This is a genomic window from Marinilactibacillus piezotolerans (assembly GCF_900169305.1).
Classification (GTDB): domain Bacteria; phylum Bacillota; class Bacilli; order Lactobacillales; family Carnobacteriaceae_A; genus Marinilactibacillus; species Marinilactibacillus piezotolerans_A.
Map to the genome: position 1 here is coordinate 230686 of NZ_FWDP01000004.1, position 57671 is coordinate 288356.

General features: G+C 39.2%; 54 protein-coding genes, 1 tRNA gene and 1 riboswitch (1 of these 56 running past the window's edge). Of the genes, 53 read left to right on the forward strand and 2 right to left on the reverse strand.

The window, feature by feature from the left end; translation table 11 throughout:
• The first annotated feature begins 176 nt into the window (after positions 1 to 176).
• The 8 genes from B6F02_RS05095 to B6F02_RS05130 all read left to right on the forward strand — a co-directional run bounded on the left by B6F02_RS05095 (position 177) and on the right by B6F02_RS05130 (position 9460).
• Complete coding sequence (locus B6F02_RS05095) at positions 177 to 1178, forward strand: ABC transporter ATP-binding protein (protein ID WP_080146294.1); 1002 nt, start codon at positions 177 to 179, stop codon at positions 1176 to 1178.
• Position 1179: 1 nt separating this feature from the next.
• Positions 1180 to 2172 carry an ATP-binding cassette domain-containing protein gene (locus B6F02_RS05100; protein WP_080146295.1) on the forward strand — a complete coding sequence of 331 codons (993 nt, stop codon included), beginning with the start codon at positions 1180 to 1182 and terminating at the stop codon, positions 2170 to 2172.
• Between the two features lie 3 nt (positions 2173 to 2175).
• Positions 2176 to 3135 (forward strand): oligopeptide ABC transporter permease, encoded by a 960-nt coding sequence (opp4B, locus tag B6F02_RS05105; protein WP_080146296.1) that lies wholly within the window; start codon positions 2176 to 2178, stop codon positions 3133 to 3135.
• 30 nt (positions 3136 to 3165) lie between these two features.
• Positions 3166 to 4113 (forward strand): ABC transporter permease, encoded by a 948-nt coding sequence (locus tag B6F02_RS05110; protein ID WP_080146297.1) that lies wholly within the window; start codon positions 3166 to 3168, stop codon positions 4111 to 4113.
• Positions 4114 to 4130: 17 nt separating this feature from the next.
• A complete protein-coding gene (locus tag B6F02_RS05115; protein WP_080146298.1) occupies positions 4131 to 5990 on the forward strand; it encodes an oligopeptide ABC transporter substrate-binding protein in 1860 nt (619 codons plus the stop codon).
• Positions 5991 to 6179: 189 nt separating this feature from the next.
• Positions 6180 to 7268: an ABC transporter permease gene (locus B6F02_RS05120; protein WP_080146299.1), complete on the forward strand. Its 1089-nt coding sequence runs from the start codon at positions 6180 to 6182 to the stop codon at positions 7266 to 7268.
• A gap of 10 nt (positions 7269 to 7278) precedes the next feature.
• Positions 7279 to 7962: an ABC transporter ATP-binding protein gene (locus B6F02_RS05125; RefSeq protein WP_080146300.1), complete on the forward strand. Its 684-nt coding sequence runs from the start codon at positions 7279 to 7281 to the stop codon at positions 7960 to 7962.
• Between the two features lie 7 nt (positions 7963 to 7969).
• Entirely contained in the window at positions 7970 to 9460 is a 1491-nt protein-coding gene (locus B6F02_RS05130) for a phytoene desaturase family protein (RefSeq protein WP_080146301.1), read from the forward strand.
• A 52-nt stretch (positions 9461 to 9512) separates the two neighbouring features.
• Here B6F02_RS05130 and B6F02_RS05135 read toward each other — a convergent pair whose 3' ends face one another.
• Positions 9513 to 10325: a Cof-type HAD-IIB family hydrolase gene (locus B6F02_RS05135; protein ID WP_080146302.1), complete on the reverse strand. Its 813-nt coding sequence runs from the start codon at positions 10323 to 10325 to the stop codon at positions 9513 to 9515.
• A 140-nt stretch (positions 10326 to 10465) separates the two neighbouring features.
• Between B6F02_RS05135 and B6F02_RS05140 the strand changes: the two genes are divergently transcribed.
• From B6F02_RS05140 to glnA (B6F02_RS05280), 29 genes are all read left to right on the forward strand, one after another.
• Positions 10466 to 11230, forward strand: a complete 765-nt coding sequence (locus B6F02_RS05140) for a prolyl oligopeptidase family serine peptidase (RefSeq protein ID WP_080146303.1) — start codon at positions 10466 to 10468, stop codon at positions 11228 to 11230.
• Between the two features lie 55 nt (positions 11231 to 11285).
• Positions 11286 to 11627: a metal-sulfur cluster assembly factor gene (locus tag B6F02_RS05145; protein WP_080146304.1), complete on the forward strand. Its 342-nt coding sequence runs from the start codon at positions 11286 to 11288 to the stop codon at positions 11625 to 11627.
• 75 nt (positions 11628 to 11702) lie between these two features.
• Positions 11703 to 14303 carry an ATP-dependent chaperone ClpB gene (clpB, locus tag B6F02_RS05150; RefSeq protein ID WP_080146305.1) on the forward strand — a complete coding sequence of 867 codons (2601 nt, stop codon included), beginning with the start codon at positions 11703 to 11705 and terminating at the stop codon, positions 14301 to 14303.
• A gap of 77 nt (positions 14304 to 14380) precedes the next feature.
• Positions 14381 to 17692 (forward strand): DNA polymerase III subunit alpha, encoded by a 3312-nt coding sequence (gene dnaE, locus B6F02_RS05155; protein ID WP_080146306.1) that lies wholly within the window; start codon positions 14381 to 14383, stop codon positions 17690 to 17692.
• A gap of 223 nt (positions 17693 to 17915) precedes the next feature.
• A complete protein-coding gene (gene pfkA, locus B6F02_RS05160; RefSeq protein ID WP_080146307.1) occupies positions 17916 to 18878 on the forward strand; it encodes a 6-phosphofructokinase in 963 nt (320 codons plus the stop codon).
• 79 nt (positions 18879 to 18957) lie between these two features.
• Positions 18958 to 20715 carry a pyruvate kinase gene (gene pyk, locus B6F02_RS05165; protein ID WP_080146308.1) on the forward strand — a complete coding sequence of 586 codons (1758 nt, stop codon included), beginning with the start codon at positions 18958 to 18960 and terminating at the stop codon, positions 20713 to 20715.
• Between the two features lie 196 nt (positions 20716 to 20911).
• The gene (locus B6F02_RS05170) at positions 20912 to 21760 is read left to right on the forward strand and encodes a CvfB family protein (protein WP_080147379.1); all 849 of its coding nucleotides are present in this window, start codon (positions 20912 to 20914) and stop codon (positions 21758 to 21760) included.
• 105 nt (positions 21761 to 21865) lie between these two features.
• Positions 21866 to 22312, forward strand: a complete 447-nt coding sequence (locus B6F02_RS05175; protein ID WP_080146309.1) for a Fur family transcriptional regulator — start codon at positions 21866 to 21868, stop codon at positions 22310 to 22312.
• Between the two features lie 23 nt (positions 22313 to 22335).
• Complete coding sequence (xerD, locus tag B6F02_RS05180) at positions 22336 to 23244, forward strand: site-specific tyrosine recombinase XerD (protein WP_080146310.1); 909 nt, start codon at positions 22336 to 22338, stop codon at positions 23242 to 23244.
• A gap of 23 nt (positions 23245 to 23267) precedes the next feature.
• Positions 23268 to 24437 (forward strand): phosphopentomutase, encoded by a 1170-nt coding sequence (gene deoB, locus B6F02_RS05185; RefSeq protein ID WP_080146311.1) that lies wholly within the window; start codon positions 23268 to 23270, stop codon positions 24435 to 24437.
• A gap of 37 nt (positions 24438 to 24474) precedes the next feature.
• On the forward strand, positions 24475 to 25296 hold the full coding sequence (locus B6F02_RS05190) for a purine-nucleoside phosphorylase (protein WP_080146312.1): 822 nt from the start codon (positions 24475 to 24477) through the stop codon (positions 25294 to 25296).
• Positions 25297 to 25528: 232 nt separating this feature from the next.
• Positions 25529 to 26869: a diaminopimelate decarboxylase gene (lysA, locus tag B6F02_RS05195; protein ID WP_080146313.1), complete on the forward strand. Its 1341-nt coding sequence runs from the start codon at positions 25529 to 25531 to the stop codon at positions 26867 to 26869.
• Positions 26870 to 26893: 24 nt separating this feature from the next.
• A complete protein-coding gene (locus B6F02_RS05200) occupies positions 26894 to 27268 on the forward strand; it encodes a GNAT family N-acetyltransferase (RefSeq protein ID WP_080146314.1) in 375 nt (124 codons plus the stop codon).
• Between the two features lie 12 nt (positions 27269 to 27280).
• A complete protein-coding gene (locus tag B6F02_RS05205) occupies positions 27281 to 28027 on the forward strand; it encodes a segregation/condensation protein A (protein WP_080146315.1) in 747 nt (248 codons plus the stop codon).
• Between the two features lie 33 nt (positions 28028 to 28060).
• On the forward strand, positions 28061 to 28624 hold the full coding sequence (gene scpB, locus B6F02_RS05210) for an SMC-Scp complex subunit ScpB (protein WP_080146316.1): 564 nt from the start codon (positions 28061 to 28063) through the stop codon (positions 28622 to 28624).
• A gap of 36 nt (positions 28625 to 28660) precedes the next feature.
• Entirely contained in the window at positions 28661 to 29383 is a 723-nt protein-coding gene (locus tag B6F02_RS05215; protein WP_080146317.1) for a pseudouridine synthase, read from the forward strand.
• A 169-nt stretch (positions 29384 to 29552) separates the two neighbouring features.
• Complete coding sequence (locus B6F02_RS05220) at positions 29553 to 30314, forward strand: response regulator transcription factor (RefSeq protein ID WP_306293714.1); 762 nt, start codon at positions 29553 to 29555, stop codon at positions 30312 to 30314.
• Positions 30315 to 30323: 9 nt separating this feature from the next.
• On the forward strand, positions 30324 to 32129 hold the full coding sequence (locus B6F02_RS05225; protein WP_080146318.1) for a sensor histidine kinase: 1806 nt from the start codon (positions 30324 to 30326) through the stop codon (positions 32127 to 32129).
• Between the two features lie 82 nt (positions 32130 to 32211).
• Positions 32212 to 32333, forward strand: a riboswitch (FMN riboswitch).
• Positions 32334 to 32517: 184 nt separating this feature from the next.
• A complete protein-coding gene (locus B6F02_RS05230) occupies positions 32518 to 33135 on the forward strand; it encodes an ECF transporter S component (RefSeq protein ID WP_080146319.1) in 618 nt (205 codons plus the stop codon).
• Between the two features lie 104 nt (positions 33136 to 33239).
• Entirely contained in the window at positions 33240 to 34352 is a 1113-nt protein-coding gene (locus B6F02_RS05235; RefSeq protein WP_080146320.1) for a helix-turn-helix domain-containing protein, read from the forward strand.
• Positions 34294 to 35760, forward strand: coding sequence for a RecQ family ATP-dependent DNA helicase (locus B6F02_RS05240; RefSeq protein WP_080146321.1), 1467 nt, complete (start codon positions 34294 to 34296; stop codon positions 35758 to 35760). The genes B6F02_RS05235 and B6F02_RS05240 overlap by 59 nt, the downstream gene beginning before the upstream one ends.
• Positions 35761 to 35796: 36 nt before the next feature.
• Complete coding sequence (locus B6F02_RS05245; protein WP_080146322.1) at positions 35797 to 36477, forward strand: LysM peptidoglycan-binding domain-containing protein; 681 nt, start codon at positions 35797 to 35799, stop codon at positions 36475 to 36477.
• Positions 36478 to 36515: 38 nt separating this feature from the next.
• Positions 36516 to 37205, forward strand: coding sequence for a (d)CMP kinase (gene cmk / locus B6F02_RS05250; protein WP_080147381.1), 690 nt, complete (start codon positions 36516 to 36518; stop codon positions 37203 to 37205).
• A 211-nt stretch (positions 37206 to 37416) separates the two neighbouring features.
• Positions 37417 to 38724 carry a 30S ribosomal protein S1 gene (gene rpsA / locus B6F02_RS05255; protein ID WP_372924835.1) on the forward strand — a complete coding sequence of 436 codons (1308 nt, stop codon included), beginning with the start codon at positions 37417 to 37419 and terminating at the stop codon, positions 38722 to 38724.
• A 131-nt stretch (positions 38725 to 38855) separates the two neighbouring features.
• Positions 38856 to 40169, forward strand: coding sequence for a ribosome biogenesis GTPase Der (gene der / locus B6F02_RS05260; protein WP_080146323.1), 1314 nt, complete (start codon positions 38856 to 38858; stop codon positions 40167 to 40169).
• 317 nt (positions 40170 to 40486) lie between these two features.
• Complete coding sequence (locus B6F02_RS05265) at positions 40487 to 40762, forward strand: HU family DNA-binding protein (protein ID WP_080146324.1); 276 nt, start codon at positions 40487 to 40489, stop codon at positions 40760 to 40762.
• Positions 40763 to 40905: 143 nt separating this feature from the next.
• Positions 40906 to 42066 (forward strand): NAD(P)-dependent malic enzyme, encoded by a 1161-nt coding sequence (locus B6F02_RS05270; protein WP_080146325.1) that lies wholly within the window; start codon positions 40906 to 40908, stop codon positions 42064 to 42066.
• Between the two features lie 124 nt (positions 42067 to 42190).
• Complete coding sequence (gene glnA, locus B6F02_RS05275; protein WP_080146326.1) at positions 42191 to 43531, forward strand: type I glutamate--ammonia ligase; 1341 nt, start codon at positions 42191 to 42193, stop codon at positions 43529 to 43531.
• 335 nt (positions 43532 to 43866) lie between these two features.
• On the forward strand, positions 43867 to 45210 hold the full coding sequence (gene glnA / locus B6F02_RS05280) for a type I glutamate--ammonia ligase (RefSeq protein ID WP_080146327.1): 1344 nt from the start codon (positions 43867 to 43869) through the stop codon (positions 45208 to 45210).
• Between the two features lie 713 nt (positions 45211 to 45923).
• On the opposite strand, the gene B6F02_RS05285 is transcribed toward glnA (B6F02_RS05280), so the two are convergent.
• Positions 45924 to 45997, reverse strand: a tRNA-Arg gene (locus B6F02_RS05285).
• A gap of 152 nt (positions 45998 to 46149) precedes the next feature.
• Here B6F02_RS05285 and B6F02_RS05290 point away from each other — a divergent pair.
• From B6F02_RS05290 to B6F02_RS05365, 16 genes are all read left to right on the forward strand, one after another.
• Positions 46150 to 46650, forward strand: coding sequence for a hypothetical protein (locus B6F02_RS05290; protein ID WP_080146328.1), 501 nt, complete (start codon positions 46150 to 46152; stop codon positions 46648 to 46650).
• Positions 46651 to 46823: 173 nt separating this feature from the next.
• Positions 46824 to 47393 carry a CDP-alcohol phosphatidyltransferase family protein gene (locus B6F02_RS05295; RefSeq protein WP_080146329.1) on the forward strand — a complete coding sequence of 190 codons (570 nt, stop codon included), beginning with the start codon at positions 46824 to 46826 and terminating at the stop codon, positions 47391 to 47393.
• Positions 47394 to 47483: 90 nt separating this feature from the next.
• On the forward strand, positions 47484 to 48062 hold the full coding sequence (locus B6F02_RS05300) for an NADPH-dependent FMN reductase (RefSeq protein ID WP_080146330.1): 579 nt from the start codon (positions 47484 to 47486) through the stop codon (positions 48060 to 48062).
• A 112-nt stretch (positions 48063 to 48174) separates the two neighbouring features.
• Positions 48175 to 48615: a MarR family winged helix-turn-helix transcriptional regulator gene (locus tag B6F02_RS05305; protein WP_080146331.1), complete on the forward strand. Its 441-nt coding sequence runs from the start codon at positions 48175 to 48177 to the stop codon at positions 48613 to 48615.
• 63 nt (positions 48616 to 48678) lie between these two features.
• Positions 48679 to 49296, forward strand: coding sequence for an alpha/beta hydrolase (locus tag B6F02_RS05310; RefSeq protein ID WP_080146332.1), 618 nt, complete (start codon positions 48679 to 48681; stop codon positions 49294 to 49296).
• A gap of 123 nt (positions 49297 to 49419) precedes the next feature.
• Positions 49420 to 49785, forward strand: coding sequence for a DUF2187 domain-containing protein (locus B6F02_RS05315; RefSeq protein ID WP_080146333.1), 366 nt, complete (start codon positions 49420 to 49422; stop codon positions 49783 to 49785).
• Between the two features lie 267 nt (positions 49786 to 50052).
• Positions 50053 to 50508, forward strand: a complete 456-nt coding sequence (gene fabT / locus B6F02_RS05320) for a fatty acid biosynthesis transcriptional regulator FabT (protein WP_080146334.1) — start codon at positions 50053 to 50055, stop codon at positions 50506 to 50508.
• Entirely contained in the window at positions 50505 to 51491 is a 987-nt protein-coding gene (locus B6F02_RS05325) for a beta-ketoacyl-ACP synthase III (RefSeq protein ID WP_080146335.1), read from the forward strand. Before fabT ends, B6F02_RS05325 begins: the two co-directional genes overlap by 4 nt.
• A gap of 21 nt (positions 51492 to 51512) precedes the next feature.
• Positions 51513 to 51740, forward strand: coding sequence for an acyl carrier protein (locus B6F02_RS05330; RefSeq protein WP_080146336.1), 228 nt, complete (start codon positions 51513 to 51515; stop codon positions 51738 to 51740).
• A gap of 25 nt (positions 51741 to 51765) precedes the next feature.
• Positions 51766 to 52716: an enoyl-[acyl-carrier-protein] reductase FabK gene (fabK, locus tag B6F02_RS05335; protein ID WP_080146337.1), complete on the forward strand. Its 951-nt coding sequence runs from the start codon at positions 51766 to 51768 to the stop codon at positions 52714 to 52716.
• Between the two features lie 153 nt (positions 52717 to 52869).
• Positions 52870 to 53805, forward strand: coding sequence for an ACP S-malonyltransferase (gene fabD / locus B6F02_RS05340; RefSeq protein WP_080146338.1), 936 nt, complete (start codon positions 52870 to 52872; stop codon positions 53803 to 53805).
• Between the two features lie 16 nt (positions 53806 to 53821).
• Positions 53822 to 54559, forward strand: coding sequence for a 3-oxoacyl-[acyl-carrier-protein] reductase (gene fabG, locus B6F02_RS05345; protein WP_080146339.1), 738 nt, complete (start codon positions 53822 to 53824; stop codon positions 54557 to 54559).
• A gap of 15 nt (positions 54560 to 54574) precedes the next feature.
• Positions 54575 to 55816 carry a beta-ketoacyl-ACP synthase II gene (fabF, locus tag B6F02_RS05350; protein WP_080146340.1) on the forward strand — a complete coding sequence of 414 codons (1242 nt, stop codon included), beginning with the start codon at positions 54575 to 54577 and terminating at the stop codon, positions 55814 to 55816.
• Positions 55817 to 55819: 3 nt separating this feature from the next.
• On the forward strand, positions 55820 to 56311 hold the full coding sequence (gene accB / locus B6F02_RS05355; RefSeq protein ID WP_080146341.1) for an acetyl-CoA carboxylase biotin carboxyl carrier protein: 492 nt from the start codon (positions 55820 to 55822) through the stop codon (positions 56309 to 56311).
• A gap of 46 nt (positions 56312 to 56357) precedes the next feature.
• Entirely contained in the window at positions 56358 to 56780 is a 423-nt protein-coding gene (gene fabZ / locus B6F02_RS05360) for a 3-hydroxyacyl-ACP dehydratase FabZ (protein ID WP_179128580.1), read from the forward strand.
• 82 nt (positions 56781 to 56862) lie between these two features.
• A protein-coding gene (locus B6F02_RS05365) for an acetyl-CoA carboxylase biotin carboxylase subunit (RefSeq protein ID WP_080146343.1) crosses the window boundary here: on the forward strand, positions 56863 to 57671 show its 5' portion. The gene runs 565 nt beyond the window's last position; 809 of the gene's 1374 nt are visible here — the first part of the coding sequence; its start codon is at positions 56863 to 56865; its stop codon lies beyond the right edge, outside the window.

Genomic DNA, 57671 nt, shown 5'->3' on the forward strand with positions numbered 1-57671 from the left:
ATATTATCTTGAAATTTTAATATTCTGTAATAAAATGATACATGTAGTATTGAAATTGAAAAATATAAAGTGTATAATTCGTTTTATCAATTAAATGTTTGGTTAGAAAAACGATCATACATTTAATGTTCTTCTCATAGTAAGAATTTGAGAAGAAAGACATAGGAGGTTAAACGGTGGCCGTCGAAAGAAACTTATTAGAAATCAATAATTTAAAAACTGGTTTCCGCTTTGGAGAAGAATATCACAATGCAGTTGATGGAGTTTCATTAACGCTTAAGAAAAATGAAATCTTGGCAATTGTTGGTGAATCTGGTTGCGGAAAGTCTACATTAGCCACTTCGATCATGGGTTTACATGATCATAAAAATACTAAAATAACTGGAGAAATCCTTTATAAAGATTTAAACCTGATCGATCTTAACGAAAAATTATATAACCGTATTCGCGGTAATGATATTGGAATGATCTTCCAAGATCCATTAGGTTCTTTAAATCCATTGATGACTATTTACAAGCAAATTGCTGAAGCGTTGGTCTATCACTCTGATTTGAATGAGAAGCAAATTAGAGCAAGAGTGCTTGAATTATTAAATCAAGTTGGGATTCCCAGACCAGAACAGATCATGAAGTCTTATCCGCATGAACTATCAGGGGGGATGAGACAACGTGTCGTAATCGCGATTGCACTGGCGAACAAGCCGCCGATTATTATTGCTGATGAACCCACTACAGCGCTGGATGTAACAATCCAAGCACAGATTCTTGACTTGATGATCGATATCCAGAATGAAACTGGATCAGGAATCATTCTGATCACCCATGATTTAGGGGTAGTAGCTCAAACAGCTGACCGCGTAGCAGTGATGTACGCTGGACAGATCGTTGAAGAAGCACCAGTTGAAGAACTGTTTGCTAATCCAAAGCACCCTTATACGCGCTCTTTATTAAACTCAATTCCTCATGAACTTGAAGAAGGCGAAGAACTTCATGTAATTCATGGTACAGTGCCATCATTACAAAAGCTTCCTCGTAAAGGAGACCGTTTCAGACCAAGAATTCCTTGGCTTCCAGATGAAGCATTCGATGAAGATCCTGAATTAACGGAAGTTGCTCCAAACCACAAAGTAAGAGGGAACAGCTGGAAACATTTCTACTTTGAAGGAGAGGAGAACTAAAATGGGGTTTTTAGAAGTACAGGATTTAAAAATCCACTATCCGATTCGCGGTGGAATATTAAATACCATACAAGATTACGTAAGAGCCGTTGATGGCGTATCCCTTAAAATTGAAAGTGGAAAAACTTACGGATTAGTTGGAGAATCAGGTTCTGGTAAGACAACGATCGGTAAAACTATAGTCGGACTTGAAAAGGCGACTTCTGGTAAAATTCTCTATGAAGGGGAAAACGTCACAAATAAAGCGCGTAGTAGAAATAAGAAGTACGCGAATTATAATAAGGATGTCCAAATGATTTTCCAAGATTCAACTTCATCTATGAATCCTAAAAAACGGATTATTGATGTGATGGGTGAACCGATGAAGAATTACTTTGATTACACACCTGCTGAAATTAAACGACGAGTGGCAGAACTTCTTGATATCGTTGGAATGAATGCAGAAGCGATGTATAAATATCCACATGAGTTTTCGGGTGGACAACGTCAACGTATCGGAGTCGCGAGAGCTGTAGCGAGTGATCCCAAATTAATCATTGCTGATGAACCAACTTCAGCACTAGATTTATCTGTTCAAGCTCAAGTACTGAATTTTATGCGAAGAATCCAGAAAGAGTACAATTTAAGTTACTTATTCATCTCTCATGATTTGGGTGTTGTACAACACATGTCAGATGATATTGCGATCATGCATAGAGGTCGATTCGTTGAGAGAGGACCTAAGCAAGAAATTTACCAAAACCCTCAACATATCTATACAAAACGTTTATTATCTGCTATTCCTGATATGGATCCTACAAAGCGTGCATCGCAAAAAGTTGAACGTCAGCGTGTAGAAGCAGAATACGATGCGCAAGAAGCAGAGTACTACGATGAAAATGGACGTGTATACGATTTGCAGCCATTTGACGGTGACCATATGGTAGCTTTGAAACCAGATGAGCCGAACAGCTCGCTTCAAAATGAAACAATCAATACAGGAGGGGAAGCATAAGATATGTGGAAAACAATATTCAGACGATTACTATTGATGATTCCCCAAATTATCATATTAAGTATCTTAATTTTCATTATTGCAGAATTTATGCCGGGAGATCCATTTACCGGAATGATTGATCCAAACGTTGATCCTGCTCAAATTGATGCGTTAAGAGAGCAATTTGGATTAAACGACCCGCTTCCAGTTAAATATGTTCGCTGGGTAGGGAATGCATTACAGGGAGACTTTGGTAGAAGTTTTAATTATAAAACAGATGTATTGAATGTAATTGGAGATCGATTAGGCAATACGGTACGACTTTCATTACTCTCTACTGTTTTAACCTATCTAATTGCTCTGCCACTGGGGATATTCTCTGGACGATACAATGATACTTTATTTGATAAAGGTGTTATCATTTATAACTTCGTAAGTTTTGCAGTTCCAACCTTCGTTTTAGCATTGTTAATGGTCTTTGTTTTTGGATACAACCTTGGATGGTTTCCATCAAGAGGATCAATCGATGTTCAAGCTTCTGGATTCTGGGAAGAATCATGGAGCAGGTTATATCATTTAATCTTACCATCGATCACAACAGCGATTTTGGGTACGACGAGTATTATCCAATTCCTAAGAACTGAGATTATTGATGCAAAAACATCTGATTATGTCAAAACAGCTCGATCTAAAGGTGTTCCGATTGATAAAGTATATACAAGACATATTTTTAGAAATGCTTCCTTACCGATTGCTTCAGGGTTTGGATATACAATAGTAAACTTATTAACTGGGTCAATTTTTATCGAACGTATTTTCAATTACAGCGGTATGGGGAATTTGTTTATAGAATCTATCTTATCCCGTGATTATAGTGTTATTTTTGTACTCGTACTTTTCTATGGTATTCTCGGATTGATTGGTACACTATTATCTGACTTGATCTTAATGACCGTAGATCCTAGAATTCGAATTGATTAAGAGAATACGACTTAGAAAGGAATGAAATAGATGGCTTCAAATCAAAATACTGAAGCAGATATCATGGCAGATGATATGTCTGCTTCAACACCTCCAATGGGATTTAAAGTAATTGTTAAGGAATTCGCTAAAGATAAGCTTGCGTTAGGTTCGTTGATCTTAATGGTTGCGATACTATTATTTATTTTCATCGGATCTTTTATTATAGACCAAGATGCTGCTACACGAGTAAGTCTATTCGATGCTTATCTTCCGCCGTTTTCATCAAGTACGGATCCGGCTTATCAAGGAACCGAATACTTATTGGGAACTGATTCAGCAGGTCGGGACATTTTTGGACAATTGGTTATAGGAGCACGAAATTCTCTACTTATCGGATTATCCGTTACGGTGATTACGAGTGTTCTAGGGATCATTGTGGGTATTTTAGCGGCATACTATGCTGGAATGGTAGATAATGTAATCATGCGAGTTATTGATTTTATCATGATTTTACCGCAGACGATGATCATCATAATTTTTGTAACCATTGTCTCAAACTATAATGTATTCTCATTCATTTTAATTATGAGTGCTTTCTATTGGGTGGGGCAGGCCCGATTCATTCGTGGACGTGCCTTAACTGTCGGAAGACTGGATTTCATCAGTGCTTCTAAAACAATGGGAACACCGACTTATAAAATTATTCTTCGAGAAATGATGCCGAACATCAGTTCATTGATCATTGTTAACTTGACTTTGAACTTTGCGGCAAATATTGGGCTTGAAACCGGGTTATCATTCCTTGGGTTTGGACTTCCTTCGAATGTTCCAAGTTTAGGTACACTTGTTTCAGCTGCTACTAATCCAGATATTCTGGAAAACAAATCATGGGTTTGGTTACCGGCTTCTACACTTATTTTAGTGTTGGTGCTGTGTATAAACTATGTCGGTCGAGCTCTACAACGTTCGGCAGACGCAAAACAAAGACTAGGTTAAGAAAAGGGGAGAAAGACATGTCAAACAAGAAAAAATATAGCTTGTTAGCTAGTTCAGCAGCCGTTGCATTCATCCTTGCTGCTTGTGGCGGATCTGACGATTCAGCTTCAGAATCAGGTTCTGAAGGCGGATCTACAGAGGGGGGATCTACAGAAGAAGTAGAAATCCCTACATTCGAGCAAAGTGTTACAAATGAAGGGGAAGCTATCGACGGCGGAACAATGAGCATTGCTTATGTAAGTGACTCTGCTTTCACTGGAATCTTCAGTTGGGAACTTTATGAATCAGGTCCTGACGCGGATGTTATGGCTTACACTATGGGTCAATTATTAGGAGTAGATGAGAACTACCAATACGATGATACTGGTGCTGCTTCAATCGATGTTGATCCGGAAACAGATACAGTAACTCTTACAGTTAAAGACGGTGTTACATGGCACGATGGGGAACCTTTAACTGCAGATGATATCCTTTTCGCACATGAAATTATCGGTAGTCCAGATTACACTGGAATTCGTTATTCTAGCGACTTTGCTGCAATCGAGGGAATGGAAGCATACAAAAATGGCGAAGCTGATTCAATCAGCGGTATGACATTATCTGATGATGAAATGACTTTAACAATTCAATATGAATCTGTTGGGGTACAAATGCTTGCAGCTGGTGGTGGAGTTTGGGGTTATGCAGCTCCTCGTCACTATCTAGGAGAAATCCCAATTGCTGATCTTGAATCTGCTCCAGAAATCAGAGAGAATCCACTAGGGTTCGGACCTTTCAAAGTAGATAGTATCGTACCAGGTGAGTCTGTTTCATATTCAGCTTACGAAGATTATTACCGTGGTACGCCACAACTAGATGGAATTGAATTAGAGACAGTATCTCCATCTACTGCAGTAGCAGCGATGGAAAACGCTCAGTTTGATTTATTCACTGGCGGCGTTCCAACTGACCAATATGACAGTTTTGCTGATATGCCTGGCTACACAATCTTAGGACAAGATGATCTTGCGTACACTTATATCGGATTCAAACTAGGTGAATGGCAAGAAGCTCAAACAGACGAAGACGGTAATGTAACTGAACCTGCTCAAAACGTATATAATCCAGATGCTAAAATGGCTGACGTAAACTTACGTAAAGCTATGGCATATGCGATTGACAACGATGCAGTTGGTGAAAGATTCTATCAAGGATTGCGTCGTCGTGCAAATTCACCAATCATCCCGAACTTTGCTGACTACTACAATGCTGATGTAGAAGGTTACCCTATTGATGTTGAAGAAGCTAACCGTTTACTAGATGAAGCTGGATACGAATATGACGGTGAATTCCGTACTACTCCTGAAGGCGAAGAACTTGTCATCAACTTCGCTTCAATGTCTGGTGGAGATGTTGCTGAACCAATCGCTGAATACTATATCCAATCATGGGCAAATATTGGGTTGAATGTTCAGTTAGTTGATGGACGTTTGTTAGAATTTAACTCATTCTACGATCGTGTTGAAGCAGATGATCCAGAAATCGATATCTATCAAGGTGCATGGGGAACTGGTTCTGATCCAACTCCAGACGGACTTTGGGGACCTACTGCAGCATTCAACTATACTCGTTGGGTAACAGATGAAAACACTGCTTACATGGAAGATCTATTAAGTGATCAAGGTTTCGATACTGAATGGCGTGCAGAAGTATTTAATGAATGGCAAGAATACTTCATGGACCAAGTTCCAGCTATCCCAACTTTATTCCGTAAAGCTGTTTATCCAGTTAATAACCGTGTAGGAGCATTCGACATTACTCCTGGTGCTAACTTGGATGATCCAGGCGTTGGATACCACACTTGGTACTTGACTTCTGAAGAACGTGCAACTGAATAATAAAGAATCTTTAAATCTGTTCTTTAATTCGAAAGTCGATCATATCATTAGATATGGTCGGCTTTTTTTCTATGATTAAAGTTCACTTTGCTAACACCATAAGAAAGAAATATGATATGATTTAAAATAGCCTTGCGAACAAACGTTATTCTATTTAGTGCATATATGCAATTAGAGAGGAAGAAGCATATGTTTTTAGCGTGGAAAGAAATCATCTATTCCAAGACGAGATTTTCACTGATTATTGGAATCGTTGTTTTAGTGGCATACTTAGTTTCATTTTTAACAGGGTTAGCTAATGGACTGGCTCAGGAGAATAAGGATGCTGTTGATAAATGGCAAGCAGACAGTATTGTATTAGCTGAGGAATCCAATCTCAGTCTGAATATGTCTATGTTGACGCTTGACGATGCAGATACAATAGCTGCCGATCAGAAAGCAGTTTTAGGAATCAGCTCTAATATTGTCAGGCTTGAGTCCTCTGAATCATCAGAAGATAATATCGACGTAACCATTTTCGGTATTAAAATGAATGAATTTTTAGTTCCTGAAATCGTTGAAGGAAAAGCAGTTAATGAGCAAGGAGAAGTCATTGCTGATCTATCGTTAAAAGAAGAAAAAGGTATCGAAATCGGTGACATACTGAATATATCTGGGAAAGAATCATCATTGAAAGTTGTTGGATTTACAGATAAAGCTAAATTTAGTGTCAGCCCAGTGCTTTATACACAGTTAGATACCTATCAGGATATTAGCAGTGCCAATCGCTCAGCTGATAGTCAAGATCAGATTAATGCAATTATTTTGAGAGACGAGCGGCCAGCAGAAGAGATTGAAATAAATAATTCTGCATTAACCGTTTATTCAATAGATGAATTCGTCAACAATCTGCCAGGGTATAATGCTCAGGTGCTTACTTTTGGTTTAATGATAGGCTTTCTTATTTTGATTGCAGCGCTTGTAATAGGAATATTTATTTATGTGCTGACGCTTCAAAAAGCTTCTATGATTGGTGTAATGAAGGCCCAAGGCATCTCTTCAAATTATATTTCTAAATCTATTATTGCTCAAACGCTTATTTTAGCTTTATTAGGTGTTTTAATCGGTTTTGGGCTGACCATTTTAACCGGATTATTCTTGCCGGCAGCAGTCCCATATCAAAATAATTATATCTTCTTAGCTGCAGTAATGGCTGGTTTATTAGTTTTTGCTTTATTAGGTGCAGTCTTTTCAGTAAGAACCATTGTAAAAGTCGACCCATTAGTGGCAATAGAGTAGGAGATGAACGATGAAATCTATCGAATTAAAAAAAGTGAACAAACAATTCAAAGATGGCCGCAAAACGATTGAGGCGTTAAAAGAAACAAACTTTTCAGCAGAACCGGGAGAATTTGTTGCGATTATCGGTCCAAGCGGATCAGGTAAAAGTACATTTCTAACAATTATTGGTGGTTTGCAGCAACCTACTGAAGGAGAAGTATTTATTCAAAACGAACCGTTCAGCAATTTACAAGAGAAGGAGCGAGCGAAAAGGCGATTCAAAGATATTGGATTTATCTTGCAGGCTTCCAATCTGATTCCCTTTTTAACCGTTAAAGAACAATTGCAGCTCGTAAACAAAGTAGAAAAAACGAAGTCAGATGAAAAAAAAATCGATCAACTGTTAACGGAATTAGGAATACTAGAACTGGCTGACAAATATCCCCGTGATTTATCTGGTGGAGAACGGCAACGCGCTGCAATTGCGCGAGCTTTATATCATGAACCTTCTGTTATTCTGGCAGATGAACCAACCGCCAGCCTGGATACAGAAAGAGCCATCGAAGTTGTAAAAATTCTGGCTCATGAAACAAAAGAAAAAAGTAAAGCTACAATCATGGTAACGCATGATGAACGACTGACTGACTATTGTGATTCTGTTTATGTAATGAAGGACGGCGTTTTAAATAAGCGGGAGAAAAGCAGAAAGTAGGACAAAAATGAAAAAGACAGTAACAGTTATTGGTGCAGGTGCAGCAGGTTTAGCTAGTGCGATTCGACTGCAGCATGCGGGATATAATGTAACCATCTATGAAAAAGAATCTTTGCCCGGTGGTAAAATGAATCAGTTGACTAAGGATGGCTATACTTTTGATATGGGTCCCAGTCTAGTCATGATGCCGGATATTTACAAAGAAGTCTTCGAGGTAGCAGGCAGAAACCCTGAAGACTATATTCCGATGCAGCGAGTTGATCCAATGTATTCCGCATTTTTCGGAGATGAAGAAATCAATGTCTCGTCAGATCTGACTAAAATTACTCAAGAGATAGAAAATATCAGTGATGAGGATATGGCTGGATTTTTAGGCTATCTGAAAGATATTTATGAGCGGTATATCGTAGCCAGAGATCATTTTATCCAAAGACCCTTTAGAAATCCAAGTGATTTTTATAATCCGTTCATGATTCATCAAGCGTTGAAATTAAAAACGTTTGATAGTGCCAACCATTCGATCGCAAAGTACATTAAAGATAAAAGACTCCAGCAGATTCTAAGTTTTCAGACACTTTATATAGGTGTTTCTCCAAAAAATGGTCCTTCACTTTATACAATTATTCCAATGATTGAATATTTGTATGGTATCTGGTTCATTAAAGGCGGTATGCATACTATGGCCAAAGCGATGGAAAGACTGTTTAAAGAGCTGGGCGGGACTCTTCAATACAATACAGCGGTAGAAGAAATCGTTATTGATCAGCAAGAAGCGAAAGGAATTCAGGTCAATGGTCAACTGATTCCTTCTGACTACGTTATGTGTAATGCAGATTTTCCTTATGCCATCAAACATTTAGTCAAAGATCAGAAAGCTAAAGGGAAATATACAGATAAGAAAGTTGATAAAATGAAGTATTCTTGTTCTTGCTTTATTATGTATTTGGGTATGAACAAAAAATACGAAGATGTAAAAAACATGCATAATTTTGTATTTGCAGAAGATTTGGATGAAAATCTGGAAGACATTTTTTCTGGAGAAGTATTGAGTGATCCCTCTTTCTATGTGTATATGGGATCAAAAATGGATGCAGATCTAGCACCTGAAGGAAAAGATGGTTTATATATCTTAATTCCCGTTTCAGACTTGTCCACTTCAAAATATGAATGGAATGAAGATACGATTGAGTACTACAAAAAGCGTGTATTCAACAAGTTGAAGACAATAAATGGTTTTGAAAACATAGAACAAGAAATTGTCTCTGAATCTTATATGACACCGAATGACTGGAGAGATCAGTTCAACGCGTATAATGGTGCTTGTTTCGGATTGCAGCCGACATTAACGCAAAGCAACCACTTTAGACCTCAAGCAAAAGCAAAAAACTGTGAAAAGCTTTATTTCACTGGCAGCAGTACGCATCCAGGTGCCGGAGTACCAATCGTATTAACATCTGCTAAAATTGCTGCAGAAGAATTGATGCTGGACGACAAATAAACAGAAAATCCCTGAAAATCAGAATGCTACATTCTGGTTCTCAGGGATTTTTTTATAATTTGAAATACTTTTTCAAGTAATCAGCTAAGCCGTGGTCATCATTGATTTTATGTGTTAAATCATCAGCGATAGCTTTTAATTTATCATTTCCATTTTTCATGACTACACCGTGACCAGCATATTGGATCATTTCATAATCATTTTCTTCATCACCAAAAGCAATAATATCTTGCTGTTTGATATTGTAGTAGGAGGCAATTCTCTCAACACCCATTGCTTTCTGGACACCTGCGGCTACAACTTCTAGACAAGGAGTTAATCCTCCCCAGGTTCTGACTTCTACCGCATTGCCGTAGTTTTGAATGATTCTTTCTTCAATCATCGGCTGATTTTGCTGACTATAAGTAAATACTTCAACCGAAGTAGGATCCACTAGCAGCGTTTCAGAAGATAATTGTTTGCTGACTTCTATTCCTTCAGGGAAGAAATCAGGATAAGGTATAAAGTCGCCTTCTACATAGATCCCGTCTCTTGACTCAGCTGCAATCAATTGGACGTCTGGATCATTTTTTAAAGAAAGCATTGAAATAGCCAGATCTTTGCTGAGGGTTTTGTGATAGCCATAGTTCCAGTTATTGTCAGATGGGTGGTGGCACCAGGCGCCATTGAAATTGACCATCGGGGTATCCATTTTTAGTTGATTATAATAGTAGTAGCTGTTTCGGTAAGGTCGCCCTGTGACGATAGATACGATATGTCCTTGATCACGCAGCTGATCTATTACACGATGCGTTTCGGGCGTAATCTGCTGTGTATTGTTCAAGGTTGTTCCATCTAAGTCCAAAGCAATAAATTTTCGATTCATTAAAAAGCTCCTTCGTTAAACCAGTTAAATATTAGACACCCTAATATTAAAAAGATTTGATCTGTGATAAAATAAGTAAAGATATCTACTTAAGTATAACAAACTGAAAATAAAATGTATATGAACTTGGAGTGAGCAGAATGTACCAAATCATTCAAAAATCAATCGGTGGAATTCCATTACTGGAAATTGTTCAAGAAGAGTTAAAAGATCAGCCGATTCCAACTGTCCTGTTTTATCATGGATGGACCAGCCATAAAGAGTCCGTGCTAGTCCATGGCTATGAATTAGCGAAGAGAGGCATTAGAGCGATATTACCGGAAGCTTACATGCATGGAGAGCGATTTGACCCGAATCATTCTTTGAATGATAATACGATTTTCTGGCAAGTGGTGTTTCACAACCTGCAGGAAGTTCAAATGATTCGAGATCATTACTTAGAACAAAATCTTTCAGATCCTGACCGATTTGGTATTAGCGGTTTATCCATGGGTGGGATTACGACCAGTGCTATGCTGACGCAGTTTGACTGGATTCATTCTGCTGCTGTCTTGATGGGTAACACTAATCCCTATGCATTTTCAAAGTGGCTGCTTCATTCTAACTGGTATAGCGGTAATGAGAATATTGATGGTTTGTTAAGCCAGAAAGTCAAAGATCAATTAACGGCTGTCTCACTCAGCGATCAGCCTGAAAAAATAAACGGACGACCCGTTTATTTCTGGCATGGCACACAGGATGAGTTAGTGCCGTTTGAACAGACAGAGCAATTTATCCAACAGATTAAAGACGAGTCTTACGCAGAAAATATATCTTTTACCATCGGTTCTGGCCATGGGCATAAAGTACCTTATGATATTTCTGCATCAATGGCTGAATTTTTCAAAAAAAGTTTTAATTTATAAATCGTACCAAGCTTAACTCACAGGTAAACGAACTTATCCTAAAGGAGGTAAAAGCATGTCAGAAGACAAAACAGTATGGTCAGAAGAGAAAATTCAAGATATTAAAAACCGCATTATGGAGTCATTAGAGCAAGTCATTGATCCCGAACTGGGGATTGATATTGTCAACTTAGGGTTAGTCTATGAAGTCAATGTTTTTAATGGCGGTTATTGTGAAGTGAAGATTACGTTAACAACAATGGGCTGTCCGTTAGCCGATGTAATTACAGAAGACATTCTGGAAGCGATGAGTCATGTTCCGGAAATTACTGAAACGGACGTGAAATTAGTCTGGTATCCAGCTTGGGATACTTCCAGAATGAGTCGTTATGCAAGAATCGCCTTAGGAATAAGGTAACAGCTAAAGAATTGAGTCTTGTGTAAGCCTGCTCGATTCTTTTTTAGTGACTAAAAAAAGTGAGGAGAAAGTTGAATGGCTGAATATACTACAATGATGCAAGAATCAATAGCAGAAGCTCAGCAAGTTGCAAAAACTCGGTCTCATCAGTTGATTGAGGTGGAGCATCTTTGGAGAATTTTTATGCAGCCGGATCATATTGCTTATCGATTATATGAAACTTGCGGTCTTGATATGGAAGCTTTTCTAACGATTGTTGAGGCAGCAATTGATCGTTTACCAGTCGTTCAAGGAACCTCAGTACAGTATGGCACTCAACTGTCCAGAGCTTTATACGACCTGCTTCAAAAAGCAGAACAAGCTGCTCAGGAATTTGACGATACTTATATCGCTGTGGATGTTGTGCTGATAGCTTTAATGAGAATTGAACAGCATCCATTAAAATCATTTTTGATCGAACAAGGTATAACAGAATCCAAACTGCAAGCAATGGTTATGGAATGGAGAGGCGGAGAATCTGTGAAAAGTCCAAATCAAGAAGCCGCGTATCAGGCGTTAGAATCCTATGCAGTGGACTTAGTGAAACAAGTGAAAGAAGGCAATCAGGATCCAATTATCGGTCGAGACGACGAAATCCGGGATGTCATTCGTATTCTTTCTCGTAAAACAAAAAACAATCCAATTTTGATTGGAGAACCGGGCGTCGGAAAAACAGCCATCGTTGAAGGTCTGGCACAAAGAATCGTAAGGAATGATGTACCGGAAAATCTGAAAAATAAAAAAGTGTTTTCTTTAGATATGGGTGCTCTGATTGCCGGTGCAAAGTTTCGAGGCGAATTTGAAGAACGGCTGAAAGCTGTATTAAAAGAAGTTAAAAACAGTAACGGTAAGATTTTACTATTTATTGATGAGATTCATACGATCGTTGGAGCCGGCAAAACAGAAGGCAGCATGGATGCGGGGAATCTATTGAAGCCAATGCTTGCAAGAGGAGAGCTGCACTGTATCGGCGCTACAACAATCAACGAATATAGAACGTATATGGAAAAAGACAAAGCGTTAGAAAGAAGATTTCAAAAAGTAACGGTGAATGAGCCTTCCATTGAAGAAGCGATCAGTATTTTAAGAGGATTGAAAGAACGGTTTGAAATCCATCACGGCGTCAACATACAGGATAATGCTTTAGTCGCTGCTGTGCAATTATCCAGCCGGTATATGACAGAAAGATTCTTGCCGGATAAAGCGATCGATCTTGTTGATGAAGCTTGTGCTACCATTCGGGTAGAAATGAATTCAATGCCGAATGAATTAGATCTTTTAACAAGAAGAAAAATGCAGTTGGAGATCGAAGAGCAAGCTTTGAAAGAGGAAGCAGATGAGAAAAGCAAAGCGAGGTTATCTGTTCTTCAACAGGAGTTGGTAACGACACGAGAAGAAGTAGAAACGCTGTCTCTGAAATGGAATAAAGAAAAAATCTCTATGCAAGATATCCAAGATAAGAAAACCGAGATCGACCAAGCAAAACGCAAATTAGAAGAAGCTGAATCAGAATATAATCTGGAAGAAGCAGCGAAGCTGAGACACGGCACTATACCGGCTCTGGAAAAAGAACTATCACAATTAGAATCGATTCATCAGGAGAATCGTTCTAGCGAAGACCGACTTGTACAGGAAACGGTAACGGAAGATGAGATGGCAGAAGTCGTTGCCAGAATCACAGGTATACCAGTCAATAAACTTGTAGAAACAGAGAGAGAAAAACTGCTGCATCTAAATGAAACGATGAAGACACGGGTTATTGGACAAGACCAGGCAGTCGACACAGTAACAGATGCCATTCTTAGAGCAAGAGCAGGGATACAAGATCCCAATCGACCATTAGGTTCATTCCTCTTTTTAGGTCCTACAGGTGTAGGGAAAACAGAGTTAGCCAGAACACTCGCTGAGCAGTTATTTGATACACCGGATCAAATGGTCCGTTTGGATATGAGCGAATACATGGAAAAGCATAGTGTATCCCGCTTGATCGGTTCACCGCCCGGATATGTCGGCTATGATGAAGGCGGGCAATTGACAGAAGCGGTTAGGCTGAATCCGTATACGATTCTATTGCTGGATGAGGTAGAAAAGGCGCATCCTGATGTGTTCAATATTTTGCTGCAAGTGCTAGATGAAGGTCGTCTAACAGACTCTAAAGGTCAATTAATCGATTTTAAAAATACAGTGCTGATTTTGACTAGTAATATTGGGTCGGACATTTTACTGCAAGAGACCTCATCGACCGGAGAAGTTAGTGATGAAACCGAGCAAAAAGTCCGCCAGCTATTATTTGGTTCTTTCAGACCAGAATTTTTGAATCGGTTAGATGATATTGTTTTATTCTCTCCGATCACAAAACAGAATATGGTGATGATCGTCGGAAAACTTGCAAAAGATCTGGAACGCAGATTAGCTTACAATGGGTATAAATTAGAAATAACGGAAGCGGCTAAAAACTGGATTGCAGAGCAAGCATACGATCCTGCTTTTGGTGCACGGCCGATTAAAAGATATCTGACAAATGAAATAGAAACGCCGATTGCTAAAATGATCATTGCGGATACATTGAAAAAAGGAGAAACCATCATTGCAGATCAGCAAGATGATCAATTAGTATTCAATTCAATGCCTATTTAAGAGAGTTGAGAATAAGGACTGTGAAACCTGTCACAGGACCAATCAAGGAATAATCTGATAAAGAGAGGAGCAAGGCTTTGCAGACACAACTTCAAGTGATCAGTACGTATACATTGTTAAACAGTACAACGACAATCGACCAGTTGATCAATGCAGCGAAAAACAGAGGATATTCGTCCATAGCCTTGACTGACCGGAATATTCTCTACGGAGCAGTAGAATTTTACGAAAAAGCAAAACAAGCTGATCTCAAACCTTTGCTGGGTCTAGAACTAGAGATCGAGTCGATTGCTGATCCAGAGAAAGCAGTTCCAATGGTTCTACTGGCAAAAAATGAGTCAGGATTCAAGCAGTTGATGACTCTTTCAACAAAAAGAATGATGGAAGATGCTCCTGTGTCTTTAGCTTTTCTTGAGCGAAACAGTCATCATCTGATTGCAATCACTCCTGGAATGAATGGAGAAGTTTCCCAAGCGTTATTGGCTTCAAATCGTCAAGGAGCAGCAGAAGCTCTTGAAAAATATAAAAAAATATTCGCTCACTTTTATGCAGGTTACTCTCTAAGAGCGGGGGAGCCAACTGTACAACAAGCACTGCTGTCTTTGGCTAATGAACTAAATGTTTCGGTGACAGCCTTTGACCCAGTTGAATACATTGATGAAGATGATGCATTTGCAGTTGATGTGCTGAAGACGATCAGCGCTAATGAGACGATCGAATCCGTTAAAATTTTGGAAAAGAATCGTCATTTATTAGCCGCTGCTGAACTGACCTCTCTCTATGAACAGGCAGGATTAAAAGAAATTGCCGAGACAGCTGACAAGATAGCAGAGCAAGTCTCTATTGATCTAATATTAGATCAGCCTGTGCTGCCGAGATTCCCGATTCCTGAAGGTAGAGAGACAGATGAATATTTAAAACAGCTCTGTACAGAAGCACTGCCAAAAAGGATTCAAAATCCTTCTCAAATCTATAAAGACCGTTTAGAAAAAGAATTAACGATTATTTCGAAAATGGGATTTTCAGATTATTTTCTGATTGTGTGGGATTTGATCCGTTTTGCACATAGTCAAAAGATCGTTACAGGTTCCGGAAGGGGATCAGCGGTCGGTTCGCTTGTTTCTTACGTGCTGAAAATTACGGATGTAGATCCGATTGCCTATGGGTTGCTGTTCGAGCGGTTTTTAAATGAAGAACGATATTCTATGCCGGATATTGACCTGGATTTCCCAGATAACCAGCGTGAAAAAATGCTTTTTTATGTTAATCAGAAATATGGACAACAGCATGTCGCACAAATTGCAACTTTTGGAACGTTTGCAGCAAAGATGGCGGTCAGAGATTCGGGCAGAGTGTTTGGTTTAACGACTCAAGAATTAAAGAAATGGTCAGATGCTATTCCGATTAGTTTAGGGATGACATTGAAACGAGCAGTGAAAGAGTCTGAGAAATTAAGAAAACTGATAGAAGAAAACGAACAAAATCAATTGATATTTGATACGGCTAAACGAATTGAAGGACTGCCGAGACATGTTTCTACTCATGCAGCAGGTATCGTTATTTCTGATAAACCACTAATCGATAATGTACCGCTCCAGCAAGGAAACGGCACATTATCGCTTACGCAATTTGCAATGGCTGATGTAGAAAAGGTTGGATTGCTGAAGATGGATTTCTTGGGATTAAGAAATCTTACTATTCTCTCCGACTGTTTAAGACTGACCAATACAGATCAGAACCTTTCTATGACATTAAACGATATTCCGTTAAATGATCCAAAAACACTGGAAGTATTTAAAAGAGGAGCCACAAATGGTATTTTCCAGTTTGAGTCTCCAGGGATTAAACGAGTACTAAAGAAATTGGAACCGAATGATATCGAGGATGTCATAGCCGTTAATGCACTGTATAGACCAGGTCCGATGGAACAGATCGATACCTTTATTTCTCGTAAAAAAGGAAATGAGCCGATCGTTTACCCTCACGATGATTTAGAAGATATTCTAGGTATTACTTATGGCATTATGGTTTATCAGGAACAGGTCATGAGAGTAGCTTCAAAACTCGCTGGGTACAGCCTTGCGGAGGCTGATATGCTGAGAAGAGCCATTTCCAAAAAAATCAAGTCTGAGATTGATAAAGGACGGGCACAGTTCATCGCCGGAGCTGTTCAAAAAGGCTATACAGAAGATACGGCCGCAATTGTCTATCACTACATTGAACAGTTTGCTAACTACGGCTTTAATCGTTCTCATGCTGTGGCTTATTCAATGGTGGCGTACCAGTTGGCTTATTTCAAAGCACACTACCCGGCTGCCTTTTATGCAGCACTCATGAAAGCTTCGTCAAACAATAAAAGCAAACTACAGGAGTATATTGTAGAAGCAAGAAAAAGAAGCGTTAAAATGGCTGGTCCAGATATAAATACAAGCGACTATTCATTCACAATGCGTAATGGAATCATTCAGTCCGGACTGGATATTGTTAAAGGGCTTAGAAGAGATTTGATTCACTCCATCTACAGTAATCGCAGAGAGAATGGACAGTACAAAGATTTTATCGACTTTATCAGCAGATTGGAAAGTAAATGGAGAAAAGAGCAGTATATCAAACCGCTAGTTTATGCAGGGGCTTTTGATCAGCTTCCAGAGAACAGAGGAACGATCTTGCATTCTCTGGAAGGTGTGATAGATAGTATCAATATGAGCAGTGGAAATATGGAATTGTTTGAGTCTTTGGCCCCAAGAATTGAATCAGTAGAAGATCTTTCTCAAGAAGAAAAACTTGAACAGGAATTTTCAGTCACAGGGTTTTACTTGTCTAGCCACCCTAGTGAACAGTATGATGAACTAAGAAAAGCATATCAGATGCAGTATATTGCTGATGCAAAATCGAACAGATCCACTAAGATCCTTGGTACAATAAAGTCGATTAAGACGATTCAGACTAAACGCGGTGAACCGATGTCTTTTGTGGATGTGACAGATCAGACTGGAACCTGCTCTTTAACACTGTTTCCTGAACAGCACAGAAAATATATCAAACAATTAGAAAAAAATGTGACGGTAGCAGCGGAAGGTAAAATGGAGTCAGATCAAAATGGACTGAAGCTGCTGGTTAGAAACTTGGACCTGGCCGATTCTTTAAGTCTTCCTGAGAAACCCAAGACTTTATTTTTGAAAATCGAGTCGCTCAAGGAGCAGCAGGAGCAATTTACTGATGTTCAAGCTGTCTTGAAACAACATGGCGGAAATATTCCTGTTTTGCTTTACGAATCCAGTACAGAACAGAAGCATTTACTAAAAAAACAGTTCTCAGTGGATGGATCTGAGGAACTCCTTAAAACGTTAAAGCGAATTCTTAGTGAAAAACAGGTCATATTACGATGAATTCGTAGAAAATCTGTGTTAGTTGCTATTTTTATGAGACAATAAAAGCAAAAAGTGATAGAATAATATTTGTATGGAAACTAGATGAATATGCAGCGAAAGAAATTGACGCTGAAGCTATATACAAGTTTGCGGTGATTGAATAGAGAAATTTGTTCAGAGCAGACTATTCATCAACATCTATTTAAATGATTAAAATAAGTATTAGAGGTGAAAAGTCAATATGAAGCGTATTGGAGTTTTAACAAGTGGTGGAGATTCTCCAGGTATGAATGCTGCTGTTCGCGCGGTAGTAAGAAAAGCTCTATATGAAGGTATGGAAGTTTATGGAATCAATTATGGATTTGCCGGTCTTGTTGCTGGAGATATCCGTAAATTGACCCGCAGAGATGTTGGAGATATTATCCAGCGAGGCGGTACTTTCCTTTACTCAGCCAGATATCCTCAGTTCGCAACAGAAGAAGGTCAGTTAAAAGGAATCGAACAATTGAACCGCTTCGGCATTGAAGGACTGGTTGTCATCGGCGGAGATGGTTCTTACCGAGGTGCTTATGCACTGACAAAACATGGATATCCATGTATTGGTCTGCCGGGAACGATCGATAATGATATTGCCGGAACGGATTATACAATCGGTTTTGATACATCTATCAATACTGTATTGGATGCTTTAGATAGAATTAGAGATACAGCAACTTCTCATGTCAGAACATTTGTTATCGAAGTAATGGGTAGAGATGCGGGAGATATTGCATTGTGGGCAGGTGTTGCCAGCGGTGCAGAACAAATCATTATTCCGGAAAAAGGCTTTGACATTACAGGTGTGGCGGATAACATCCGTGAAGGAAGAGAAAAAGGGAAAAAACATACAATCATCGTTTTAGCTGAAGGTGTTATGGATGGAAAAGAGTTCGCAGAAAAATTAGATGCGATCGACAATTTCCATGTTCGTGTAACCGTATTGGGACACGTACAGCGCGGCGGATCTCCAACAGCAAGAGACCGAGTTCTGGCAAGCCAATTCGGCGCTGGAGCAGTGGAATACTTAAAAGCAGATAAAGGCGGTCTTTGCTTAGGAATTGTAAACGAGAAAATCGTTGCTAATGATATTGTAGAGACCTTAGACAATATGAAACACACACCAAACTTGGATCTATATAAATTGAACCAAGAAATTTCAAGCTAGTCTAGTTTTAATCTATTCTTGCTTGATCAGACCTCAGTAACCAGACTATAAAAAATTACGAAAGTGGGAGTCAATTCTTATGAAAAAGACAAAAATCGTTTGTACGATCGGACCAGCTAGTGAGTCGGTAGAAACTCTAACAAAACTTATGGAAGCAGGTATGAACGTTGCACGATTGAACTTTTCTCATGGTGATCATGCGGAACATCTTCAACGTATCAAAAATATTCGTGAAGCAGCAGCTAAAACGAATAAATTGATCGCAATCATGTTAGATACTAAAGGTCCTGAAATCAGAACCCAAAACATGGTAGACGGCAAAATCGAAATCGTTAAAGGCAGTACTGTTCGCGTTTCTATGACTGAAGTAGAAGGAACTCCTGAAAAATTCTCTGTAACATATACAGATCTAATCAACGATGTAAATCCTGGATCTAGTATTTTATTGGACGACGGACTAATCAACCTGCAAGTAACAGATATTGAGCACGACAAAGGCGAAATCGTTACAACTGCCTTGAACACAGGAATCTTGAAAAACAAAAAAGGCGTAAACGTACCAGGTGTATCCGTTAACCTTCCAGGACTAACAGATAAAGATAAGAGCGATATCCAATTCGGTCTTGAAAACAATATCGATTATATCGCAGCTTCATTCGTACGCCGCCCATCTGACGTTCTTGAAATCACTGATTTGTTAGAAAAAACAGGAAACACGCATGTACAAATCATTCCTAAAATCGAGAACCAAGAAGGTGTCGATAATCTTGAAGAAATTATTAAGATTTCAGACGGACTAATGGTTGCTCGTGGAGACTTAGGTGTTGAAATTCCAGCAGAAGAAGTACCGATCGTTCAAAAACAAATGATCCGTATGTGTAACGCAGCTGGAAAACCAGTTATCACTGCAACTCAAATGTTAGACTCTATGCAAGCTAATCCACGTCCTACACGTGCTGAAGCTTCCGATGTTGCGAACGCTATTTTTGATGGTTCAGATGCTATCATGCTCTCAGGTGAAACAGCTGCCGGAGACTATCCAGTTGAATCTGTACAAACAATGTACAACATTGCGATCCGTACAGAAGCTGCTTTAGTAGGACAAGATACTTTTGCCCTTAAAGCATTTGACCAAGGCGACATGACTGAAGCAATCGGTCAAGCTGTCGGACATACTGCACGCAACTTAAACATCAATACAATCGTCGCAGCAACTGAATCTGGACATACTGCACGTATGATTTCTAAATTCCGTCCTAAAGCGGATATTCTAGCTGTTACTTTCTCTGAAGAAACTGCTCGCGGTTTGGCTCTTCAATGGGGCGTTATTCCAACATTGTCTGAAAAACCAACTTCTACAGATGATATGTTCAACTTGGCTACTCAAACAACTATGGAAAAAGGATTTGCTAAAGAAGGCGACTTGATCATTATTACAGCAGGAGTACCTGTTGGCGAACGCGGAACAACTAACGTTATGAAGATCCAATTGATTGGGTCAAAGCTCGTTAGTGGTCAAGGAGTTGGTTCTGAATCTGTTATTGGAAAAGCAATTGTTGCTTCTTCTGCAGATGAAGCTAATGAAAAAGCTGTTGAAGGCGGCATCTTGGTCGTGCAAAACACGGATAAAGACTATCTTCCTGCAATTGAAAAATCAGCTGCAATTGTTGTAGAACAAGGCGGATTGACTTCTCATGCAGCGGTTATTGGAATTGCTATGGGTATTCCAGTAGTTGTATCTGCTGAAAGTGCTACAGAACTGATCGAACAAGACGAATTGATCACCGTTGATGCTCGTCGCGGAATTATTTATCGCGGAGCAACTACAGCGATCTAATACGAAGAAATGAATGACTGAACGATAAAGCAACATGATTAGACGATGAGATCATCGACATCTTGGAATAAGTTGAATTTCAGATAACTTAAACTGATCTGGAGTGGATACAAAACTTTCTCTAAGATTGCGGGTCTCATCGTTTTTTTATATTAAAAAAGGAGTGAGCAGAGTGGCAAAGTATGGAGAAACAATCATGGCGATTGTTACTGATCAAAATGAAAAAGAAACTTTTGTACAGAACAGCGGAGTAACTTACAAAGTAATAGATGATGCTGCAGAAACTCTTTCATTAGGCCAAACTATAGAAGGATTTACCTATCTTGACAAAAAGGGCACACCAGTCTTCACAAGGGAAATACCAGAAGTCAGAATTGGTCATTACGGATGGGGAGAAGTTGTAGAAGTCAGAAGAAATCTTGGAGTTTTTGTCAATGTTCAATGGAAAGATAAAGATTTGGTTGTTTCACTGGACGATCTTCCAAATGAAGGACATTTATGGCCGAAAAAAGGAGATCAATTATATCTGACTGTTCGTATTGATGAAAAAGACAGAATCTGGGGAGAACTAGCGCAGGAAGAAGATTTTGTTGCTATCTCAAAAACTGGAACAAAAGAAGAACATAATTCAGATGTAAACGGTCATGCTTTTTTGTTAAAGAAAAGCGGTACGTATTTCTTTACTGAGGATCACTATATTGGGTTTGTTCATCCGTCTGAGCGAGAAAGAGAACCTAGACTTGGCGAGCATATCAGCGGAAGAATCATTGGCGTAAGAGAAGATGGTGTCTATTATGTATCCTTGCTTCCTAGAGCCTATGAAGTGTTGGATGAAGATGCTGCGATGTTATTAGAAGTTTTGCGCCGGTCTTCTGATCAACGTTTTCCTTTTAATGATAAAAGCGACCCTCAAGCCATCAAGAATCAGTTCGGCATCAGTAAAGGTCAGTTTAAGCGCGCACTCGGCAGATTAATGAAGCAGCGCCTGATTACTCAAGATGAAAACGGGACTCAACTTGTTGACGAAACATCTGATGAAAGCTGATCTAGTGGAATTTGGTTGTATCTGGCAATATTCTATTTTATACTGATGATAATCTAGTACTGTACTGATTAGACATCAGGAGTATGTGAATCCAAGGAGAAGCATATGAAAAGAACGGACAGTAAAATAAAAACAATCACTCAAACATTATACAGTGCAGGATTTAAACTTACCCCTCAAAGGCAAGTCATTTTGAAAGTTCTGCTTGAAAATGAACACTTGAGTGCGGAAGAAATCTATTTAAAAGTCAAGATTGAAAATTCAAGTGTAGGTTTGGCAACCGTGTATCGAACCTTGGATTTGCTGCGTGACTTGAATGTTTTAAATAAAATGACCTTTCAAGACGGTATTTCCAGATATGATCTGAATAACAGCGGACATTTACATCAACCGCATTATCTGCTCTGCCAGAAATGCGGGAAAATCGATGAAGTCGAAAACGATCTTTTGCTTGAAATCGAGAAAACGATTGAAGAACTGTATCATTTCAAAGTGAATGATCATCGGCTGACTTTCCAAGGAGTTTGTCGATCCTGTCTAGAGCAGTCTTGAACTGAACTAAGGAGCAATGCCAGGTGACAGTAGAATTCGGAAGAGGAGCGTTAGAGGAGTACCTCATTTTTTTAAAAATTGAACGAGGCCTTTCTAAAAATTCTATTGAAAGTTATCAAAGAGATTTAATGCAGTATCTCTTCTATTTGAAGGAACAGAACATTACCACTTGGGACCAAGTTGACCGGTATATGATCTTGAATTTTCTAGAACATCAGAAGAACGGACATAAAGCTGATAATTCGTTGATTAGAATGATTTCAAGTTTGCGCCGCTTTCACCAGTTTATGAAACAGGAGGCCATATCAGCTGAGGATCCCATGCTTTATATCGATACACCGAAAAAAGCACAAACCTTGCCGAAAGTTGTTTCCTTGAAGCAGATTGATGTTCTGTTGTCGATTCCAGATGTCTCCAATAAAATCGGTATTCGGGATCGAGCGATTTTAGAAGTGATGTATGCGACTGGGATTCGTATCTCAGAACTAGTGAATCTGAAACTAGATGAGCTGCACCTTTCCATGAATTTAATACAGACAACTGGAAAGGGAGATAAAGAACGTATTCTGCCAATCGGCGAGCAGGGAGTCAAGTGGCTGGAATATTATCTTGAATACAGCAGACCAAAGCTGGAAATGCACGCCTCTCAAGAGTCTGCTTATGTCTTTTTAAATTTACGAGGAACACAGTTGAGCAGGCAGGGTGTCTGGAAAAAGATCAAGAAGATGGTCCAGCAAGCCGGTATTACTCAAAATGTTACGCCTCATACCTTGAGACATTCCTTTGCAACACATTTGCTGGAAAATGGCGCTGATTTAAGAGTGGTACAAGAACTGCTAGGGCATTCCGATATCTCAACCACTCAAATCTATACGCATATTACCAAACACAGACTTAAAGAAGTTTATGATACTTATCATCCGCGCGCATAATCAATATTATAGGAGGAATATAGATGAAATACGATAGAATACATTTAATTGTCATGGATTCTGTAGGCATCGGCGAAGCGCCAGATGCAAAAGAATTTAATGATGAAGGGGCACATACCCTTGGCCATATTGCAGAAAACGTGGACTTGAAACTGCCGAATCTGAAAACTTTGGGATTGGGCAATATTGAGCCGCTCAAAGGAGTAGAAGAAACACCGGCAAGTATCGGCTACCACACTAAGCTGGAAGAAAAATCAGTAGGTAAAGATACAATGACTGGGCATTGGGAAATCATGGGATTGCATATTGATAAGCCATTCAGAGTTTTCCCGGACGGCTTTCCACAGGAACTTATTCAGCAGATCGAAGAGCATACAGGTCGTAAAATCGTTGGGAATAAACCTGCTTCAGGTACAGAAATTATCGACGAATACGGTCAGCATCAGATTGAAACAGGGGATTTGATTGTTTATACATCTGCGGATCCAGTGTTGCAGATTGCGGCACATGAAGACGTTATCCCACTGGAAGAGTTATATGAAATTTGCGAGTATGTTAGAGACATTACAAAAGATGAGCCCTATATGATCGGCCGAATTATTGCACGTCCTTATTTAGGAAAGCCAGGTCAGTTTACGCGTACAAGTAATCGACATGACTATGCCTTGAGCCCATTTGGACATACGGTGCTGGACTCACTTAAGGATAGTGGGAAAGATGTTATTGCAGTCGGCAAAATCAACGATATCTTTAATGGTCAAGGAATAACAGAATCCGTTCGTACCAAATCCAATATGGACGGTGTTGATCAGTTGCTTAAAGTAATGCAAAAGGACTTCAATGGATTGAGTTTTACAAACTTAGTAGACTTTGATGCATTATTTGGACACCGTAGAGATGTTGAGGGTTATGCACAAGCGCTCGAAGAATTTGACGCAAGGATTCCCGAAATTTTAAGTGAACTCAATGAAAATGATCTGCTGATCATCACGGCTGATCACGGAAATGACCCAACACATCATGGGACAGATCATACAAGAGAATTTGTACCTGTTATGATTTATTCACCTAGTTTAAAAGACAATGGCGCAATTCCTCAAGGGTTCTTTGCAGATATCAGCGCTACGATCGCTGACAATTTCGGTGTTGACAGCACAGGATTCGGAACAAGCTTTCTTTCTGAGCTTAACTGATTCAGCTGAAAATAATGAATAATAAGGAGTCGATTAAATGGATAGAACATATTTAGACAGTATTGGAAGTGCCGCTGTATATTTAAAAAGCAAAGGAATCGAGCATCCGGCAGTGGGATTGATCTTAGGATCTGGATTAGGAGAACTGGCGGATGAAGCTGAGGATTCGATTGTCATACCTTATGAAGATATTCCAGGATTTCCTGTATCTACAGTAGAAGGTCATGCGGGCCAATTAGTTTACGGTACTCTTGGCGGAAAGAAAGTGCTCGCGATGCAAGGAAGATTCCATTATTACGAAGGATATTCTCTGGAGTCAGTTACTTTCCCAGTCCGAGTAATGAAAGCACTAGGTGTTGAAACATTAGTAGTGACGAATGCTGCTGGTGGTGTCAATTCAACATTTAATCCGGGAGACCTGATGATTATCTCAGACCATATCAATTTCACTGGAGTTAATCCATTGATGGGTAAAAACGAGTCAACTTTGGGACCGCGATTTACAGATATGACGGAAGCGTACGATAAAGAATATCAGAAACTGATTCGAGAATGCGCTGAAGCACAAGGACTTTCTGTTAAAGAAGGTGTATATTTCGGTCTTTCTGGTCCAACTTACGAGACACCTGCTGAGATTCGTATGATCCGCACATTAGGCGGAGATGCAGTAGGAATGTCTACAGTACCTGAGGTCATCGTTGCCAAACATGCAGGTCTGCGTGTAGCAGGAATATCTTGTATTACAAATTACGCAGCAGGAATGCAAGCAAACTTGGATCACGCTGAGGTTGTTGAAGTAACTACTCGTGTCAAAGAGTCTTTCAAATCACTCGTCAAATCATTAATTGAAAAACTTTAATGGAAGATTCAGCACTTTAGTAGAAATTTGATTATCTGAAGATAGATAAAGATGCACTGAGCCATCTTTATCTATCTTTTTTGTAGCTTGAAAAGTAAAGGTGAATTTGATTTTTCAAGTATATATCTGTATTATTGTCATGAGTAAAGAATTCTTTAAGACCGTTTAAACAGACTGTCTTCTACACTGTTATATATATAAGAATATGATAAAAGAAAAGTGGGTAACATAAATGGAACAATTTAATCACAGCACTCCTCCAGTTTTTCCAGGAACAATGAAAGTCAATGAGCAGAATCATCTAGAAATTGGCGGAATCGATACAGTAGCGTTAGCAGAAAAGTATTCAACACCGCTCTATATCTATGATATTGACTTAATCAAATCTCGAATCAATGAATTCAAGTCTGCTTTTTCTACGTATAAAAAAGAGACACAAGTAGCTTATGCCAGCAAAGCATTCTCTTCACTAGCGCTTTACCAGATTTTAGCTGAGGAAGGCGTGTCTCTTGATGTGGTATCTGGCGGAGAGCTTTATTTAGCCATCAAAGCCGGGTTCCCAGCTGAAAAGATTCATTTTCACGGTAATAATAAATCGCATCAAGAACTGGTCGAGGCGTTAAATGCCAATATCGGATGTATTGTTGTGGATAATTTTACAGAATTGGATATGATCAATCAGCTTACGACTCTGCATCAGAAAAAAATGAAAGTACTCATAAGGGTCACTCCAGGAATAGAAGCTCATACTCATGAATATATAACGACTGGACAGGCAGATTCGAAATTTGGATTTGATTTATCTTCTGGACAGGCAAGAGAGGCAGTGGAATTAGCACAGCAGCATCCTTATATAGACGTGATCGGCTTACATGCTCATATTGGTTCGCAGATTTTTGAAACAGCCGGTTATGAAGCTGTTATCGAGCGATTAATGGTAAATGCTAAAGAATGGAAAAAAGAAGTCAGATTTGATCTGCAAGTGTTAAACGTAGGCGGAGGCTTTGGAATCCGCTATACAAATGAAGATCAGCCGCTTTCAATAGGAGAATATGCTCTCAGTATTATAAAAAATGTAGAACAGCAAGCAAAGAATCTTGAATTGGCGCTGCCGGAGATCTGGATCGAACCGGGTCGCAGCATTGTAGGAGAAGCTGGGACAACGATCTACACAGTCGGCACTGAAAAAACTATTCCGGAAATCAGAAAATATATTTCTGTAGATGGCGGCATGGCAGATAACATCCGTCCAGCACTTTATGAAGCAGAATATACAGGTGTTCTGGCGAATAAGGTGTATGCTCCTTATGACTCAAAAGTATCTGTTGCGGGAAAAGCATGCGAAAGCGGGGATATGCTGATTTGGGACTTGGAGTTGCCGGAAGTCGAGCAGGGAGATTATTTAGCTGTCTTAAGTACAGGAGCTTATGGTTATTCAATGGCGAGCAACTATAATCGTTTACCTAGACCTGCGGTTGTTTTTGTGGAAAATCAACAGGACTTCTTAGCAATAAGAAGAGAAACGTATGATGATTTTATGAAATTGGAACAAGACATCCACCGTTCAGTATAACGTGCGTCACGAGGAGGGAAATATATGCTAGTAGAATTTAAATCTGATTACCAGAAGATTACTATGGGACTATTGTCTTATGTACCTGACTTAAAAGAAACAACGAGATTGATGAAAGAAATCGAGTGGTATCAGCAAGAAGACAATCGTCAGCTATATTTATGGAGAAGTGATGAGACAAACGATTTTGCCGGTGTAGTAGGGACTGAGATTGAAGAAGAGTTTGTACTTGTCAGACACATTTCAGTTAATCCATCTTATCGAGATGAAGGGTTAGCACATGAGATTTTAGATGCATTGTCAGATCGCTTCAGTCCCAAACAGCTTGTCGGTACAATTGAAACTGGATCTCTGATCACAAAGTGGCATACCGTAAAGAAATCAAATGACTCTGAGTAAAGGAATATGCAAATGAAAGCTCCTTGGAAAGTTAATCTGGATGTATTTGAAGGTCCTCTAGATCTTCTGCTCCATCTAATCAATAAGTATGAGATTGATATCTATGATATCCCGATTGCTAAAATCACAACTCAGTATATGGATTACCTGCATGCAATGCAGATTCTTCAGTTGGATGTAGCAGGAGATTATTTAGTGATGGCGGCTACTTTAATGTCAATCAAAAGTCAGATGCTTGTTCCCAGAAATGATGGATGGGATGAAGAAGGGGAAGATTTCATCCTGGAACAAGAAGATCCTAGAGAAGAATTAATGGAAATGCTGTTAGAGTATCGCAAATTCAAGAATGCAGCGTTTCAACTAGATGAAAAACAAAATGAAAGATCTGTTTATTTCACTAAGGAACCATCAGATGTTACAGCGTTTCAGCAAAATGTTCCGCTTAAGGAGGGGGAAGTTCAATTAACCGACCTCTTAGAAGCGTTTAAAACTGTGTTGAAGAGAAATGAATTAAAAGAACCGGAACGTACTACTATTGAAACAGAAGAAGTAACAGTCTCTGATAAAATCAGCTGGATTGAATGGAAATTTCAGAATAGTCATCAGAAGACGATGAAGTTTCATGCATTATTTGATATTTATTCAAAGCAGGAAGTCGTCGTAACGTTTCTGGCATTACTAGAGTTGATTAAAGAAAACAGAATCAGTTTTACACAAAAAGAAACCTTCTCAGAAATTGAACTAGCTTTTCTAGTTTGATCAGCAGCTTGAGATAGAAAGGAGAGCATTCATATGGATGAGTTGGCCATTTATGAGTCATTGCTGTTTGTAGCAGGAGAAGAAGGTCTAACGCTGAAAGAAATGGCAAAGTTGACAAATTCAACGACAGATCATGTCATTGTTTCTTTGGACCAGCTGATGAATGAATATAACCTGCGCAGTTCGAGTGCGCTCACGATTATTGAAACGGCCAGTAAATATAAACTGGTCACTAAAGAACAATATTCATCGATCGTAAGCGGTTATGCTCAGTCTCCTTTGACACAGAAACTCAGCAAAGCTTTGCTGGAAACATTAGCTATTATTGCATACAAGCAGCCGATTACACGAATGGAAATAGAAGAAATCAGAGGAGTGCAGCTTTCTACCGCCCTCCAAAAGCTGAAGTTGAGAGATTTGATCAAGGAAGTCGGACGACTTGAAGCACCAGGAAAGCCGGTACTTTATGGGACCACAGACTACTTTATGGATTATTTTGGATTAAATCATTTAAACGAACTGCCGGAATTGACGATTGATGAAGAAATTGAAGAGACTTCACTGTTTTTTGAGTCTTTTGAGCAATCCGTAGACTAATGCAAGACGTAAAAGAAAAGAATCAGGAGGAGCTTAATGGATAGATTACAGAAAGTCATGGCGCATGCCGGAGTGGCTTCAAGAAGAAAATCTGAACAAATGATAGAAGAAGGCCGAGTAAAGGTTAATGGAAAAGTGGTTACCGAATTAGGGTTGCAAGTGAAAAAATCGGACACAATTGAAGTAGACGGCGTACCCATTCAAAAGGAAAAACTCGTTTATTTTCTATTAAATAAACCTAGAGGGGTCGTTTCTACAGCCAGCGATCCTAAAGACAGAGAAACGGTTGTATCCCTGTTAGAAGGTATTGAAGAGCGAATCTATCCAGTTGGAAGGCTGGATTATGATACAACTGGGGTTCTGCTGCTCACAAATGATGGAGAGTTAGCGAATAAACTGATGCATCCAAGTTATTCAGTAGAAAAGACGTATGTTGCTAAAGTAAAAGGCTTAGTAACAAAAGATAAAATCAAAAAACTTGAGACAGGTGTAAAGATAGATAAAACGACCTCTTCTCCGGCTAAAGCTCGACTGGTCAATTATGATCGTAAAAAGAACATGTCAACAGTCGAGTTGATTATCCATGAAGGAAAAAATCATCAGGTAAAAAAAATGATGCAGGCGATTGAGCATCCAGTCGAAAAACTGACCAGAACACAATACGGCTTTTTGACCACTGAAGGCTTGCAGTCAGGCGTTTGGAGAGAACTTAAACAGTTTGAAATCAATAAACTAAAACAACTAGTTGAAGAAGCATAAAAGGTTTATTCTATTCTGTTGCTTGAGTAACTTATCTCGATTTTGGATTGAAATAGTGGAACATTCCCTAGAGGTTAGTTATAATTAGAGAAAGTATCCATTAATCTAAGAAAAAGAAATATAAATTTTACAACTATCAACAGTATCACGTGCTAAGGAGTGTCGAATTGTGACGGATGAAAAACAACAAGAAACCTTGGAACCATCATCAAAAAAATTATTGGTTGTCGACGATGAAAATCGAATACGCCGATTATTAAAGATGTATTTGGAAAAAGCGGATTACGAGATTGACGAAGCTGAGAATGGTAAAAAAGCTTTGCAATTAGCATTAGAAAATGACTACGACTTGATCCTTCTGGACTTAATGATGCCAGAGATGGATGGGATAGAAGTGGCAGAAGAATTGCGCAAAGAAAAAGAAACACCGATCATGATGCTGACTGCAAAGGGTGAAGAACTAAATCGTATTCAAGGATTTGAAGTAGGTGCTGATGACTATATTGTTAAGCCGTTCAGTCCAAGAGAAATCGTACTGCGTGTTTCAGCTATTCTGAAAAGAAGCCAAGCCAGCGGCGGAAGTGTCAGCCAATCTGCCAATGTTTCTGATACTTTGACACTCCCTCATTTGGAGATCGATAATGATTCTAGAAGAGTGACAGCGGATGGGAAACCAGTCAACCTCACACCTAAAGAATATGATCTGCTGCACTATCTGATGTCATCACCCGACCAAATTTTCGGAAGAGAGCAGCTGTTAAGAGAAGTCTGGAAATATGAGTTTTTCGGGGATTTGCGTACTGTTGATACCCATGTGAAAAGATTGCGTGAAAAACTGAAAAAAGAATCTCAGACAGCGTCTAAAATGATAGAAACTGTATGGGGATTAGGATATAAGCTGAATTCATATCCTAATGAAGAAGAGGAGTAGAGAAACCGTATGAAGCTGAATATCGTTGCAATTAGAATTTGGCTGATTACTACTGGACTGATTCTTTTATCACTGATCGCTACTTCTTTGTTCTACTCACACTTTTATTCTACACAAATCAAAGCAAACTATCTTAATGATTATGAAGCATTTGTGCAGAATTTAGGAGAATTGACAGAAGAAGACCCTTCATATATATTCACTTATTTGGAAGAAGCGAATGTTATCCATTCGAAACTGAATTTTGCCCTTCGCTCAGAAAACCAGAGTATTGGGGAACCGAGCGAATGGATCCTTCAGTTTTCCAGTAATATTCAACAAAAAATCAATGACGACCCTCAATTAATGGATCTTATAGAAGCGAATCAAGAAGCCCATATTCGTTCAGATACTAATCCAGACTATCAAAGTAAAGTCCCCTATATTTTTCAAATTGATGAAATAACCTATCAAGAGCAGACATATAAACTATATGCTTTTGCAGATTTGTCATTTATCTCAAGCGTTGAAAAAATGGTACTGATTGCCATTATTATACTTACCTTGTTCAATATTTTCTTAAGTTACATTTATTACCTATATCTAAAAAGGAATATCTCAGAACCGATTAATGCAATGACCAATATTGCTTTTGACTATGCCAGAGATGATTTTAGTCATCAATTACCGGTTTCAGGTAGAGATGACCTTTCAGAATTAGCAATGGCCATGAACAAGATGGGCCACTCTTTAGAAACGAACAGAACCGTCGTTAGACAAGAAAAAGAATTATTGTCTCATATTATGACTAGTATCGATACCGGGATTCTTTATTATGATTCTGATCAGACACTGATCCTTTCCAATCCTGCAGGAGATTTATTCCTGACACAGTATCAAGTAGAAAAAGGTCAATTCTCTGGAAAAGATGACTATATAGATATTGAGAAAAGCCTGAGAGATGCTGCTGAAATGAAAACTTTTTCTCAATTCAATATTGAAATGGTCGAATTTTATTACGAAGTGACCATTATGCCTTTAATAGAAGAGGATGATGAAATTCGTGGCATTCTAGTTTCTACAAAAGATTTGACGCATGAACATAGATTAGACAAAATGCGGGTTGATTTTATCAATAATATTTCACATGAACTGAGAACACCGCTTGTGATGGTCCAAGGGTATAGTGAAGCGATTATTGATGACATTGCTGAGTCGATCGAAGAGAAAAAAGAAATGGCACAAATTATCAGCGATGAATCTATGCGAATGAATAGAATGGTGAATGAGATGCTTGATTTATCTAGAATGGAAGCCGGATTCATTGAAATCGAAAAAGATGCAATCAATCTGAATAAATATCTAGGCACGCTAGTATCCAGATTCAGCAAATTAGCTGGTGAAGTAGATGTTGAGCTGAAATTAGATTTGCCGGAAGAGGAAATTATTCTTCCGATCGATAAAGATAAAATGGATCAGGTATTTGTTAACTTAATCAATAATGCAATCAGACATACAGGCATGACAGATAAAGCTGCAAAAACTGTAACACTGCGACTCTTTGAAGATGATAATCTGGATGAAATCATTATGGAAGTCAATGATACTGGGACCGGAATTCCAAAAGAAGATGTTCCTTATATCTTTGATCGCTTCTTTAAAGCTGATAAATCTCGGAAAAATTATTCTGATAATGCTTCCGGTACTGGAATCGGCTTATCGGTTGTTCAAAGTATTATTGAAGCGCATGACGGCAGACTCAGCGTAGAATCAACGCTTGGTCGCGGGTCATCTTTTATTATCCATCTTCCTTCAGACCAGGAAGAGACAGTATAAATTCATTGGATCCAAATGTTGACAACGGTTGTGAATTTAGTATAATAGGTATGTACTAAAAATAAGTACAAAATATAATATGATTCATCTTCAGGGGCAGGGTGTAAATCCCGACCGGTGGTAAAGTCCACGAGCGAAGCTGCGCTTTGCTGAACTGGTGTAATTCCAGTACCGACAGTATAGTCTGGTATAAAGAAGATGGAGCTTTTTGACTGAACCATACTGTCTTATTTAGCTCTGTTCAATTCCTGAAGTGGATTGAGCAGAGTTTTTTGTATTTCTAGAGTACTTTCTCTGTTTGATTGCTTCAAGTCTTAACAGCTGAATAGACAGTTGTATCAATAAGTTCATATCCCTCAATGATGAATCCTTCTCAGGAGGATTTTCAATGTCAAATTCAAGAACACATAGAGTCGTCGGTATTGCCACGCTCGCATCACTAGCATGGGTCATTTCCATGTTCTCTTTTCCTATTTTACCTGGTGTTTCATTTTTGAAGCTGGACTTCAGTGACCTGCCGATTTTATTCGGGATGTACGTGTATGGTCCGGTTGGAGGAATTCTCATCGCGTTTATTCGCTCTCTTTTGTCTTTCATCCAAAGAGGCGGGGAGGCTGGACTACCGATTGGAGACACAGCTCAGTTTCTGGCATCTCTCTCTTTTGCATTACCGGTTTATTGGGTCATTACCAAATTCGGGCTGAGACTGCGAGATAAAGTAACTGCAGCCGTATTGGGAACAGTAGCGTTGAGTGTTGTGATGGCTTTGCTGAACTGGTTATTCTTGGCACCTGCTTATATGGCGGTAATGGGATTTAGTGTAGGACCAATCAAAGAGTATCTAGTTGCTGCGGTTGTTCCTTTCAATCTAATCAAGGGACCGATCGTTTCTTTCATCTTTTTCGCAGCATTCCAGAAACTGTATCCTTGGTTAGCAAAATCTAGACAAAAACTCTACAAAAATCAGCCGGGACTTTTTGCTTTTGATCAAAGAAAAGCCAGCTGATTCTATAAATAATACGATTTAAAAGGACGGTCTGTGACCGTCCTTTTTTCTGTTGAAAAACGACGCTTAAACCTGTATTCTTATAAAACGAGAGGAGAGGTTTTATGTTACAGGGGGAACACTATTTTTTGCATTTTTTATTATCATTATTCAATCTTGCTCAGCCTTCTAAAGTCTCTCAACTCATCCATGTATTTCATGGCAGGCGAACACCCTCTATGCTGTTCAAAGTTGAACAGGAAAAGTTATATCCAGCATTTGGATTATTCAAATCAATGACAAGAGAAGCATTAGAACAATCAGCTGAACAGTTAGTTAAAAAGGAATGGATCAAGGGGTCAGAACAAAATGGATATGTACTGACAGACGCAGGAGTTGAAGAATTGAAGCAGTATTTTTCAAGGCATACATATCCAGCAGCAATCAATTCATTAACGTATGCAACGATCAGGCGTCCTTTTTTCTCTCAATTTCAGTTAGCGGCTCAGATTTTTTCAGAAGCCATTTATAAAAATAGTCGATACAGTCCGGCGATCAAAAATCCGGTTTATCAAGAATCTGTCAAAAAATGGCTTTATAGCCAGCAACAATCGATTGAAGAACTCTCCGGAAAGTGGGCAGTAGAGTTACTGCAGGTGATTGAACAGTTGCCGGATACAACGGCAACCGTATTGGTCAGCAAATTGACGGGACATCAACTAGTAGGATTTACAAATAGACAAATTGCAGATCAACTTTTAATGGAACCGATAGAATTTCAGATTGTTTTAGAACAGGCAATCGAACAATTGATCGATCAGATAAAATCTTCAGAGGCTGCTTTACTGACTCAGTTTTTATCTCACGTCCAGAAGACCGTATACTATGGATTATCGAAAAGTACATTTATGACAGCTGTTCTTTTGAAAAAGGGTCTCTCGATAGAAGCTGTCGCACAAAAGCGTCAGCTCAAGTTAAACACAATAAGAGAACACGTATTAGAGATCTCCTTGGTTCATACAGTGTTTGACTTTATGCCGTATATACCGAAAGACATTCACCGGGCACTTCATAATTCATTTGATCAATATCCCGCCTATTCATTTAAAGAGGCAAAACAAGATCATGAAGATCTATTGTTTTTATGGTATCGATTAGTAGAAATTGAAAGGATCAGAAATGAAAACAATAAAGCTGGAAGACCTTTTATATCAGAAGTTTGGGTACCCAACATTTAGAACGGGTCAAAAAGAAGCAATCGAAGCAGCAGTCAATGGCAAAGACACGCTTGTCATGCTTCCTACCGGCAGCGGCAAGTCTATCTGCTACCAATTGCCTGCTTATTTGAAAGAGGGATTAGTCATTGTTATTTCTCCTTTGCTTTCCCTTATGCAAGATCAGGTAGAAGGGTTGAAAAAACTAGGAGAACGCCGGGTAGCTGCACTCAACAGTCTGTCTTCTTCAGGAGAGAAAAGACGGATCTTAAAACAGCTCCCCTCACTGAAATTCCTTTTTGTGTCACCGGAAATGGTTCAATACGACTTTATCATTCAAAGACTTTTAACGGTTCCGATCGCTTTTTTAGTAGTAGACGAAGCGCATTGTATTTCACAATGGGGACTGGACTTCAGGCCGGATTATCTAAAAATCGGCAAAGTTAAAGAGCAGTTGAAACATCCAGTGACGATGGCATTAACAGCAACGGCAACAAAAGCAGTCAGAGAAGAAATCAAAACATCTTTGCAGATGAATCCAGCTAATACTGAAGAATTGATCCACTCGGTGAATCGAAACGAGATCAAACTGGTTGTAGAACGTTGTGAAGGAAATAAAGATGCCAAATTAAAAGAATATGTCGAAAAGTTGAACGGGTCAGGGATCATCTACTTTTCCAGTAAAAAGAAGGCAGATTCTGCAGCCGTTGACCTGCGTCAACAAACAGGCAGAACTGTTGAAAGTTATCATTCTGATCTGGAAGCAGATGACAAAATCAAGATACAGCAACAGTTTCTTGACGGAACACTTCAAGTCATTTGTGCAACAAGTGCATTTGGAATGGGCGTAGATAAACCTGACGTAAGATATGTGATTCATTATCATGTACCGGCGAATCCAGAAATGTATCTGCAGGAAATCGGCAGATGCAGTCGTGACAGAAAAGAGGGTGTTGCAGTACTGCTTTTCGAACAAGGCGACCAGTTTATTCAAAAGAGATTACAGGAGGATGCTTTGCCGGATGAATCTCTGCTCAGTTATCTTTATAAGCATCCCGAAAAAGTAAAAGCATTCCAGCAAGATCCGAAAGTTCAGATTGGACAATTTTATTATACTTCTAATGTTCCTTTAGGGTCAGCGATAAGACAGATGGAACTAAGAAAACAGCTGAAAGAAGAACAACTCAGCTTCATGCTGCAGTATATTCATCATACTGGTTGTAAACGAGCCTTTCTTCTGCGGTATTTTGAAGAGAAAACTTGCGAGCAGAAGGAAAACTGCTGCAGTACATGTACTGATCATTTGTTAGAACAATTTATAAAAAAAGATTCTGTTATAAAGCAGTCATCTCCACTGGTTTTAAATTGGAAGGAACGCCTGCAAGATTTGTATAAAATGAATGAACAGTCTACTAATTCAAGAAAAATATGATACAATAATTGTGATAGAAAATAAGGAGGAAATAGGATGAGCAAGAAAGATCGTGAGTCTATGGAAGAGCTTTGGTCAAAGCGTTTTGACGAAGAAGTGGATTATGAAGAAGTTCAGACCATGTCTCGTAAAGCAAAAAGAGAACACGAAAAAAGTATCTCACCCATATTGACCGTTACGGTCGTGTTTTTGGTCTTAGTTATAGTTGTTACACTGGGTACATATACATGGTACAGTGTCAGAGAGAACAATTATGAGACAAAACAAGAACCATCTGTTGAGCAAACAAACAAAACGAATGAAACAAATGCTGATGAAAAAGCAAGTACCGCACCCGCAGAATCAGAAGAAGCAGAGGAACCGGCTTCAGAAACAGCTGTAACAGAAGAAGAAGCTTCAGAAACAGCAAGCACTGCCGCCCAATCAAGTAAAGAGAACGCAGAAGCAGAGGAAACTGCTGAAACACCAGCTTCTTCAGAAACGGAACAAGCGAATCAGCCAGAGTCAACGGATGCTGAAACGGAAGAAGCTCCTGCATCTGACGAAACAGCAACAGAACCAGAAACTCCTGCAACAAGTCAGACTTATGTAGTGCAAGCTGGCGATAATATGTATCGCATTGCCTTGAACCATGGTATGACGACACAAGAATTAATGGAATTGAACGGATTAAGTGATCAAACGGTTTATGTTGGTCAGGAACTGATCGTTCAGTAAAAAGCAGCAAGTACTTAAAGAATGAAAGTGTGAATAAAGTGTCAGATAACCAAGTAACCGTGGCCATTGACGGGCCAGCTTCATCAGGAAAAAGTACCGTAGCGAAAAGAATTGCAGACGAACTTAATCTCATTTATGTAGACAGTGGTGCAATGTACCGGACAATTACTTATGTCGTTCTTGAAAAAGGGATTGATCTTTCAGACCAAGATTCAATTATGAGAGAACTGAATCAAGTGTCTATAGAATTTGAAAAAACTGCTGACGGACAACTTGTCTACTGCAACGGTCAGGATGTAACCGATGAAATCAGACAAAACGATGTAACGAATGCTGTTTCCGCTGTATCTGCTCATCCAAAAGTCAGAGCCGAACTTGTCGAACGTCAGCGCAACTTATCACAAAAGCAGCCGACCATTATGGATGGAAGAGATATAGGTACTGTCGTTTTCCCTGATGCCAATGTAAAAGTCTTTCTAGTGGCTAGTGTAGATCAGAGGGCGGAAAGAAGATTCAAAGAAAACACCCTAAAAGGGATAGAATCGGATCTTTCGAAACTGAAACAGGAAATCAGTGCTAGAGATTATAAAGATTCTACTAGAGAAGTCTCTCCATTAACTAAAGCAAGCGATGCAATCGAGATCGATACAACAAGTCTCTCCATTGATGAAGTTGTTGAAAAAATCACAGCAATTATCCTTGGAAAACACCCGGAATTGCTAAAATAGCCGGGTTGAAATGTTTTAGTGGAAATGTAAACTGATTTTCTGTACAATTAATAGAGTAGAAATATTGGTATTGGGAGGCACATATAAGATGGCAGACAAAGAAAATATGAACGAAGATGTTCAAAATAACACAACTGAGCAAGAAGCTCGTGAAGTAGCGGAAGATCAAGTGATTGTAAATTCACCAGATGGAACAACACCTGAAGACGCTATTGCAGAAAATGAAGATGTTCAAGTTCAACCCGCTGTAGAAGCAACAGACAGCGAAACCGAATCAATGTCAGATGTTTTAAAAGGCGTTGTAGACATTACACCTGGAGATTTAGTGCAGGGAGAAGTTCTCGTTATTGATAATGACAAACAAGTCATTGTCGGATTAGGCGGCGGACAAGAAGGAATCATTCCTCCTCGCGAACTATCTACAGAGCGCTTCGATAACCCTTCTGACGTAGTTAAAGTCGGAGACATTATTGACGTTGTTGTGTTGCGCGACGTAAAAGATAAAGAACAAGGAAGCTTCGTACTTTCTAAAAAACGTGTAGATCAAAGAAAAGTCTGGGAAGATCTGCAAGAAGTATTTGATAAAGGCGAAACAATCGAAGCCCCTGTCACTCGCGTTGTTAAGGGTGGATTGACTGTTGATGTCGGTGTTAGAGGATTTGTTCCAGCTTCTCAAATGGACGTTCACTATATCAGTGACTTAAGTCAATTTGAAGGGGAAACTTACACTTTTAAAATCTTGGAAATCGATCCAAATGAGCGTCAACTGATTTTATCTAGAAAAGTCTTACTGGAAGCTGAACAAGCAGAAGCAAGAGAAGAAGCTTTAAATGCTTTGGAAGAAGGTTCGACTGTCAAAGGTACTGTCGTAAGATTGACGAACTTTGGGGCATTTGTTAATTTAGGCGGCGTTGACGGCCTTGTTCACATCTCTGAAATTTCTCATGAACGCATTGGTCATCCTAAAGAAAAACTTTCTAAAGGTGACGAAGTAGACGTTAAAGTCTTGAGTGTTGATAGAGAACAAGAACGTATTTCTCTATCTATTAAAGATACTTTACCTGGACCATGGGAAAATGTAGCAGAAGAAATGCCAGCAGGTTCCGTTGTACAAGGAAAAGTAAAACGAGTAACTGACTTTGGTGCATTTGTTGAAGTCAAACCAGGTGTTGAAGGACTCGTTCACATTTCTGAAATGGCACACAAACATGTAGAAACTCCGCATGAAGTAGTGGCTAAAGATGAAGAAATTGAAGTGAAAGTCTTGAGTGTCAATCCTGAAGACGAGCGTATTTCTTTAAGCATTAAAGCTCTAGAAGATGCGCCTGAAGGACAACAGTCACAACCAGCTCAGCAATCAAACCGAGCTGATGAAAAAACAGAACCAAGAGCTGAAGTGAAACAACCTTCTCTTAGAGACGATGATGAAGATGGTGCATTTACTTTAGGTGATCAGATCGGTGATCAATTGTCTAGCTTTATGAGCGACAATAATGATGACGATGATAACCAAGCGTAACATCTGATGATTTTACTTTAGATAAAATAAGAGCACCCAAACTTCTGAACAGGGCTAACTTGTTTAGAGGGTTGGGTGTATGTTTTTGAATATACCAATTAATGGAAAGAAAAGAAAGAAGGTGAACAGATATGACTAAACCAGTTGTAGCCATTGTCGGCCGTCCGAATGTTGGAAAATCTACGATTTTCAATCGAATCGTCGGCGAAAGGATTTCTATTGTGGAAGACGTATCTGGAGTAACAAGAGATAGAATCTATGCTGACGCTGAATGGTTGGGGAAAGAATTCTCACTGATCGATACTGGCGGAATCACTATGGAAGATGAGCCATTGAATCAGCAGATCAGAAACCAGGCTCAGATTGCGATTGATGAAGCCGATGTTATTATCATGCTGACAAGTATTCGAGAAGGCGTAACGGATGCTGATGAGCAAGTAGCTCCTATGCTGTATAAATCAGGTAAACCGATTGTCTTAGCCGTCAATAAAGCGGATAATCCTGAATCTAGAGCCTACAGTTACGAGTTTTATTCTCTAGGTCTCGGCGATCCGTATCCAATTTCTGGTTCTCATGGTCTAGGACTTGGTGATTTGCTTGATGCAGTTGTTGATCAGTTCCCGGCAGATCTTGATAATGAATTGGATGATGATACGATCCGCTTTAGCTTGATTGGTCGACCAAACGTAGGGAAATCAAGCTTAGTTAATGCGATTATCGGTGAAGAACGAGTCATCGTTTCCAATATTGCCGGAACGACACGAGAGGCGGTAGATACGCGTTTCGTTACGAGTGATGACCGTGAATTTGCCATCATTGATACAGCAGGGATCAGAAAAAAAGGTAAAGTTTACGAAAGTACTGAAAAGTACAGTGTTCTAAGAGCTTTAAGAGCGATTGAGCGTTCAGATGTCGTTTTATGTGTGATCAATGCTGAAGAAGGTATCCGCGAACAAGATAAGAAAGTATTCGGTTATGCTCATGAAGCCGGTAAAGGTATTATTATTGTAGTAAATAAATGGGATACAGTAGAAAAAGAGACCAATACACTAAGAGATTTTGAATTGGAAGTCAGAGAAGAATTCAAGTATCTCAGCTATGCGCCTATGGTGTTTGTTTCAGCATTAACGAAGAAAAGACTGAATAAATTACCTGATTTGATTGAAAGAGTTTATAACAATCAACATCTTCGTATCCAGTCTTCTATTTTAAATGATGTAGTAATGGATGCTGTAGCAACGAATCCTACACCGACAGACAAAGGCAGAAGACTGAAAATTTATTATACAACTCAAGTTAATGTCAGTCCTCCAACCTTTATCATTTTTGTTAATGATCCGGAATTACTGCATTTTTCTTATAAACGCTTTTTAGAGAATCGATTTAGAGATACGTTCGATTTTGAAGGAACGCCTATCCATATAATTGCCAGAAGACGAACTTAATACCTGAAATTGGGGATAGTCTCATGCTTTTTTATATAAATAATGAAACAAGATAGTTCTTGAGTCTTTTCTATAAAAAGCATTGTTTTTTTAAGAAGTCAAGTCCTAAATCGTTGGAATCTGAAAATAAAAATATGGTTCTTTTCAACAAAATCATTGCAGTATCAACGTTTCTATGGTATCTTTTTAAATGAAATGTCGTAAGAAGACTATTTCACCCAATGCATTCATTTAATGAAATAGGGATGTTTTGAAAGATCGCAAATCTAGATATAATGATTTGCATCGATCTTCTTATGAGGAGGTGAAAATGTACGATGGCTAATAAAGCAGAATTAATCGAAAAAGTATCAGCAACAACTGACCTTACTAAAAAGGACGCAACTGCTGCAGTTGAAGCGGTATTCGAAACCATTAAAGACTCACTAGCTAACGGTGAAAAAGTTCAAGTAATTGGCTTTGGTAACTTTGAAGTTCGTGATCGCGCTGCACGTAAAGGACGCAATCCTCAAACTGGGGAAGAAATCCAAATCCCTGCAAGCAAAGTACCTGCATTCAAAGCGGGTAAAGCACTTAAAGATGCAGTGAAATAGTACGTAGAAAAAGTATATACTTTTTATAGAGTCAGTGTTCCTGAAAAGGAACACGGCTCTTTTTGCTTTTATTCAGTATCATTGTAACCTATATTCTCGTATACTGATAAAGTAAACGAGACAGTCTGAAGAGGAGAATGGAAATGGATATTAAAGAGAAAGCTCTGCAGCTCAGTAAAGAGCTAGGTGGAAAAATTGAAATGCGGTCAAAAATCAGTATTGAAAATAGAGAAGATCTAGCAGTCGCTTATACACCTGGCGTAGCTGCTGTCAGCTCTGCTATCGCCGCTAATAAAGAAGAGGTCTATACATATACTTCAAAAAGAAATCTAGTTGCGGTCGTTACAGATGGTTCAGCTGTCCTGGGACTAGGCAATATCGGCCCTGAAGCAGCAATTCCCGTCATGGAAGGTAAGTCCGCACTATTTAAAAGATTTGCAGGTGTAGACTCTGTACCGATATCTCTAAATACTCAAGATGTGGAAGAAATCATCTCTCATGTAAAGGCAATCGCTCCAAGCTTTGGCGGAATCAACTTAGAAGATATCAGTGCTCCTAGATGTTTTGAAATTGAAAGAAGACTAAAAGAGGAACTGGATATTCCAGTTTTCCATGATGACCAGCATGGAACGGCTATAGTCGTATTAGCAGCAGTCTATAATGCCTTAAAACTGACAGAGAAGTCGATAGAAGACGTTAAGGTCGTTGTCAACGGTGCTGGAGCAGCAGGAGTTGCCATTGCGAACAAACTGCACTTAGCAGGTGCTGAAAATATCGTTGTGGTAGATCAAAAAGGAATCCTTTCAGCTGATGACCCCGAACTGGAGGAGCGGCACAAACAGTTAGCAGAGTGGACTAATCCGGATCGCCTGAAAGGGAATCTACAGCATGCAGTCAAAGATGCAGATTTATTCATCGGCGTTTCTGCTCCTAATGTGCTCAAAAAGGAATGGATCAAAACTATGGCAGCAAAACCCATCATTTTTGCAATGGCCAATCCAGAGCCTGAAATCAGTCCAGCAGATGCGAAAGCTGGGGGAGCCTTTATAGTAGGGACCGGCAGAAGCGATTATCCGAATCAGATTAATAACGTACTGGCTTTCCCAGGCATTTTTAGAGGAGCATTGGATGCTAGAGCAAAAGCGATCACAGATGAGATGCAAATTGCAGCTGCAAAAGGAATTGCAAAAGTGGTGGACGAATCAATGCTGAATCCTGAACACATTATTCCAGATGTATTTAACCCTAAAGTTGCTGAAATTGTAGCTGAGAGTGTAAAACAGGCAGTGCATAAAGCTGAATGAGCAATTCACTGATGAGTATCTAAAGCATTGTTTAATTTAGACATATGGTTTGACAGAAATCGTTCTCATTCTGTATCCTTAGTTAGGATAGAGTCAAAAAACCGAAAGGAATGAGTATTGAACCATGTCCTCCTATACGAAAGAGGAAATACTGAAGCAAGCGAAAGAGAAAGATGTCCGATTTTTGAGATTGATGTTCACAGATATCGATGGCATTATCAAAAATGTTGAAGTTCCAGTCAGTCAATTAGAAAAAGTGATGGATAATGAAGTTGCTTTTGATGGTTCATCGATCGATGGATTCGTGGATATAGACCAAAGTGATATGAAGCTCCACCCAGACTTGGATACTTGGCTGGTTTTTCCATGGGAACTTGAAAGTATGAATGGTCAAATCGCACGATTTATCTGTGATGTTTATAATCCAGATGGAACGCCGTTTGCAGGAGACCCTAGAAATAACTTGAGAAGAGTATTAAAAGAAATGAAGGCTGTCGGGTTCACAAAATTTAATTTAGGACCGGAACCAGAATTCTTTTTATTCAGACTAGATGAAAATGGAAAACCAAGCAAGACATTAAATGATAATGGCGGTTATTTTGACCTTGCGCCAACAGATTTAGCGGAAAATTGCCGTAGAGATATTGTTGTTGAACTAGAAGCGCTTGGTTTTGAGATTGAAGCCAGCCATCATGAAGTAGCTCCCGGACAGCACGAAATCGACTGGAAATATGCAGATGCGATTGAGGCTTGCGATAATATTCAAACCTTTAAGCTGATTGTCAAAACAGTTGCTCGTAAACACGGCTTGCATGCGACCTTTATGCCGAAACCTGCGGCAGATATCAATGGATCCGGCATGCATTTTAATATGTCATTATTCAATGAAGAAGGAAATGCTTTTTATGATGAATCTGACGAACAGCAATTAAGCAGTACTGCATATCAGTTTATCGCAGGTATCTTGGATCATGCTCAAGCATACACTGCTATATGTAATCCGATTATCAACTCATATAAACGTCTGACACCTGGCTTTGAAGCACCCGTGTATGTCGCCTGGTCTGGGACTAATCGGACTCCGTTAGTGCGTGTTCCTTCTTCTCGAGGAATGTCTACACGTGTAGAGCTTCGCAGTGTGGATCCTAGTGCTAATCCTTATCTTGCTTTGGCAGTTTTACTGAAATCCGGATTAAAAGGGATCAGTGAAGCAAAAACAGCACCTGAACCGATCAATCGAAATATTTACAACATGGATCAGATCGAACGTCAGGAAAATAATATAGAGGCACTGCCAAGAACATTGGATGAGGCTGTACAACATCTGAAAAGAGATGAAACCATTCAAGAAGCTCTTGGTTCACATATTTATGAACGATTTGTTGCTGCTAAAGAACAAGACTGGTTCAATTACTCATTAGCTGTTTCCGAATGGGAAACAAATAAATACTTTGAATTATACTAACTGACTATTCAGCTGTATGAAGCAGAAAAAAAAGAGCGGTACTTTGTTTTTTATAGTGGTCTTATCAATAAGATCTCTATTTAAATCTAAAGTATCGCGCTTTTTTTATTACTGTTTAAAGTGGTATAGCTCAGTTTCAGCTTAAGATTCAAAATCAAAACAGCTGATTTACCTTACTAAAAAAAGTAAATCAAGCAATACCTTTTACATATTCAGAAGCTGTTGATTCCCATTCGCTCGAGTGATATTCTTCAACAGTGCTGAACAACGAGTCAGCATCTAATAACTAATAAACGAATGATAAAATTTAAGGACCATTACAGGAGGAAATTAAAATGACAGCTATCACAAGAGAATACATAAAAGAACAAGTACAAGAAAAAAATGTCCGCTTTTTGCGACTAATGTTCACAGATATTCTAGGGATCATTAAAAACGTAGAGGTACCCATCACTCAATTGGATAAAGTTCTGGATGGAGAAATGATGTTTGACGGTTCTTCTATTGAAGGGTTTGTTCGCATTCAAGAATCAGATATGTATCTGAAACCTGACTTTGACACTTGGTTAGTCTTTTCATGGGAAACAGATTCATCTAAAAAAGGGAAAGTAGCTCGCTTGATCTGCGATATCGTCAATCCAGATGGAACACCATTTACAGGAGATCCACGTACAAACTTGAAACGTGTTCTTAAAGAAGCAGAAGAATTAGGATTTACAGAATTCAATTTAGGGCCTGAACCAGAATTTTTCTTGTTTAAACTAAATGAAAATGATGAAGTAACAGAACACTTAAATGACAATGGTGGATACTTTGATCTTGCACCCAATGACTTAGCGGAAAACTGCCGTCGCGATATTGTACTCGAACTTGAAGATCTAGGATTTGAAATTGAAGCAAGTCACCACGAAGTTGCTCCTGGTCAACATGAGATTGACTGGAAGTATGCTAATGCGGTCGAAGCTTGTGATAATATTCAAACGTTTAAACTGATCGTTAAAACTGTTGCAAGAAAATATGGATTGCATGCTACCTTCATGGCAAAACCGATTTTTGGAATCAATGGTTCTGGTATGCACTGCAACATGTCTCTATTCACAAAAGAAGGCAATGCTTTTTATGACGAAAATGGTCCAATGCAATTGAGCGACACAGCTTATAAATTCTTGGCTGGGCTTATGGAACATGCGCCTGCTTTCACTGCCATTACGAATCCGACAGTCAATTCTTATAAACGTTTGGTACCTGGTTATGAAGCTCCTGTATACATTGCATGGTCAGGACGCAACAGAACACCAATGATTCGTGTACCTGAATCAAGAGGTCTGTCTACACGGTTAGAAGTCCGTTCAGTGGATCCTACGACAAACCCTTATTTAGCGCTGGCAGTTATGCTGAAAGCTGGTCTTGATGGGATCAAACGTGATCTGAAAGCGGCTGAACCGACTAGAAACAATATTTATGAAATGACGGCTGAAGAATTGGACGAATTAGGTATCAAGTCACTTCCAGGCAATTTGCAAGAAGCAGTAGCAAGCTTGAAAACAGATGAAACAATCAAAGAAGCACTTGGTGAGCATATCTTCAATAACTTCGTTGCAACAAAAACAGTTGAATGGGATCAGTATAAAGCAACTGTCAGCCAGTGGGAAAAAGATCAATATTTAAACTTATATTAATTCTTCGTTCTGATGGATTGGAAAGAGGCGCTCTCAAGTGCCTCTTTTTTATGGACTCTTATCCAAAGAGATAAAGTACTTGTTCAAAATAGAAATGACAACAAAATTTTGAACAGCTTTTATTGACAACGATAAAAAATAAAGGTATTTTAAAATAATCATAGGTTAGAAAAATGAAAGCCTGCTATTTTATCCCCCAAAATTAAAAGGTTAAGCTTAACAGTACGAATCGTCTATCGTAAACCATGCAGTCAATTTGCTGTTTATAATAGCAAAGGAGTAGATGAATGAAAACCTTATTGATTATAGTCGGAGTAGTGGTTCTATTTAATATCCTGTTTCTTTTATTCAACTATGGCGCACATGAATAAATCAGATAATTCTAACGAAAAAGAAGAGTAGCCGGTGGTGAGCTGCTCTTCTTTTTGCCTATAAAGATTTATTTAAAAATATTCTGAACTGCATTTTAATTAGTTGATTTAATCAGATTCGAAGTCTAAATAGTATAGCTCAACATTTTCAACCTCTCTTGTAAGTTCGTATACATATAGCCATAAAATTAATCTTCAATAGTGACAATACTCTTTTTTGTATGACTGTGATTTAACGATGAGCATACAAAAACACCTTCTATCTCATTAGGAAATAGAAGGCGTTTTAGGCAGTAATTAAACTACTATATTGTCATAAGAGCGTTTATGACCTGTATTTTACGTTCTGGGAGGGATTCGAACCCCCGACCGTTCGCTTAGAAGGCGAATGCTCTATCCAGCTGAGCTACCAGAACACTTAACAGCAACAGAATAAATTATATTATGGATTAAGGTAAAAGTCAATAGAATTTGAAATATAATTTTAAAAAGCAAGTCTTCCTGTTTGGAAGGGAGTATTTCCTTTGATACTATGAAGATAATCATTCGACCAAGGAGGAAACAGATTATGAAACTAGTATCCAGTTATCAAGTTGTTGAGGAAGCAGCTAAAAGAATCGATGAATTGACTCAACAAGACAATATTCCAAAAAAAGCATTGATCATTGTAACAAAACAAGAAAATGAACAAGCCATTAAGAATTTGACGGATGTCAAAGTGGACAGTATTAGTGAGCAAGATGCTAGAAACATTGATGTTTCAGATGAATATAAGCTGAGTGAATCAGCGGCTTCTTTATTTTCTGATACAATCAAACGCGGCGGTTTTGTTATTTTAAAAGATCAGCCAGAACGAAACAGAGGCACAGCCATAGAATCCGAAATGGGTAAAAACAACAACCCGCCTAGAGAAGATGAAAGTGAAAAGAGCGATTTTGAATCCGAGATAGACGATCATATATCAGCACCCGGATTCGGAGTAGACTTTAAAAAATCTGGAGCGGACTCCAAAACGCAAGAAGATAATTTCAATCCTGATAACCATAGTGAGAATACGGAAAGAAATTGAATTTGAAAATAAAATCGAGTATAATCTAACTGAAAAGCAGGACGACTTAAAAATGCAGACGAATGGATGTATTGAAGTTGCAAGCCGTAACTGACTAGTGAACAGTCAGCATAAAGAGGAGCCAAGTTGAGGATCCTCTTTTTTGTTGTTTGAAATACATTTGAGGTGAATGGATGAATAAAAAAATTAAGAAGCAGGATTGGCTTAAAATACCCAATCTTTTATCATACTTTAGAGTTCTGCTGATTCCTTTCTTTGTACATTCCTATCTGATCGCACAGGATTGGAATGGGCATTTGATTGCAGCGGGTATTCTCTTCCTGTCAGGCGTAACGGATGCGATAGACGGGATCATTGCAAGAAGATTTAATCAAATTTCAGATCTTGGTAAACTGATTGATCCTGTAGCGGATAAATTGACACAAGTCGCAGTTGCAGCCGTTTTGATTGTTAACTGGCCGATTATGGCTTATCTGCTCGTACTGTTTATTTTTAAAGAATTTAGTTTATTTATAATCAATTTGCTTTTGCTGAAAAAGGGCCAAGTGATCGATGGAGCAATGTGGTTTGGAAAAATAGGGACGATCGTCTTTTACTGCTGTATGTTTATTTTAGTGATTTCTCCATCAATTGATTCTACTTTACTAATGGTTCTAATACTGACTACAGCATTTTTCCAGCTGGCTGCATTGGTAGGATATTTAAGTGTATTTTTTAATTTATATAAAGAACCCAATGTCTGATTTTTAGAATGATATTTCAGAGGGTTAACTTTTTTCATATAATTTCGTGAGTGGTATACTGAAATTGCATTGAAAAAGGAGGACTTTAAAATGAAAATTGGTATTGTAACCGGTTCTATCAGAGAAAACCGAGTCAATTTAGATGTTGCTGAGTGGGTCAAAAAACTGGCGATTGAAATTGGCGGAGCAGAGTATGAGATAGTAGATATTAAAAGGTATGATCTTCCGCTATTTGCAGAGCCGACCTCTCCTGCATACACACAAGATTTAGTGGAAAAAGAGAAGCAACGGCCGTGGTCTGAGAAAATGAATGAAAAAGACGGATATATCTTTATCGCTCCTGAATACAATCACGGGATACCCAGTGCACTTAAGAATGCCTTAGACTTTTTGTATCCAGAGCTAAATGATAAAGCTGCTGGTATCGTCAGTTATGGGTCCACGGGCGGGGTCAGATCTGCAGAGCATCTCAGAGGGGTACTTTCAGAGTTTCAAGTAGCACATGTAAGAACACATCCGGCATTATCTATTTTCTATGACTTTGATTATCCAAACCTTAACCCGACAGATGCTCAGACAGAGGCGGTCAAAACAATGATTAATCAGCTGCTGCCATGGACAGAAGCGATGCAGGGTGTACGTCAAAAAAAGACAGCTGATCATCAATAAAATAATGAATCTGCAGTAGGATAAGGAATAGGTTTTACCTATTCTTTATCTGTTTATTGTTTTGTACTACGAATTCGTATATTATTAAGCATATATATAAGTAGGTGAGAAGATGACAAGAAATAAAGATTCTTTAAAAGCGCTGACGACCATCTTGAGAGCTGCGTCTAGTGTTGAAAGAGTTGTAAAAGAAGATATGACATCCTATGGATTGAATGCAACAGAATTCACTGTCATGGAATATTTATATAATAAAGGCAGACAACCGATTCAGATGATTGGCAAGAAGATTCTACTAGCTTCCAGCAGTATAACGTATGTGATAGACAGGCTAGAAGAAAAAGGACTTGTACAGCGAGTAGCGGATGTAAAGGATAGACGGGTTACATTTGCTGAGCTGACGGAAAAAGGGCATGAACAGATGCAGGATATTTTCCCTAAACATGCAGAAACGATTGAAAAACTATTTAAAAATTTGAGTGATAGTGACTTGAGCAAGTTAAGAACATTGCTAAAAGAAGTAGGGTACGAAGCAACAAAACTGATGAAGTAAAGTATATTGAAACCCAGAATGAAAAGAATAGAACGGGTAAACAGAAAGGTGAGACAAACGACTATGGCAATCGATTCATTTATTCATATCTTTGAAGAACCATTGATGGGCAACACAACGATCTTTTTGCTGCTGCATGGTACAGGCGGAGATGAGAGAGATTTGATTCAACTAGCAAAAATGATTGATCCTCAAGCAGGTATACTCAGTCTGAGAGGAAATATCGACGAAAATGGAATGAATCGATTTTTTGAAAGGAAAGCAATGGGCGTACTGGATGAAGAAAGCTTGAAAAAAGAAACGGTCAAACTGAAAGAATTCCTAGAATCAGCATCCGAGGAGTACGATTTTGACTTGCAGCAGTTAGTTGCACTTGGCTATTCAAATGGCGCGAATATTGCGGCAAGCTTGTTGTTCCATTATAACGATGTTTTATATCAGGGCTTGCTGCTTCACCCTATGGTCCCTATAAGAACAGTGGAATTGCCGAATATGTCTCATCAAAGACTATTCATTGGTGCAGGTGAAAATGATCCGATCTGCCCGCCGGAAGAAACGGATGAATTAGCACAAATGCTGACAGAAGCCGGAGCATCTCTGCAAATTTATTGGGGAAAAACCGGTCATAGTTTGTCAGAAGAAGAACTAAATGCTGCTTCAATGTGGTATGAAAACCTTTAGTAAGCAAAAAAAGAAAAGTCATATCCTAAAGTTTTACTATGAATGATTTTATTTCTAATTTATGGTATAATTGATTAGAAACATTTAATAAAGATCTGAAAATTTAAGACTAAGGAGATTTTTATGGCTAAAGAAAAAATTACCGATGAAGTTCAAGTATTAGTGGAAACAGAACTTCGAAAAGGTGCCAGCAACTCCCGAATTGCTAATTTACTGGATTTGCCTTATAAAGAAGCTGTCGAGATTATAGATACAATTAAAGAAGATCTTAGACCAGACATTGGCGATGAGATTGTGTTCTTCTTTAGAGAAGAGCCGATGGAAGGCGTCATTGAAAAGCTGTTGACCAACAGTGCCATCGTTAAAATCAATTGGGATCAGTCTACAGAACGAATGCAGGATTTGATGGAAGAAAAAACCGTTGTGAACTTCAAAGATATTGAAGGCTTCAAAAAACAAGTCAATGAAGAAACGGAAGAAGTCGAATAAACTGACGAATGAAATGTTGTAATAGGTATAGACAAAACTGTTTGATCTGAATCTTTGCGTATAGTAAGCAGCCTCTTGCTACTTTCCGAAGAAGAAGATCGAACGGTTTTTTTATTTGCCATTCATCTATTGTGAGATCAGATTTTTAGAAAAATTAGAGCAATGAATTTATTCTTGACACGGGTTCAATTCTAAGATATTATTTTGATTGTCAAATAATTTGATAATCAAAGTATATTGACTATGCATAGAAATGGAGGAGTTGATGTGGATCCATTAGTTCAGGAAATCAATAGTTATTTGGTTACCATTTTTAATGATGTTTTGATGATAGAGGAAAAGACTTTACAGTCCAGCCGTTTTAAAGATGTATCTATTAAAGAAATGCATACGATAGAAGCAATCGGGATGTATCATCAGCATACAACCAGCGAAGTGGCCAAGAAACTTGGGGTTACTGCAGGAACATTGACCGTTTCAGTCAATAATCTTGTACGCAAAGGATATGTTGACCGAGTGCGGACAGAACAGGACCGACGAGTCGTCAAACTAGCGTTGACGTCTAATGGACGTCTACTGTATCGTCTGCATGATAAATTTCACCGTGACATGGTCAAAGAAACAATAGCAGAAATGGATAAGGAACAGTCAGAAATTTTAATACTGGGTCTAAAAAATCTTCATAATTATTTAGAACGCACAAAGGAGCAATTACCAGAGTGAGTAGTCAGAAAAAGGTCAAAATTCGATCAGTCGGAAAATACGTTCCGGATAAAGTACTAACGAATGATGATTTAACGGAATGGTTAGATACTTCCGATGAATGGATCACTTCACGAACAGGTATACAGCAGAGACATATCAGTACAGTGGAAAGTACAGCTGATTTATGCACGAAAGCTGCTCATGAAGCTCTTAAAAAAGCAGGTGTTGCAGCTGAAGCGGTAGGATTAGTGATAGTAGCCACTATGTCGCCGGATGCTCAGTCGCCTTCTGTTGCTTGTACAGTTCAAGCGAATATAGGCGCAGCACAAGCAATGGCGTTTGATATCAATGCAGCTTGTTCCGGATTTGTTTATGCGAGCTCAGTAGCAGAAAAAATGTTGTCTGCAAGTCCTTATCAATATGCACTAGTTATTGGCGGAGAAGTCATGTCTAAAGTTGTCGATTGGCAAGATCGATCAACTGCTGTGTTGTTCGGGGATGGAGCTGGAGCTATGCTGTTGGAGAAAAACAGTGATACCCACAGTTTTATCGGTGAAGATATACATGCAGATGGATCAAGAGGACGGTCCCTGGTATCAGGGGAAACTGCGCTTGAGAATCCCTTAACTATCAAAAGAGAAATGAACCCTTATCTGCAAATGAGCGGTAGAGATATTTTTGATTTTGTTATTAGGTCAGTACCCAAAAATATTCGAACAGTTGTAGAAGATAATGGTTTAGACTTGGAAGATGTCGACTATTTCTTGTTACATCAAGCAAACGCAAGACTGATTAAAGCAGTATCCAAAAAGTTGAAACAACCTATTGAAAAATTCCCGCAGAATATACAGTACTTTGGAAATACCTCTGCGGCTAGTATCCCAATACTATTAGATGATCTAATTGAACGTGGAGACATTCAGCTCGGCAGTAAACAGACCTTAGTGTTGACCGGCTTCGGTGGCGGATTGACCTGGGGATCACTATTAATAAACCTATAAAAATTATTGGAGGAACCAAATATGTCAACTTTCGAAAAAATTCAAGAAATTATCGTGGATCAATTAGATAAAGAGCCAGAAGAAGTACAACCATCTACAAACTTCCGTGAAGAATTAGATGCAGATAGTCTGGATTTATTCCAAATCATCAATGATATCGAAGATGAATTCGACATTAAAATCGAAACTGAAGAAGGTTTAAATACTGTAGAAGACATCGTTAAATATGTTGACGAGCAACTAGCGTAATTAAATTTTGGAAGGGAGCTCCTATATGAGTCGATCTTTAATGGAAAGAATCGGAATCAAGTATCCGATTATCCAAGGAGCAATGTCTTGGGTTGGAACTCCCAGCTTAGCAGCTGGCGTTTCCAACGCTGGTGGTTTGGGTATGATCGGAGCTGGACATGAGCCAGGAGAAGTCGTACGTAAATTGATCAGAGAAACAAAAGAAATGACAGACAAACCTTTTGGAGTTAATGTACTTTTGCTTTCACCTTATGTTGAGGAAGTCGTAAACGTAGTGTGTGAAGAAAAAGTCAGTGTGATTTCTACAGGTGCTGGCAGTCCAGGTAGATACATGAAGCAATTTAAGGAAGCCGGCATCATCGTTATTCCTGTAGTCGCTTCTGTAGCGCTTGCTAAACGCATGGAAAAAGACGGCGCAGATGCGATTATCTGCGAAGGAATGGAAGCGGGCGGCCACATTGGAAAATCAACGACAATGACGATTGTGCCGCAAGTAGTTGATGCTGTTTCTATTCCTGTAATAGCTGCTGGCGGTATTGCTGATGGGCGAGGAATGGCAGCTGCTATCATGTTAGGGGCTTCTGCTGTCCAACTGGGCACTCGTTTCGTAGTGGCTTCAGAAAGTATCGCTCACGATAACTTCAAAAAACGCGTGATCAAAGCAAGAGACATCGATACGGTTGTAACAGGTCAGATTACTGGACATCCAGTACGTGTACTGAGAAATAAACTGACAAATGAGTACTTAAAAGTCGAAAAAGAAATCACAAGTGATGAAAATCCAGATTTCTCTCGTCTAGAAGCACTTGGTAAAGGTGCACTGAAAAGAGCCGTGATCGATGGAGATAAAAATACCGGATCATTCATGGCTGGACAGAGCGCGGGGTTAGTCAAGAAAGAACAAAGCTGTAAAGAAATTGTAGAAGAGTTAATGGAAGAATACAAAGCTTTGACCTCAAATCCTTTGGTATTCTAAATTTTTCACTAATACTTTGATTATCAAAGTATAAAAAAGCAATGAACCAGGAATGAAGATGGTTATCTGCTATTTTACTATATCTATCTATCAAAATCGGTCTTCATTCCTATTTGCTGCTTAATTAAAGGCAATACAGAAAGGATATTCGATATGTCTACAGCATTCTTATTTAGCGGGCAAGGAGCTCAATATAATGAGATGGGTAAGGAATTGTACGAAGAGTATGATCAAGTGAAGCAGGTGTTTAATCGTGCTAGTGAACGTTTGGGAATTGATTTAGCAGCAGTAATGTTCAATGATGATGAACGGCTGCACTGGACTCCGCTGACACAACCAGCCATTTTGACATTGAGTCATGCTATTGAACAATTGCTGAAAGAAGCTGGTATCAAAGCGAATATGGTAGCGGGGTTAAGTTTGGGAGAATATACCGCACTGGTTTCCTCAGAGGTTTTTACATTTGAAGATGCAGTAGAGCTTGTACATAAACGTGGTACGTATATGGATCAAGCAGTCCCTGAAGGAACAGGCGCAATGGCGGCTGTAATGGGGCTAGAAGCTGAAGTCGTTGAAAAAATATGTGACGAGATCAGTGAAACACATTACGTTCAAGTAGCAAACTACAATATGCCTGGTCAGTTAGTAGTTGCAGGAATAAAAGAAGGGGTAGCAGCAGCTTCAGAAGCATTGGAAAAAGCTGGTGCCAAAAAAGTCATTCCGTTGAATGTCAGCGGGCCGTTCCATACAAAACTGCTGGAACCGGCAGCACAAAAACTGGCTGAAGAATTGAAAAATGTTGAGATGAACCCACTGAGTGTTACGGTGTACAGCAACACGACAGCCGATAAATATGCTGACAAAGAACAGGTCAGTGAGACACTTATTCAACAGGTCATGTCACCGGTTAAGTTTGAACAGATGATTCGTCAGATGATTCAAGATGGTGCAGACACTTTTATCGAACTCGGTCCAGGAAAGACCCTTAAAACTTTTGTCAAGAAGATCGACCGCAGTGTTACAGTCTTAAATGTCGAAAATATCAAACAGTTGCATAAAGCAATTGAAAAAGTTGCAGCTAACAATTAATTATTAGAGGTGAAAAATGGTAGAGAACAAACAAACCGTCATCGTAACAGGCAGTTCTAGAGGAATTGGCAAAGCCATCGCATATGCCTTTGCCCAAGAAGGACATAATATCGTTTTAAATGGTAGAAAACCGATTTCTGAAGAACAAGTTCAAGAATTAAGCCAATTTGACGGAGAAGTCATGACTTGCATCGGCGATATCAGCGACCCTGATTTTGCTCAACAGTTGATCAAGGATACTAAAAAACAGTTCGGCAGTATTGATGTACTGGTTAATAACGCAGGTATTACAAGAGATAATCTGCTGCTTAGAATGAGCGAAGAAGAGTTTGATCAGACACTGGATATCAACTTAAAAGGGACTTTCTATACAACGAAAGCAGCTTCTAGATATATGCTGAAGCAAAAAAGCGGCAGTATTATCAACTTAGCTAGTGTAGTGGGTCAAATCGGCAACGCAGGACAAGCGAATTACGCTGCCAGTAAAGCTGGAATAATCGGATTTACTAAGTCAGTTGCAAGAGAATTGGCTCCTAGAGGCATTACGGTCAATGCGATCGCTCCAGGTTTTGTTGAATCTGATATGACAGACGTTTTAAATGATAAAGTCAAAGAGACCATTATGACGCAAATTCCGCTGAGCCGATTAGGACAGCCAGAAGAAGTTGCTGAAGCAGCCGTATTTTTAAGTAAACAAAAGTATATCACCGGTCAGGTTTTGAATATTGACGGTGGAATGGTTATGAACGGATAAATAGGAGGAAATAACATGCGTAGAGTCGTCGTTACAGGATTAGGAGCAGTCACTCCTCTAGGTAATAATGTAGAAGAGTTTTGGAACGGATTAAAAACAGGTAAAAACGGGATTGGACCATTAACAAAATTTGATGGAACTTCAATCGATGTCCATGTTGCAGGAGAAGTTAAAGGCTTTGTCGCAAAAGAAAGAATGGACCGCAAGCTGGCTAAAAGAATGGATGTTTTCTCTCAATATGGTGTAGTTGCTGCACTAGAAGCAATGGAAGATGCGAAACTGGATGTCGAATCAATAGATGCAAGCCGTTTAGGTGTTATGGTAGGTTCTGGTATCGGTGGATTGAACGCTATGCAGAGTCAGATCATCAAAATGCATGAAAAAGGGTTAGATCGAGTAGCCCCATTCTTTGTTCCTATGGCAATCGGTAATATGGTAGCTGGAAATATTTCTATCGCTACAGGTGCTAAAGGACCAAACTTATCTATCGTTACAGCATGTGCTTCAGGAAACAATTCAATTGGTGAAGCATATAGAAATATTAAACATGGATATGCAGAATATATGCTGGCTGGTGGATCAGAAGCAAGTATCAATGAGATTGGTATGGCAGGTTTTGCTGCTTTGACGGCGTTGTCTAACAGTGAAGATCCTGACCGTGCTTCGACACCTTTTGATAAGAATCGTCAAGGATTCGTAATGGGAGAAGGCGGCGCAGTCATTCTGCTCGAAAGTTTGGAAAGTGCTCAAGCAAGAGGCGCAAAAATTTATGCTGAGATTGTTGGTTATGGAGCAACGGGTGACAGTTACCACATGACAGCACCTACCCCAGACGGTGAAGGCGCAGCGAATGCTATGCTGCATGCACTTAAAGAAGCTGGTATTGAGCCAAGCCAAGTGGGGTATATCAATGCGCATGGTACAGCTACACCGGCTAACGATTCTTCAGAAACGGCCGCGATTAAACGTGCATTTGGAGAAGAAGCGGCTAAAGCGGTAGCAATCTCAAGTACTAAGGGTGCTACAGGGCATTTACTAGGTGGTGCTGGTGCAATCGAGGCAGTTGCTTGTATTAAAGCATTGCAAGAAGGGGTATTGCCTCCGACAATCGGACTAGAAACGCCTGATGAAGCGTGTGATTTAGATTACGTACCGAACGAAGCCAGAGAAAAAGATATTCAATACGCTCTAAACAATTCACTTGGTTTCGGAGGACACAATGCGGTCACCCTATTTAAAAAATGGGAGGAAGCTTAACGAATGAAGTATGAACAGATAAAAGAATTGATTGATAAGATCGATGCTTCCAGTTTAAAAGTATTTGAACTGGAAAACGATTCGATCTCACTGAAAATGAGTAAAAACGATGCAGCTCCTATTTATACAGGGCAAGAAACAGCTGCTCAAAATCCATCATCTCAGCCAGCAGATCGAATGACTACTGACAGAACTGCTGCGGTTAGTGAAGAAGTCGAAGGCTTGACTGAAGAAGTGGAACAACTGGAAAATGTGCATGAAATCAGCGCACCTATCGTTGGAACCTCTTATCTAGCTGCTTCACCTGATAAACCGCCGTTTATTAAAGTAGGCGACGTGATTGAAAAAGGTCAGCCGCTGGTCATCATTGAAGCAATGAAAGTAATGAACGAGATTAAGAGTGATGTGAGCGGAAAAGTTCACAATATTCTTGTCGAAGATGGTCAGCCAATCGAATTTGGGCAACCGCTTGTACAGCTAATCGATACCCACTAAAAGAGTGCGTATAAACTAATCTAGAGGAGTACTGAACATGACAGAAATGAATATTAAAGAAATCCAAGAGCTTATACCCAATCGCTATCCGATTTACTTTATTGATAAAGTAACGGAAATGATTCCTGGCGAACATGTTACTGCCATTAAAAACGTAACGATCAATGAAGAGTTTTTCCAAGGTCACTTCCCAGGCGAACCAGTTATGCCGGGTGTCTTAATCGTTGAGAGTCTAGCTCAAGCGGGTTCTATTCCATTACTTAAAATGGATCAATTTAAAGGACAGACAGCTTACTTAGGCGGCTTGAACAAAGTGAAATTCAGAAAAAAAGTCGTTCCTGGAGATGTACTTGAGTTAAAAGTCGATATTGTTAAATTAAAAGAATATGCTGGAATTGGTAAAGGGGTTGCCTACGTAGATGGCAAGAAAGTCTGCGAAGTAGAGATGACCTTTATTATCGGTCGATAATATACTTTATAACGTACTGAAGTATGCGCTCTGACCCTGATTTGGATCAGAGCGCTCAATTATGATTAAGGAAGGTAATAACATGTTTCAGAAAATATTGATTGCCAATCGAGGAGAGATAGCGGTAAGAATCATCCGTGCCTGTCAAGAAATGGGAATCCAGACAGTGGCAGTTTACTCAGAAGCAGACGAAGATGCTTTGCATATGCAGCTTGCTGATGAAGCCGTTTGTATCGGTCCGTCTAAAGCCAGTGGTTCGTATTTGAATATGCAGAATATTTTGAGTGCCGCAGTCATTACTGGTGCCCAAGCGATTCATCCAGGATTTGGATTCCTTTCTGAAAACAGTACATTCGCAGCGATGTGTGAAGAAGTGAATATCGTCTTTATTGGCCCTGACAAGGAAACGATCGATCAGATGGGGAATAAAGCAAACGCTAGAGAAATGATGCGAAAAGCAAATGTGCCGATCGTGCCAGGAAGTGACGGTTTTCTGGAAACAGATGAAGAAGTCATTGAAACTGCGAAAGCAATCGGCTATCCTGTCATCGTTAAAGCGGTAGCGGGCGGCGGTGGAAAAGGCATGCGTGTGGTTAAGTCTGAAGACGAATTGCTGCAGGCGTTCTATCATGCAAAGTCAGAAGCTAAAGCGGCTTTCGGAGACGACCGTATGTATATGGAAAAAATCATTTCTCCTGCAAAGCATATTGAGGTACAATTGCTTGGTGACCATTTCGGACATGTGATTCACATTGGAGAAAGAGATTGTTCAATGCAGCGAAAACATCAGAAAATTCTGGAAGAAGCGCCATCACACATACTTTCTCCTGAACAAAGAGAAGAAATTGGTGCAGCAGCAGTTCGTGCAGCACAGTATGTAGGATACAAAAA

Bases quoted from the DNA above. Each gene is read 5' to 3' on its own strand.
- B6F02_RS05100 (WP_080146295.1), top strand. From the start codon at position 1,180: ATGGGGTTTTTAGAAGTACAGGATTTAAAAATCCACTATCCGATTCGC.
- opp4B (WP_080146296.1), top strand. From the start codon at position 2,176: ATGTGGAAAACAATATTCAGACGATTACTATTGATGATTCCCCAAATT.
- B6F02_RS05110 (WP_080146297.1), top strand. From the start codon at position 3,166: ATGGCTTCAAATCAAAATACTGAAGCAGATATCATGGCAGATGATATG.
- B6F02_RS05115 (WP_080146298.1), top strand. From the start codon at position 4,131: ATGTCAAACAAGAAAAAATATAGCTTGTTAGCTAGTTCAGCAGCCGTT.
- B6F02_RS05120 (WP_080146299.1), top strand. From the start codon at position 6,180: ATGTTTTTAGCGTGGAAAGAAATCATCTATTCCAAGACGAGATTTTCA.
- B6F02_RS05125 (WP_080146300.1), top strand. From the start codon at position 7,279: ATGAAATCTATCGAATTAAAAAAAGTGAACAAACAATTCAAAGATGGC.
- B6F02_RS05130 (WP_080146301.1), top strand. From the start codon at position 7,970: ATGAAAAAGACAGTAACAGTTATTGGTGCAGGTGCAGCAGGTTTAGCT.
- B6F02_RS05135 (WP_080146302.1), bottom strand. From the start codon at position 10,325: ATGAATCGAAAATTTATTGCTTTGGACTTAGATGGAACAACCTTGAAC.
- B6F02_RS05140 (WP_080146303.1), top strand. From the start codon at position 10,466: ATGTACCAAATCATTCAAAAATCAATCGGTGGAATTCCATTACTGGAA.
- B6F02_RS05145 (WP_080146304.1), top strand. From the start codon at position 11,286: ATGTCAGAAGACAAAACAGTATGGTCAGAAGAGAAAATTCAAGATATT.
- clpB (WP_080146305.1), top strand. From the start codon at position 11,703: ATGGCTGAATATACTACAATGATGCAAGAATCAATAGCAGAAGCTCAG.
- pfkA (WP_080146307.1), top strand. From the start codon at position 17,916: ATGAAGCGTATTGGAGTTTTAACAAGTGGTGGAGATTCTCCAGGTATG.
- pyk (WP_080146308.1), top strand. From the start codon at position 18,958: ATGAAAAAGACAAAAATCGTTTGTACGATCGGACCAGCTAGTGAGTCG.
- B6F02_RS05170 (WP_080147379.1), top strand. From the start codon at position 20,912: ATGGCGATTGTTACTGATCAAAATGAAAAAGAAACTTTTGTACAGAAC.
- B6F02_RS05175 (WP_080146309.1), top strand. From the start codon at position 21,866: ATGAAAAGAACGGACAGTAAAATAAAAACAATCACTCAAACATTATAC.
- deoB (WP_080146311.1), top strand. From the start codon at position 23,268: ATGAAATACGATAGAATACATTTAATTGTCATGGATTCTGTAGGCATC.
- B6F02_RS05190 (WP_080146312.1), top strand. From the start codon at position 24,475: ATGGATAGAACATATTTAGACAGTATTGGAAGTGCCGCTGTATATTTA.
- lysA (WP_080146313.1), top strand. From the start codon at position 25,529: ATGGAACAATTTAATCACAGCACTCCTCCAGTTTTTCCAGGAACAATG.
- B6F02_RS05200 (WP_080146314.1), top strand. From the start codon at position 26,894: ATGCTAGTAGAATTTAAATCTGATTACCAGAAGATTACTATGGGACTA.
- B6F02_RS05205 (WP_080146315.1), top strand. From the start codon at position 27,281: ATGAAAGCTCCTTGGAAAGTTAATCTGGATGTATTTGAAGGTCCTCTA.
- scpB (WP_080146316.1), top strand. From the start codon at position 28,061: ATGGATGAGTTGGCCATTTATGAGTCATTGCTGTTTGTAGCAGGAGAA.
- B6F02_RS05215 (WP_080146317.1), top strand. From the start codon at position 28,661: ATGGATAGATTACAGAAAGTCATGGCGCATGCCGGAGTGGCTTCAAGA.
- B6F02_RS05225 (WP_080146318.1), top strand. From the start codon at position 30,324: ATGAAGCTGAATATCGTTGCAATTAGAATTTGGCTGATTACTACTGGA.
- B6F02_RS05230 (WP_080146319.1), top strand. From the start codon at position 32,518: ATGTCAAATTCAAGAACACATAGAGTCGTCGGTATTGCCACGCTCGCA.
- B6F02_RS05235 (WP_080146320.1), top strand. From the start codon at position 33,240: ATGTTACAGGGGGAACACTATTTTTTGCATTTTTTATTATCATTATTC.
- B6F02_RS05240 (WP_080146321.1), top strand. From the start codon at position 34,294: ATGAAAACAATAAAGCTGGAAGACCTTTTATATCAGAAGTTTGGGTAC.
- B6F02_RS05245 (WP_080146322.1), top strand. From the start codon at position 35,797: ATGAGCAAGAAAGATCGTGAGTCTATGGAAGAGCTTTGGTCAAAGCGT.
- der (WP_080146323.1), top strand. From the start codon at position 38,856: ATGACTAAACCAGTTGTAGCCATTGTCGGCCGTCCGAATGTTGGAAAA.
- B6F02_RS05265 (WP_080146324.1), top strand. From the start codon at position 40,487: ATGGCTAATAAAGCAGAATTAATCGAAAAAGTATCAGCAACAACTGAC.
- B6F02_RS05270 (WP_080146325.1), top strand. From the start codon at position 40,906: ATGGATATTAAAGAGAAAGCTCTGCAGCTCAGTAAAGAGCTAGGTGGA.
- glnA (WP_080146326.1), top strand. From the start codon at position 42,191: ATGTCCTCCTATACGAAAGAGGAAATACTGAAGCAAGCGAAAGAGAAA.
- glnA (WP_080146327.1), top strand. From the start codon at position 43,867: ATGACAGCTATCACAAGAGAATACATAAAAGAACAAGTACAAGAAAAA.
- B6F02_RS05290 (WP_080146328.1), top strand. From the start codon at position 46,150: ATGAAACTAGTATCCAGTTATCAAGTTGTTGAGGAAGCAGCTAAAAGA.
- B6F02_RS05295 (WP_080146329.1), top strand. From the start codon at position 46,824: ATGAATAAAAAAATTAAGAAGCAGGATTGGCTTAAAATACCCAATCTT.
- B6F02_RS05300 (WP_080146330.1), top strand. From the start codon at position 47,484: ATGAAAATTGGTATTGTAACCGGTTCTATCAGAGAAAACCGAGTCAAT.
- B6F02_RS05305 (WP_080146331.1), top strand. From the start codon at position 48,175: ATGACAAGAAATAAAGATTCTTTAAAAGCGCTGACGACCATCTTGAGA.
- B6F02_RS05310 (WP_080146332.1), top strand. From the start codon at position 48,679: ATGGCAATCGATTCATTTATTCATATCTTTGAAGAACCATTGATGGGC.
- B6F02_RS05315 (WP_080146333.1), top strand. From the start codon at position 49,420: ATGGCTAAAGAAAAAATTACCGATGAAGTTCAAGTATTAGTGGAAACA.
- B6F02_RS05330 (WP_080146336.1), top strand. From the start codon at position 51,513: ATGTCAACTTTCGAAAAAATTCAAGAAATTATCGTGGATCAATTAGAT.
- fabK (WP_080146337.1), top strand. From the start codon at position 51,766: ATGAGTCGATCTTTAATGGAAAGAATCGGAATCAAGTATCCGATTATC.
- fabD (WP_080146338.1), top strand. From the start codon at position 52,870: ATGTCTACAGCATTCTTATTTAGCGGGCAAGGAGCTCAATATAATGAG.
- fabG (WP_080146339.1), top strand. From the start codon at position 53,822: ATGGTAGAGAACAAACAAACCGTCATCGTAACAGGCAGTTCTAGAGGA.
- fabF (WP_080146340.1), top strand. From the start codon at position 54,575: ATGCGTAGAGTCGTCGTTACAGGATTAGGAGCAGTCACTCCTCTAGGT.
- accB (WP_080146341.1), top strand. From the start codon at position 55,820: ATGAAGTATGAACAGATAAAAGAATTGATTGATAAGATCGATGCTTCC.
- fabZ (WP_179128580.1), top strand. From the start codon at position 56,358: ATGAATATTAAAGAAATCCAAGAGCTTATACCCAATCGCTATCCGATT.